Origin of the sequence: Paenibacillus swuensis (assembly GCF_001644605.1) — a bacterium.
Classification (GTDB): domain Bacteria; phylum Bacillota; class Bacilli; order Paenibacillales; family DY6; genus Paenibacillus_N; species Paenibacillus_N swuensis.
Map to the genome: position 1 here is coordinate 3,670,588 of NZ_CP011388.1, position 57,671 is coordinate 3,728,258.

55 protein-coding genes (2 of these 55 only partly in view) are annotated in these 57,671 nt (G+C 47.3%); 50 read left to right on the forward strand and 5 right to left on the reverse strand.

The features are described 5' to 3' along the window. The 26 genes from dapG to pduL all read left to right on the forward strand — a co-directional run. A protein-coding gene (gene dapG / locus SY83_RS16295; protein WP_068608434.1) for an aspartate kinase crosses the window boundary here: on the forward strand, positions 1-250 show its final stretch. 965 nt of this gene lie to the left of the window's left edge; only the last 250 of its 1,215 coding nucleotides appear in the window; the start codon falls outside the window, past its left edge; the stop codon is at positions 248-250. A 37-nt stretch (positions 251-287) separates the two neighbouring features. Further along, positions 288-1,151 carry a 4-hydroxy-tetrahydrodipicolinate synthase gene (dapA, locus tag SY83_RS16300; protein WP_068608436.1) on the forward strand — a complete coding sequence of 288 codons (864 nt, stop codon included), beginning with the start codon at positions 288-290 and terminating at the stop codon, positions 1,149-1,151. Positions 1,152-1,388: 237 nt separating this feature from the next. Further along, positions 1,389-3,068, forward strand: a complete 1,680-nt coding sequence (locus tag SY83_RS16305; RefSeq protein WP_068608438.1) for a ribonuclease J — start codon at positions 1,389-1,391, stop codon at positions 3,066-3,068. A 272-nt stretch (positions 3,069-3,340) separates the two neighbouring features. After that, the gene (locus SY83_RS16310; RefSeq protein WP_407944632.1) at positions 3,341-4,099 is read left to right on the forward strand and encodes a ClpP family protease; all 759 of its coding nucleotides are present in this window, start codon (positions 3,341-3,343) and stop codon (positions 4,097-4,099) included. After that, on the forward strand, positions 4,096-4,326 hold the full coding sequence (locus tag SY83_RS16315; protein ID WP_068608440.1) for a YlzJ-like family protein: 231 nt from the start codon (positions 4,096-4,098) through the stop codon (positions 4,324-4,326). The genes SY83_RS16310 and SY83_RS16315 overlap by 4 nt, the downstream gene beginning before the upstream one ends. Positions 4,327-4,397: 71 nt before the next feature. Beyond that, positions 4,398-7,019 (forward strand): FtsK/SpoIIIE family DNA translocase, encoded by a 2,622-nt coding sequence (locus tag SY83_RS16320; protein ID WP_068611148.1) that lies wholly within the window; start codon positions 4,398-4,400, stop codon positions 7,017-7,019. Between the two features lie 222 nt (positions 7,020-7,241). Further along, the gene (gene sleB, locus SY83_RS16325; protein ID WP_407944633.1) at positions 7,242-7,949 is read left to right on the forward strand and encodes a spore cortex-lytic enzyme; all 708 of its coding nucleotides are present in this window, start codon (positions 7,242-7,244) and stop codon (positions 7,947-7,949) included. 195 nt (positions 7,950-8,144) lie between these two features. After that, positions 8,145-9,428 (forward strand): EF-P 5-aminopentanol modification-associated protein YfmF, encoded by a 1,284-nt coding sequence (yfmF, locus tag SY83_RS16330; RefSeq protein ID WP_068608442.1) that lies wholly within the window; start codon positions 8,145-8,147, stop codon positions 9,426-9,428. Positions 9,429-9,431: 3 nt separating this feature from the next. Continuing rightward, positions 9,432-10,718 carry an EF-P 5-aminopentanol modification-associated protein YfmH gene (yfmH, locus tag SY83_RS16335; RefSeq protein ID WP_068608444.1) on the forward strand — a complete coding sequence of 429 codons (1,287 nt, stop codon included), beginning with the start codon at positions 9,432-9,434 and terminating at the stop codon, positions 10,716-10,718. Between the two features lie 14 nt (positions 10,719-10,732). Then, on the forward strand, positions 10,733-11,461 hold the full coding sequence (ymfI, locus tag SY83_RS16340) for an elongation factor P 5-aminopentanone reductase (protein WP_068608446.1): 729 nt from the start codon (positions 10,733-10,735) through the stop codon (positions 11,459-11,461). A gap of 99 nt (positions 11,462-11,560) precedes the next feature. After that, complete coding sequence (locus SY83_RS16345; protein ID WP_068608449.1) at positions 11,561-11,812, forward strand: DUF3243 domain-containing protein; 252 nt, start codon at positions 11,561-11,563, stop codon at positions 11,810-11,812. Positions 11,813-11,989: 177 nt separating this feature from the next. After that, positions 11,990-12,754, forward strand: coding sequence for a DUF3388 domain-containing protein (locus tag SY83_RS16350; protein WP_068608451.1), 765 nt, complete (start codon positions 11,990-11,992; stop codon positions 12,752-12,754). A 39-nt stretch (positions 12,755-12,793) separates the two neighbouring features. Further along, complete coding sequence (locus SY83_RS16355; RefSeq protein ID WP_068608453.1) at positions 12,794-13,771, forward strand: RodZ domain-containing protein; 978 nt, start codon at positions 12,794-12,796, stop codon at positions 13,769-13,771. 119 nt (positions 13,772-13,890) lie between these two features. After that, entirely contained in the window at positions 13,891-14,382 is a 492-nt protein-coding gene (locus SY83_RS16360; protein WP_068608455.1) for a YajQ family cyclic di-GMP-binding protein, read from the forward strand. A 104-nt stretch (positions 14,383-14,486) separates the two neighbouring features. Next, positions 14,487-15,815, forward strand: a complete 1,329-nt coding sequence (rimO, locus tag SY83_RS16365; protein WP_068608457.1) for a 30S ribosomal protein S12 methylthiotransferase RimO — start codon at positions 14,487-14,489, stop codon at positions 15,813-15,815. Further along, a complete protein-coding gene (gene pgsA / locus SY83_RS16370) occupies positions 15,812-16,393 on the forward strand; it encodes a CDP-diacylglycerol--glycerol-3-phosphate 3-phosphatidyltransferase (RefSeq protein ID WP_068608460.1) in 582 nt (193 codons plus the stop codon). Before rimO ends, pgsA begins: the two co-directional genes overlap by 4 nt. A gap of 68 nt (positions 16,394-16,461) precedes the next feature. Next, the gene (locus tag SY83_RS16375; protein WP_068608462.1) at positions 16,462-17,721 is read left to right on the forward strand and encodes a competence/damage-inducible protein A; all 1,260 of its coding nucleotides are present in this window, start codon (positions 16,462-16,464) and stop codon (positions 17,719-17,721) included. A 234-nt stretch (positions 17,722-17,955) separates the two neighbouring features. Beyond that, entirely contained in the window at positions 17,956-19,014 is a 1,059-nt protein-coding gene (gene recA, locus SY83_RS16380) for a recombinase RecA (RefSeq protein WP_068608464.1), read from the forward strand. A 69-nt stretch (positions 19,015-19,083) separates the two neighbouring features. Next, on the forward strand, positions 19,084-19,905 hold the full coding sequence (locus SY83_RS16385) for a RecX family transcriptional regulator (RefSeq protein ID WP_231891276.1): 822 nt from the start codon (positions 19,084-19,086) through the stop codon (positions 19,903-19,905). Between the two features lie 349 nt (positions 19,906-20,254). Beyond that, positions 20,255-21,796, forward strand: a complete 1,542-nt coding sequence (gene rny / locus SY83_RS16390; RefSeq protein WP_068608466.1) for a ribonuclease Y — start codon at positions 20,255-20,257, stop codon at positions 21,794-21,796. A 107-nt stretch (positions 21,797-21,903) separates the two neighbouring features. Then, positions 21,904-22,695, forward strand: a complete 792-nt coding sequence (locus SY83_RS16395) for a TIGR00282 family metallophosphoesterase (RefSeq protein ID WP_068608467.1) — start codon at positions 21,904-21,906, stop codon at positions 22,693-22,695. Positions 22,696-22,817: 122 nt separating this feature from the next. Then, positions 22,818-23,078, forward strand: a complete 261-nt coding sequence (locus SY83_RS16400) for a stage V sporulation protein S (RefSeq protein WP_005550495.1) — start codon at positions 22,818-22,820, stop codon at positions 23,076-23,078. Between the two features lie 91 nt (positions 23,079-23,169). Further along, positions 23,170-24,108, forward strand: a complete 939-nt coding sequence (locus SY83_RS16405) for a dipeptidase (protein WP_068608469.1) — start codon at positions 23,170-23,172, stop codon at positions 24,106-24,108. 250 nt (positions 24,109-24,358) lie between these two features. Beyond that, a complete protein-coding gene (locus tag SY83_RS16410) occupies positions 24,359-26,107 on the forward strand; it encodes a 2-oxoacid:acceptor oxidoreductase subunit alpha (RefSeq protein WP_068608470.1) in 1,749 nt (582 codons plus the stop codon). After that, positions 26,094-26,960, forward strand: coding sequence for a 2-oxoacid:ferredoxin oxidoreductase subunit beta (locus SY83_RS16415; protein ID WP_068608473.1), 867 nt, complete (start codon positions 26,094-26,096; stop codon positions 26,958-26,960). The genes SY83_RS16410 and SY83_RS16415 overlap by 14 nt, the downstream gene beginning before the upstream one ends. Positions 26,961-27,153: 193 nt before the next feature. After that, positions 27,154-27,726, forward strand: a complete 573-nt coding sequence (pduL, locus tag SY83_RS16420; protein WP_068608475.1) for a phosphate propanoyltransferase — start codon at positions 27,154-27,156, stop codon at positions 27,724-27,726. 47 nt (positions 27,727-27,773) lie between these two features. On the opposite strand, the gene SY83_RS16425 is transcribed toward pduL, so the two are convergent. Beyond that, the gene (locus SY83_RS16425; RefSeq protein ID WP_068608477.1) at positions 27,774-29,024 is read right to left on the reverse strand and encodes an MFS transporter; all 1,251 of its coding nucleotides are present in this window, start codon (positions 29,022-29,024) and stop codon (positions 27,774-27,776) included. A 236-nt stretch (positions 29,025-29,260) separates the two neighbouring features. Here SY83_RS16425 and miaB point away from each other — a divergent pair, with 236 nt between their 5' ends. From miaB to SY83_RS16485, 12 genes are all read left to right on the forward strand, one after another. Then, positions 29,261-30,739, forward strand: coding sequence for a tRNA (N6-isopentenyl adenosine(37)-C2)-methylthiotransferase MiaB (gene miaB, locus SY83_RS16430; RefSeq protein WP_068608479.1), 1,479 nt, complete (start codon positions 29,261-29,263; stop codon positions 30,737-30,739). A 27-nt stretch (positions 30,740-30,766) separates the two neighbouring features. Beyond that, entirely contained in the window at positions 30,767-31,216 is a 450-nt protein-coding gene (locus SY83_RS16435; protein WP_231891277.1) for a YlbF/YmcA family competence regulator, read from the forward strand. A gap of 434 nt (positions 31,217-31,650) precedes the next feature. Then, positions 31,651-32,970, forward strand: a complete 1,320-nt coding sequence (locus SY83_RS16440) for an S-layer homology domain-containing protein (protein ID WP_068608481.1) — start codon at positions 31,651-31,653, stop codon at positions 32,968-32,970. Between the two features lie 24 nt (positions 32,971-32,994). Beyond that, positions 32,995-34,641: an ABC transporter substrate-binding protein gene (locus tag SY83_RS16445; protein ID WP_068608483.1), complete on the forward strand. Its 1,647-nt coding sequence runs from the start codon at positions 32,995-32,997 to the stop codon at positions 34,639-34,641. Positions 34,642-34,769: 128 nt separating this feature from the next. Continuing rightward, entirely contained in the window at positions 34,770-35,741 is a 972-nt protein-coding gene (locus SY83_RS16450; RefSeq protein ID WP_068608485.1) for an ABC transporter permease, read from the forward strand. Between the two features lie 17 nt (positions 35,742-35,758). Further along, entirely contained in the window at positions 35,759-36,688 is a 930-nt protein-coding gene (opp4C, locus tag SY83_RS16455) for an oligopeptide ABC transporter permease (protein ID WP_231891278.1), read from the forward strand. A gap of 15 nt (positions 36,689-36,703) precedes the next feature. Next, the gene (locus SY83_RS16460) at positions 36,704-37,717 is read left to right on the forward strand and encodes an ABC transporter ATP-binding protein (RefSeq protein ID WP_068608487.1); all 1,014 of its coding nucleotides are present in this window, start codon (positions 36,704-36,706) and stop codon (positions 37,715-37,717) included. Next, entirely contained in the window at positions 37,717-38,742 is a 1,026-nt protein-coding gene (locus tag SY83_RS16465; protein ID WP_068608489.1) for an ABC transporter ATP-binding protein, read from the forward strand. Before SY83_RS16460 ends, SY83_RS16465 begins: the two co-directional genes overlap by 1 nt. Before the next feature lie 117 nt (positions 38,743-38,859). Then, positions 38,860-39,579 (forward strand): response regulator transcription factor, encoded by a 720-nt coding sequence (locus tag SY83_RS16470; protein WP_068608491.1) that lies wholly within the window; start codon positions 38,860-38,862, stop codon positions 39,577-39,579. A gap of 102 nt (positions 39,580-39,681) precedes the next feature. Next, the gene (locus SY83_RS16475; protein WP_082882578.1) at positions 39,682-40,458 is read left to right on the forward strand and encodes a transporter substrate-binding domain-containing protein; all 777 of its coding nucleotides are present in this window, start codon (positions 39,682-39,684) and stop codon (positions 40,456-40,458) included. A gap of 114 nt (positions 40,459-40,572) precedes the next feature. Next, complete coding sequence (locus tag SY83_RS16480; RefSeq protein WP_068608495.1) at positions 40,573-41,541, forward strand: quinone oxidoreductase family protein; 969 nt, start codon at positions 40,573-40,575, stop codon at positions 41,539-41,541. A 29-nt stretch (positions 41,542-41,570) separates the two neighbouring features. Continuing rightward, positions 41,571-42,401, forward strand: a complete 831-nt coding sequence (locus SY83_RS16485) for an aldo/keto reductase (RefSeq protein WP_068608497.1) — start codon at positions 41,571-41,573, stop codon at positions 42,399-42,401. A 50-nt stretch (positions 42,402-42,451) separates the two neighbouring features. Here the strand turns inward: SY83_RS16485 and SY83_RS16490 are convergent, their stop codons facing one another. Beyond that, a complete protein-coding gene (locus SY83_RS16490) occupies positions 42,452-43,426 on the reverse strand; it encodes a YpdA family putative bacillithiol disulfide reductase (RefSeq protein WP_068608499.1) in 975 nt (324 codons plus the stop codon). A gap of 118 nt (positions 43,427-43,544) precedes the next feature. Between SY83_RS16490 and SY83_RS16495 the strand changes: the two genes are divergently transcribed. Together SY83_RS16495 and SY83_RS16500 are read left to right on the forward strand one after the other, a co-directional pair. Continuing rightward, positions 43,545-44,192 carry a DUF1796 family putative cysteine peptidase gene (locus tag SY83_RS16495; protein ID WP_068608500.1) on the forward strand — a complete coding sequence of 216 codons (648 nt, stop codon included), beginning with the start codon at positions 43,545-43,547 and terminating at the stop codon, positions 44,190-44,192. A gap of 92 nt (positions 44,193-44,284) precedes the next feature. Further along, the gene (locus SY83_RS16500) at positions 44,285-44,791 is read left to right on the forward strand and encodes a TraR/DksA C4-type zinc finger protein (RefSeq protein WP_068608501.1); all 507 of its coding nucleotides are present in this window, start codon (positions 44,285-44,287) and stop codon (positions 44,789-44,791) included. Between the two features lie 37 nt (positions 44,792-44,828). Here SY83_RS16500 and SY83_RS16505 read toward each other — a convergent pair whose 3' ends face one another. Beyond that, positions 44,829-45,872, reverse strand: coding sequence for a phosphotransferase (locus SY83_RS16505; RefSeq protein ID WP_068608503.1), 1,044 nt, complete (start codon positions 45,870-45,872; stop codon positions 44,829-44,831). Positions 45,873-46,013: 141 nt separating this feature from the next. Between SY83_RS16505 and SY83_RS16510 the strand changes: the two genes are divergently transcribed. The 7 genes from SY83_RS16510 (at position 46,014) to SY83_RS16540 (ending at position 51,173) form a co-directional block, all read left to right on the forward strand. After that, on the forward strand, positions 46,014-46,724 hold the full coding sequence (locus tag SY83_RS16510; RefSeq protein WP_068608507.1) for a DUF6483 family protein: 711 nt from the start codon (positions 46,014-46,016) through the stop codon (positions 46,722-46,724). Next, positions 46,724-46,927 (forward strand): YwbE family protein, encoded by a 204-nt coding sequence (locus tag SY83_RS16515; RefSeq protein ID WP_068608509.1) that lies wholly within the window; start codon positions 46,724-46,726, stop codon positions 46,925-46,927. Before SY83_RS16510 ends, SY83_RS16515 begins: the two co-directional genes overlap by 1 nt. Positions 46,928-47,065: 138 nt before the next feature. Further along, a complete protein-coding gene (locus tag SY83_RS16520) occupies positions 47,066-47,563 on the forward strand; it encodes a hypothetical protein (RefSeq protein WP_068608511.1) in 498 nt (165 codons plus the stop codon). 149 nt (positions 47,564-47,712) lie between these two features. After that, the gene (locus SY83_RS16525) at positions 47,713-48,354 is read left to right on the forward strand and encodes an NUDIX hydrolase (protein WP_231891279.1); all 642 of its coding nucleotides are present in this window, start codon (positions 47,713-47,715) and stop codon (positions 48,352-48,354) included. A gap of 66 nt (positions 48,355-48,420) precedes the next feature. After that, positions 48,421-49,878: a nicotinate phosphoribosyltransferase gene (locus SY83_RS16530; protein ID WP_068608515.1), complete on the forward strand. Its 1,458-nt coding sequence runs from the start codon at positions 48,421-48,423 to the stop codon at positions 49,876-49,878. Between the two features lie 85 nt (positions 49,879-49,963). Then, positions 49,964-50,638, forward strand: coding sequence for an SOS response-associated peptidase (locus tag SY83_RS16535; RefSeq protein WP_068608517.1), 675 nt, complete (start codon positions 49,964-49,966; stop codon positions 50,636-50,638). 109 nt (positions 50,639-50,747) lie between these two features. Beyond that, a complete protein-coding gene (locus SY83_RS16540) occupies positions 50,748-51,173 on the forward strand; it encodes a hypothetical protein (RefSeq protein WP_068608519.1) in 426 nt (141 codons plus the stop codon). Positions 51,174-51,231: 58 nt separating this feature from the next. Here the strand turns inward: SY83_RS16540 and SY83_RS16545 are convergent, their stop codons facing one another. Further along, on the reverse strand, positions 51,232-52,398 hold the full coding sequence (locus SY83_RS16545) for an iron-containing alcohol dehydrogenase (protein ID WP_068608520.1): 1,167 nt from the start codon (positions 52,396-52,398) through the stop codon (positions 51,232-51,234). Positions 52,399-52,573: 175 nt separating this feature from the next. On the opposite strand from SY83_RS16545, the gene hrpB reads away from it, so the two are divergent. Both hrpB and SY83_RS16555 read left to right on the forward strand, forming a co-directional pair. Then, a complete protein-coding gene (gene hrpB / locus SY83_RS16550) occupies positions 52,574-55,108 on the forward strand; it encodes an ATP-dependent helicase HrpB (RefSeq protein WP_197479876.1) in 2,535 nt (844 codons plus the stop codon). Positions 55,109-55,139: 31 nt separating this feature from the next. Next, positions 55,140-55,589: an SRPBCC family protein gene (locus SY83_RS16555; protein WP_068608524.1), complete on the forward strand. Its 450-nt coding sequence runs from the start codon at positions 55,140-55,142 to the stop codon at positions 55,587-55,589. A gap of 61 nt (positions 55,590-55,650) precedes the next feature. Here SY83_RS16555 and SY83_RS16560 read toward each other — a convergent pair whose 3' ends face one another. Continuing rightward, a complete protein-coding gene (locus SY83_RS16560; RefSeq protein ID WP_068608526.1) occupies positions 55,651-57,183 on the reverse strand; it encodes a phytoene desaturase family protein in 1,533 nt (510 codons plus the stop codon). A gap of 173 nt (positions 57,184-57,356) precedes the next feature. On the opposite strand from SY83_RS16560, the gene SY83_RS16565 reads away from it, so the two are divergent. After that, positions 57,357-57,671, forward strand: partial view of a glycosyltransferase family 2 protein gene (locus SY83_RS16565; protein ID WP_197479877.1) — the 5' portion only. Its footprint extends 897 nt past the window's final position; only the first 315 of its 1,212 coding nucleotides appear in the window; it begins with the start codon at positions 57,357-57,359; the stop codon falls past the right edge of the window.

Genomic DNA, 57,671 nt, shown 5'->3' on the forward strand with positions numbered 1-57,671 from the left:
AATACGAGTGTTAAGAGGGATGGACTATGAACCCGCTTACCTCGAGAATTGCGCGAAAGTATCGGTCATTGGCGGCGGCATGAACGGTGTTCCTGGAATTATGGCCCGCATTGTGGAGGCTCTTACCCACGAAGATATCCAAATCCTTCAGTCGGCCGATTCCAATACTACGATATGGGTGCTTGTGACGAATTCGGATATGGTCAAAGCGATACGCGCTTTGCATACGAAATTTAACTTGCATAAGTAAGGTTGAGCGATTTCAAATTTTCAAGGAGGTTATGTCCGTGGATTTCGGAAGATTAATTACCGCAATGGTTACGCCATTTGATACCGACCTGCAAATTCAATGGTCAGAAGTGGGCCGTTTAATAGACTATCTGATCGATGAACAGAAGAATGATTCCATTATCATAAGCGGGACAACAGGAGAATCCCCGACATTGTCGGAAGAGGAGAAGCTCCAGTTATTTGAATATGCAGTCAAGCATGCGAATGGTCGCGCCAAAATTATTGCAGGTACCGGCAGCAATGATACCGCTCACACGATTTCGTTAACGCAGAAAGCCGAGAAATCGGGCGTAGACGGGATTCTGTTGGTTATGCCTTATTATAACCGCCCTAGCCAAGAGGGATTGTATCAACACTGTAAAGCGGTCGCTGAATCAACGAAATTGCCTATTATGTTGTATAATGTTCCAACACGGGCTGGTGTTAACCTTCTTCCAGAAACTACGGCTAGACTGTCTTTATTGCCAAATGTGCACTCCACGAAAGAAGCCATCTCCGATATGGAGCAAATCACGAAGTTATTCACACTTGTTGATGATGATTTCATTGTATATTGCGGAGACGACAGTCAGACACTGCCTATGTTGGCTTTGGGGGCTTATGGAGTCGTCAGTGTTGCCAGTCATGTTGTTGGCAACTCTATTAAAGAGATGATTCATGAGCATCTACAGGGAAATCACGGTGAAGCCGCGAAGATTCATCGCAAGCTCTTTCCTGTGTTCAAAGGCATTTTTACGTTTCCAAGTCCGGCCCCGATCAAGGAGGCGCTTCGTCTGCACGGTATGGAAACAGGTGGAGTAAGGCTTCCTTTACTGAATGCTACGGAGGATGAAGCTAAATTTATTAAAAGTTTGTTTTAAAAGAGCCTGCCATGTTTTAACTATATAGGGATATCATCAGCCGATGTCCGCCGGGTCGAAAGACCCGGGCGGCATCGGTTTTATTTTTTTGGGAAACAATAGTGCTACTTTGACTGACTTGTGTTTTGGGTTTTCAATCATGTATAATGGGGTCAAGTGACTTGGGTACGGTACATTTTGGTATGAATATTTTTATAATTAGGACGTTTTGAATACGTTTAGGAGGTTAAGATTCACTTGTCAAAGAAGAACAACATTGATAAACTATCCATTTTCGCACTAGGCGGCGTAGGCGAAATTGGCAAGAACATGTATTGCATTCAATATGCAAACGATATCGTAGTCGTAGACGCTGGCTTGAAGTTCCCCGAGGAGGACATGCTGGGTGTCGACATTGTCATTCCCGATATTTCTTACTTAACAGAGAACAAGGATAAGGTAAGAGCCATTATCATTACCCACGGACATGAAGATCATATCGGCGGATTGCCATATGTTCTCAAGTTTTTGAACGTGCCGTTGTATGCTACAAAGCTGACACTTGGACTCATTGAAAGTAAGCTGAAGGAAGCTAACTTACTGGGTGAAACGAAGCGGATTCTGATTAATGCCGATTCCGAACTTCAACTGGGTGTCATTCGCGCCACATTCTTCAAGACGAACCACAGTATTCCGGATTCCGTCGGTGTTGCTCTGGATACGCCAGAGGGCGTAGTCGTGCACACGGGTGACTTTAAATTCGATCAAACGCCGGTTAATAATCAGTTCGCTGATATGCACCGTATGGCGGAAATCGGAAGTAAAGGAGTACTTGCACTTTTATCTGACAGTACCAATGCGGAACGTCCTGGTTTTACACCTTCCGAGCGAAGTGTCGGAGAAGAATTGGAAGAAATTTTCCGTAAGTCCAAGCAACGGGTTGTAGTAGCCACGTTCGCTTCCAACGTACATCGTGTACAGCAGGTTATTGACGCTGCGATCGCGACTAACCGTAAGATGACTGTTATCGGTCGCAGTATGGTAAACGTGGTCAACATTGCTAGCGAATTGGGTTATCTTAACATTCCGGACGGCATGTTAATCGAGCCTGAAGAAGTGAACAAGATGTCAGCCGATCGTGTGGTTATCCTTTCCACAGGCAGCCAAGGTGAGCCGATGTCCGCGCTTACACGTATGGCGCGTTCCACGCATCGTAAGATTGATATTTTGCCTGGCGACACCGTCATTATTGCAGCTACTCCGATTCCAGGTAACGAGAAGTATGTAGGTCGTACAGTGGACGAGCTGATGCGTCTGGGTGCCAACGTGATTTACGGACCAGGTTCCGTATCTGGCGTTCACGTATCCGGTCACGGCAGCCAGGAAGAGCTGAAGCTTATGCTTACCTTGATGCAGCCGAAGTACTTCATTCCGATTCACGGTGAGTACAGAATGCTTAGACATCATGGCATGCTTGCTGAATCGATCGGTGTTGAGAAGGAAAATATTTTCCTTGTTGATAATGGAGATATCGTTGAAATTCAGAACGGTTCCGCACGGAAGTCTGGCAAGGTTCAAGCTGGTAATGTGTTGATTGACGGTCTGGGTGTTGGCGATGTCGGTAATATTGTTTTGCGTGACCGGAAGCTGCTCTCCCAAGATGGAATCTTAGTAGTGGTAGTCACGCTTAGCAAGCAAGAAGGCAATATTTTGTCAGGTCCTGATATCATTTCTCGCGGGTTCGTATATGTTCGTGAATCCGAAGGATTGTTGGATGAGGCCAACAAGATTGTTACGAACACATTAAATCGCTTGATGAGCGACAATGTAAATGAGTGGGCTTCACTCAAGACACACGTTAAGGAAGCGCTTGGTCGATTCCTATATGAGCAAACTCGCAGAAGACCTATGATTTTGCCTATCATTATGGAAGTTTAAATATACCCTCTCCGTCACTTACGATAACCTTCCCGGCTTCGGCCGGGGAGGTTTTTTGGCTATTTTTTTGGCTAAATCGGAAGGATCAATGGGACAAGTCGCATATTTTTACAGAATTGTTCCATACTATGGGTCATTAGACACTAGGAGGAAATGAAGCCACTATGCCTCGTAATTATTATGATAACAACCGCCGAACGAATGCATTGCCTGGGGTGACTCCCAACACAAATCCGGGAAGTCCTAACCCCACGCCGGGTACGCCTCCGGGTATGCCTCCCATTCAACCGCCAATGCAGCCGACACCTGCTTACAGGACGGAGCAACAGCCGGCCGAAGAACGCAGAGGCAATCCAGTTCTGGAGACCATTCAACAACTAGGACAAACCACGACACCTTCAGGTGAATCCAATATTTTTTGCATGACCATTATCGGCCAAATTGAAGGGCATATTGTCCTTCCGCCGCAGAATAAAACAACAAAGTACGAGCATCTGATTCCCCAGCTTGTCGCTGCTGAACAAAGTTCGAAGGTGGAGGGCGTTTTGATTATCCTGAACACCGTAGGCGGCGATGTAGAGGCGGGTTTAGCCATCGCGGAAATGATTGCAACGCTATCCAAACCGAGTGTTACATTGGTACTTGGCGGCGGCCACAGCATCGGTGTGCCGATTGCGGTTTCTTCAAATCATTCGATCATTGCGGAAACGGCTACAATGACCATTCATCCAATTCGGATGAACGGACTGGTCATAGGCGTTCCGCAAACGTTTGAATATTTGGACAAAATGCAGGAACGTGTTGTGCGTTTCGTTACGGAACACTCTAAGGTAACCGAGGAGAAGTTTAAAGAGTTAATGTTCAAGACAGGGGAACTTACCCGTGACATCGGAACAACCGTAATTGGCAAGGATGCCGTAAAACACGGTTTAATTGATGCTGTGGGAGGCATCGGTGATGCTCTCAACAAATTAAACACTCTGATCGATGAGTACCGTCAAAGACGTTCGGAAGGAGGGGCTACGCATTGACCTATTACACGCCCATGCCTTTGGAGTTGGTTTTTGCGGGATTTCATGAGGAAATGTCGCATTATGAAGAAATTACATTTAGCGGCAGGCTGCTTCAAGTGGAGAGGCTTGACGCGATGCGCGTGCGTGTAGTTCGATTAGTCAATGCCTCGCAGCTGGATGACTATCTGAATCCCCGGTTTTCACCGGGGCAGGTCATACATTGTCTACCCTTAACACTGGAGTAATCTGAGTGGCCGTCTTCATCGAATCCCAAGGTAAACTATGGTATAATGGGGTCTCGGGGGTGTCATTTTCATTGGCTAAGAAGAAAAAGAAGAAATCGAATATAACCTCAACCTTGAAATTTGAAGTTTATGGAATTCTAATTATAACTTTATCCGTCATTTCTCTTTCAGGAGAAGCAACGGTTGGCAGAGCCTTAATGAAGTTGTTCCGGTTGGTGCTGGGCGGCTCTTATTTCGTCCTGCCCCTGATCTTTATCTACATCGGACTGTTTGTGATGTGGAACAGGTCATGGCCTAAAGGCTGGTCCCTTCGGAGGACCGGTCTGTTTGTTATTCTTTTGGCATTCACCATACATACTCACGTCGCCATGATTGATTTGAAGTTTAACCCGGCAGGGGTTTTAACAGCAGGCTCTATACTAGAGACTACACAGCGTGAATTATTCAACGGTTTAGTATCTGTACCAGCGGGGACAGGAGCGTCACCCGTCGGTAAAGATTATGGCGGAGGATATACCGGCGGTTTAGGGTATGCTTTATTGTTCTTTCTGTTCGGATACACAGGCACCAAGCTGATGATTTACACCATGTTCATCATCGGGTTTATGCTGATTACCGGCGTTTCCTATGTAGAGCTTGCGCAAGCGGCCCGCAATAAAGGCAAGAACGCAGTCGGCAGAATGGATAAGAAAATCATTCATGTGCTTAAACAATGGCAAGCTAACCGATCCTTGAATGTGGCATCCCGCAACACGGATCGTTCTGAGAACATGCCTTCCATTCACGAGGACGATGAATTCGATGAAGAGAATTACACACCGTTGAAACCCAAGAAAAGACCCTTGTTCTTTCAGCTTCTGCAGAAGGAGCCAAAGACGGGACAAGCTGACGATGCTGAAGATGATGATGACGGAGATGAATTGATCCGGCGTCCGCTTCCAGGCAATATTTCCGCTAAGTCCAAACGGGCGGTTAGTTCTCGGACTTTCGAAGATGATGATCTGGAAGAGGAATCGGAGACCCATATACCCGTTCCTGCAGTGACTTTACAAACAGCGGAAGCCCAGCCTTTTGTTCCAATTATCCGCAACTTTGAAGATCAGTTACCGATTGCTGAATTGGATGACGAAGAAACTGCATTTATCAGCAATGCATCTTCCGCGGTTACACTTCAAGCGCATGTCAACAGTTCCGATAATGGTCAGTCGGATGGGGACGAGATTAGTGATGAAATGAACGGAATGTTTGTCCCTGAACCACCGGTGAAGAAGCCATATAAATTACCTCCGTTTCATTTGTTGGCTAAGGGTTCAGCGTTCGGCAAAGGTACGGATCAGATGGATTATATGAGCACTGCAAGGAAGTTGGAAGCTACTCTTGAAAGCTTTGGCGTTCGAGCCAAAGTGCTTGAAGTGGTGAAAGGTCCTACAGTGACCCGCTATGAGATTCAGCCTGACACAGGCGTTAAGGTCAGCAGGATAGTCTCGCTTACAGATGATATCGCCTTGGCTCTGGCGGCTAAAGATATTCGAATGGAAGCGCCGATTCCGGGGAAGGCGGCCATCGGGATCGAGGTGCCGAATTCAGAGGTGTCCATTGTAACGATGCGCGAGGTGATGGAGAGCGCGGCCTTCCAAGACGCAAGCTCCAAGATGTCCATTACGCTAGGTCGGGACATTTCCGGACAACCCATTGTAGGTAACCTGGCACGCATGCCCCATCTGTTGGTGGCCGGCGCTACAGGATCAGGTAAATCGGTTTGTATCAACGGGATTATAACCAGCATTCTGTATAAGGCCAAACCAGATGAAGTGAAATTTCTTATGGTTGATCCGAAGATGGTTGAATTAAATGTATATAACGGTATTCCTCATTTGCTCGCACCAGTCGTAACCGATCCGCGCAGAGCTTCGCTGGCTTTGAAGAAAATTGTGTTGGAGATGGAGAAACGGTACGAATTGTTCTCAAAATCAGGTACCCGTAACATCGAAGGTTACAATACGATGTTAAGCAATAAAGGTAACATTGATTTATTGCCTTACATTGTCGTGATTGTGGATGAGCTAGCGGATTTGATGATGGTCGCCGCCAGCGATGTCGAGGACGCGATTTGCCGGTTGGCCCAAATGGCCCGCGCAGCCGGGATCCATCTCATCATCGCCACACAGAGACCATCCGTAGATGTAATCACAGGTGTAATCAAAGCCAATATTCCTTCCAGAATCGCTTTTGGCGTCTCGTCCAATGTGGATTCGAGGACGATACTGGATATGGCGGGAGCTGAGAAACTGCTTGGACGAGGGGATATGTTGTATTTACCTATGGGAGCCTCCAAGCCGATACGAGTTCAAGGCGCATTCTTATCCGATCCTGAAGTAGAAGCTGTTGTAAACTTTTGCCGGGATCAAGAACAAGCCGAATACAAGGAAGATTTGGTGCCGGAGGTGGAGGATGTTCCTGAGAATGGGGATCAACCGCTGGATGAGTTGTTTGATCAGGCCGTCCAAATTATACTTGAAGCGAAGCAGGCATCCGTATCTTTATTGCAACGTCGCATGAGAATCGGATATACCCGCGCCGCGCGCCTGATTGACTCCATGGAAGCCAAAGGGGTTGTCGGTCCCTATGAAGGAAGTAAACCAAGAGAAGTGCTGATTTCTCTGGAACAATATCAACATAATCGAATTAGTTAATCAAGTGAACACAGCGACTTCCCGCAAATGCGGGAGGGCGTTTTTTTTATGTCTTATTATGACAACCGCTCACCATGGTGTGAATAATCCCTTACATCCCATCTCATACTAAACCTAATCCACAAGGAGTTCCCAGAAAAGGAAGGTTGAAGCATGATGCAAAGGAAACGAATCATTTGGATTGCTGTTGCCGCCTTGATTCTTTGGTTTGGTGTACAGCAGATGAATTCCAATCAGAAGGTTCAACAAACGTTCAGTAAAGCTGAAATCCGTTACGGGGGTGCGGGTAAGGATGTCAGGGAGTTGCAGTACCGATTGAAGTACTTAGGATATTTCAAAGGAACGGTAGACGGCGATTTCGGATTCTCGACACTGCAGGCCCTGAAGAGATTTCAAAGCGCATTCGGGATGAAAGCGGACGGGGTCGCGGGCTCCAAGACAAAGCTGAAGTTATATAACGCAACGAAGAATTATAAACCTACGGGTGCAGATCTGGGCGCGGCACCTGAGAAACAACCCGCAAGCCCCGAAAATAAATCCAATGGCAAAATGACCGCTTCAAACCATCTGGGGTTATCGAGCAATGACATCCGAATTATGGCGAACGCGGTTTACGGCGAGGCGCGGGGTGAACCCTACGAGGGGCAAGTAGCGGTTGCGGCGGTCATTCTGAATCGAGTGAAGTCCCCCGCATTCCCCAATACCGCGGCGGCGGTTATCTATCAACCGGGAGCGTTCACCGCTGTAGCGGACGGGCAGATCAATCTGGAGCCAAACAAACGCGCGAAACAAGCCGTGCAGGACGCCATGAACGGTTGGGATCCTACCGGAGGCTGCCTTTACTACTTTAATCCGGTAACAGCCACATCCAAGTGGATCTGGACGCGTCCCCAAGTGAAGACGATCGGCAAACATATATTTTGCATGTAACCTGCTAAATCTCATAGGAGCAACGAAAAGGATAAAAGACGCTAGAGACCTTCGCCTTTTATCCTTTTCTGGCGTAATCAGCCTTGCTCATGTTCATTTGGTTGAACCCCGAATCGGAATGGTATAGAATATTTGCAAATGGAATAAAGTGACTTAAATAACGCGAAGGATGCGAAGAAAAGGAGTCGGACCAATTTGACGAAGCCTGTGTTTGAAAGAACCACCGTAAATCAGATGAGATTACATGTACTGCCGACCAAACAATTTAAAACCTTTGCCGTTTCCGTATACATAGGGCATCCGTTATCCGAAGAGAAGGTGACCGCAACGGCTTTGGCGCCGTTCGTACTGAGAAGGGGAACACAAACGTACCCTGAAACCATTCAGTTCAGAGAGAGACTCGATGATCTGTACGGGGCCGGATTCGGATTCGATATTTACAAACGCGGGGACAATCAAATTGTGCAGTTCAGGATGGATACGATTCACGATGGTTTTATCAAAAATGAATCCGGTTCCCTGCTGGAGCAATCTCTGCAGTTTCTGGGAGAAGCGATTACAAACCCTCTGGTCGAGAACGGGGCTTTCCGGGCGAAGTATGTGGAAGCGGAAAAGAATACGTTAAAGAAACGACTAGAATCTATCGTAAACGACAAAATACGTTACGCCGCCGAACGCTGTATCGAGGAGATGTGCAAGGATGAACCTTACAGGTTACATCCCTTAGGCAGGATCGAGGATTTGGACGTCATCACACCGCAATCCTTGTACGAAGGATATCAAGCGTGGTTGAGAACGGCTCCGATTGATATTTATGTGGCTGGCGACACCACGATGGAAGAAGTGAAATCGCTGGTTCAGGCCCATTTTGCCATTGAGAGAGGAGCAGTAGGGGCTTATGATATGAAACCGTCCACACAAGAAGCGGGTGAAGTAAACACCGTTGTCGAAGAAATGGACGTCAGTCAAGGAAAGTTAAACATGGGTCTTCGGGCGCGTACAAGTTATGCCAATGAAAACTATCCTGCCGCCCTGATGTATAACGGAATCCTCGGCGGTTACCCGCATTCCAAGTTGTTTATTAATGTTCGCGAGAAAGAAAGTTTGGCCTACTATGCCGCCTCCAGACTGGATGGGCATAAAGGAATTCTTACGATTCAGTCAGGGATTGAAATCGCGAATTTCGAGAAAGCGACGGAAATTATCAAGAAGCAGCTGGATTCCATGGCGGAAGGTGAAATCACAGAGCTGGAATTGTCCCAAACCAAGGCGATGATCTCCAACTCCTTGCGTGAAATATCGGATTCCGCCTTCGAGATGATTGCATTCGATTACAACAGTGTACTTACCGGTAAAGAACGCACGACAACCGAATTAATTGAAGCTGTAGCTAAAGTGGACGTGGAAGCGATCCAATCGTTCGCCAAAGATATTCAGCTGGATACCATCTATTTCCTGCGGGACCAGAAGGGAGACTAACGGATGGAAGCGATCACGCACGACCAACTGAAAGAGACCATATATTTTGAAAAGCTGCCTAACGGATTGCAAGTGTTTGTTTTACCTAAAGAAGGTTTCCAAAAAACGTACGCGGCCTTTTCTACACGTTTCGGTTCCATTGATAATCATTTCAAAGTGCAAGGGCAGGAGGAACAGCAAGTACCTGACGGGATTGCTCACTTTCTCGAGCACAAGATGTTCGAAGAACCGGACGGCGATGTATTCGCCAAATTCGCATCCAATGGGGCTTCGGCTAATGCGTTTACAAGCTTTGACCGCACAGTTTATCTGTTCTCCGCTACCGAAAGCATTTCGGAAAATCTTGAAACGTTAATCAACTTTGTGCAAAATCCTTACTTTACCGACGACAATGTGGAAAAAGAAAAAGGCATCATCGGTCAAGAAATTAACATGTACAAAGACAATCCGGATTGGAGAGTATACTTCGGGTTGATTGAAACGATGTATCGCACACATCCTGTGCATATTGATATTGCGGGAACAGTGGAGTCCATTGCCCAAATTACCAAAGAAACGCTTTATGACTGCTACCACACGTTCTACCATCCTAGCAACATGAGTCTGTTCGTAGTCGGAGGAATCAATGCGGAAGAGATGATGACTTTAATCCGGGATAATCAGGCATCGAAGTCGTTCGAACCTCAGGGGCCGATTGACCGGATTTTCGCGGAGGAACCGAACGAAGTAGCTCAAGCCCGGAAGGAAACGATCTTGCCTGTCTCCTTGCCTAAATGCCTATTCGGTTTTAAGGAAGCAGCGCCTGCTGTGGATGGAGATGAATTGTTGCGCAAAGAGTTGACGATGCGTCTGGCGTTGGATATTTTGTTTAGTCCCAGCGCGCCTCTATACCAACAGTTGTACGATGATAATCTCATTTCCGACGGATTCGGCAGTGAATATAATTGCAGCAAGGATTATGCGTTCTCGGTCATCGGCGGAGATACTCGCTCTCCGGAGGAATTGATGGACAGGATTCGAACAGAATTGGAACCGATCGTTCGGAACGGCGTCGATGAAGCATCATTCGAACGCAGCCGGCGCAAGAAAATTGGCGCATTCCTGCGTATGATGAATTCCCCCGAAGCGATTGCCAATGAGTTTACCAAGTTCCGGTTTCGTAATACAGATCTGTTCAAGGTGCTGCCGATGTACGAAGCGATTACGCTGCAAGAAGTAAACGACTCGATCAAGAAGCATTTTGACTGGAATCAGTTTGCGGCATCTCTTGTAACAAGCAAAGTTAAGTGAAACCTTTACACGAAATGACCGTGCTCATTACCGGGGGAAGCAGAGGGATCGGCGCGGCGGTGGCCAAGCGGTTTGCCTCTGTGGGAATGAATGTGGTCATCCATTATCTGCAATCTCATGAAGGCGCCAATGAAGTGGCTCGCAGCTGTCTGGATTACGGCGTGAAGGTATTGACGGTTACCGCTGATGTGCGTTCTAAGGAGCAGCTGTTGCGTATGAAGGAGAAACTTGCGGCTCACGGTATGCAACCCGACATTCTGGTTAACAACGCGGGAACGGCGCATTACGGGATGCTCGCGGATGTTTCCGAGGAAGAGTGGGATCAGGTCATGGCTGTGAATCTTAAAGGTATGTTCCTGACGACCCAAATGTTCATGCCATATATGATTTCACAGCGATATGGTCGGATAATTAACGTCTCTTCGGTTTGGGGACTAACCGGAGCTTCCTGTGAAGTGATTTACTCCACCGCTAAAGGGGGAGTTATCGCTTTTTCAAAGGCGCTTGCCAAAGAGTTGGCCATGTCTAACGTCACAGTTAACGCTGTGGCCCCGGGTGCTGTGGACACAGAGATGATGGGACACCTGGATCAGGATGAAAAATCGGCATTGCAGAGCGAGATCCCTGCTGGCCGGTTTGCAATGCCGGATGAAATTGCCGCGCTGGTTTATTTTCTCGCGCTGCCAGAAGCCGGTTACATCACAGGTCAGGTCATTTCACCAAACGGCGGATGGTTTACTTAAGATTGCAACCTTTAGATGGCAGAATACGTTGTATAATTATCCCTCAATCAGAGAATATTACGATTGTTGAATATTACATGTTTAGAGGGAGGATTTACAATGTCTGTTTTGTCTAACTTTGATAACTGGAAACAATTTCTCGGCAACCGGGTGGAAGCAGCTCACAAAGCGGGGATGAATGATGATACAATCGCTAATCTTGCTTACGAAATCGGTGAGTTCCTGGATGAGAAAATTAATCCCAAGAATGACGAAGAACGCGTCTTGAAAGAGCTGTGGGACGTAGGAGATCAACAAGATCGCCACACGATGGCCAAATTAATGGTTAAGCTTGCTGAGAATAACCAATAACGTCAAGCATTCGTTCATATGGAAGCCTCCTGCTGAAGGGGGCTTTTGTGCTGAACGAAAATACGAGTCCAATATTATCCAACCCCAAAAGGGTAATGCACATTTGCTCAGAATATGATACTTTTAGTACATACATACTTATGATTAACTTATGGGGACAGAGGGAGCACTTATCGTATGGAAGTAAAACAATGGTATATGGAATACAAGATTCATAAGAACCGTCCCGGCTTATTGGGCGACATCGCGTCTCTGATGGGAATGTTGGAAATTAACATTATTTCCATTAATGGTGTCGATGACCGTAAACGGGGTATGCTGCTTCAATCCACGGACGACGAGAAGATCGAGCTAATGGGCAAGATGCTTAAGAAGGTGGACAATATTACAATCACCGCGTTGCGAGCCCCTAAATTGGTCGATGTTCTGGCCGTTCGTCACGGTCGATATATTGACAGAGACGTGGATGATTTGAAAACTTTTCGTTTCACTCGTGAAGAATTGGGATTACTTGTCGACTTTTTGGGTGAAGTATTTAAGAGGGAAGGCAACCAGGTCGTCGGATTAAGAGGAATGCCGCGGGTTGGCAAGACCGAATCCATTATTGCGGGGAGCGTCTGTTCCAACAAACGCTGGACTTTTGTTTCCTCTACCTTGCTTCGCCAGACGGTTAGAAGCCAACTCTCGGAAGATGAGATTAATCCGAACAATATATATATTATTGATGGCATTGTCAGTACAATCCGTTCCAATGAAAAGCATCATCAACTATTGCAAGATATTATGAGCATGCCGTCAACCAAAGTCATTGAACACCCGGATATTTTCATCCGTGAGTCCGAGTATGACTACAGCCACTTTGATTATATCATTGAGTTGCGTAACCACCCTGACGAAGAAATCACATACGATACGTTTACCGCTAATTATGACGGCTTCTAAATTTGCGGATAAACATTATTAGAGTAGGAGGAACTATCTGTGTCTGAGCTCGGTCAATTACTGAAGAACGCTCGTCTTGAGAAAGGATACACTCTCGAAGATGTGCAAGACATTACGAAGATTCGCAAACATTACCTGGAAGCGATCGAGGAAGGCAATTTTAAAGCGTTACCGGGTAATTTCTATGTTAGAGCTTTCATTAAAACTTATGCCGAAACCGTAGGTTTGGACCCCGAGGAAACTTTAGGTTTGCATAAGAACGTTATTCCGTCATCGGTTCAGGAGCCTCAACATGATACGGTTATTCGTAAGCGCAAGCGTTCCGATTCCGACACGGAGAAGGTGGGTAAACTCGCTTCATCGGCCTTGATGTGGTTATTTCCAATACTGATTATCGGCATTATTTATTATTTCTTTGTTGTCAATTATGACGGCAATAAGCAGGTTAAACAACCTGAAGGCGAGAATATAACGAACTCCAAGCAGGAGCCGGTTGTAGAAGATACGCCGAATGCGGGCAACGGAACAGCACAAGGCAGTAACAATGCGAATAAAGGGACATCAACAGATGGTACGACAGGGAATGCCAATGCCGTTGAACCGGGAACGGAAGAAGGCATAGCCGGCGAGGTACCGCCTGAGGGAGCGGTGACGGATCCCAATACGTTGCCTGCCCAAGAAGCGGGTGTCGTGTTCGATGCGAAGAAGGGCAAGACGGATAATTATAATATAGCCGGTGCAACTGCCATAACCGTTGAACTGACCGTTGCGGAAGGAAAAGAATGCTGGTATGAGGTTCGTGAAGGCAATTCGGACGGAAAACAGCTTGATACGGGTACCTTGAGAAACGCAAGTACGGTTACTGTTGCCTCGGACAAGGATACATTTATTAAGGTCGGTAATGCGGGTAACGTACAGATCAAGGTGAACGGCGTGCTTGTCGATGACGGCGATAAGCCGAACTCGAAGAGGCTTCAGATGAATTTCGCGACGGCTGCTTCCGCCCCGACTCCATAGTTTGAAATGACATGAGACGTTCCTTCCGCTTGGGGGAGCGTCTTTCTGTGTTTTTTTGCGTATGGTCAGGGAGTTTGCTATAATGCAACTTGAAATCGTTGGAAAGGTCGTGGAGTTTGATGAGTTCTGAAAGTTCATTTGATATTGTCTCCAAAGTAGATTTACAGGAGATGGATAACGCCATTACGCAAGCTGAGAAAGAAATCGCCAACCGCTTCGACTTTAAGGGCAGCAAGAGCTCCATCAAGCTCGAGAAGGAAGAACTGGTTGTAGCCTCGGATGACGAGTTTAAATTAACGAACGTTCTGGATATACTTCAGTCCAAAATGACAAAGCGCGGCATCTCCATCAAAAACCTGGATTACGGCAAAGTAGAGCCGGCTTCAAGACAAACCGTGCGTCAACGCATTAAATTGAAGGTAGGAATTGATCAGGAGAACGCGAAGAAGATCAACATCCTCATCCGTGACTCCAAATTAAAAGTGAAAAGCCAAATCCAGGGAGACTCTATTCGGGTTACCGCCAAAAGCAAGGACGATCTGCAAAACGTGATCCAATTGCTTCGCAAAGCGGATCTGCCTTTAGATTTACAATTCACCAACCTCAAATAATAATGTTTGCTGGGGGGCGGGAGGACTTCGGACCCTTTTTGACACCCCGCTTTCAGGTGTATTATACTTGTTAGGATAGGTACGTAATATTGGGGGACACAAGCATGACAGAAAAGGTGAAGGTTGTAACGCTGGGTTGTGAGAAGAACCTCGTTGATTCCGAAATCATGTCGGGGCTGATCCACGAACGCGGGTACATACTTGTTGACGATAAAGAAGAAGCAACGGTTATAATCGTAAACACCTGCGGATTTATAGACGCGGCTAAGGAGGAATCCGTTAACACGATTCTGGACATGGCCGAGTTGAAGGAGACCGCTAACTTAAAGGCGCTCATTGTTTCCGGCTGTCTGACTCAGCGATATAAGAAGGAGCTTATGTACGAGATGCCTGAAATTGACGGAATCGTCGGCACAGGCGACTTTGATAAGATCGGTCAGATTGTGGATGAAGCTTTGAGAGGCCGTAAACCTATTTATGTCGGCAACCCTGCATTTAACTATGACCAGGTATTGCCACGCCGCGTATCCACCCCAAGATATACAGCCTATGTGAAAATCGCGGAAGGTTGCGACAATGCATGCACATTCTGCAGCATTCCGATCATGCGCGGCAAGTTTAAGAGTCGCTCCATGGAATCTATCCTTGCAGAGGTAGAGAATCTGGCCTCGCAAGGAGTTAAAGAAATCAGCTTAATCGCTCAGGATTCAACGAATTACGGTACCGATCTGTATGATGGATTTATGTTGCCGGTATTAATGAATAAAGTAAGCGAAGTTCCGGGTGTGGAGTGGGTCCGGCTTCATTATGCTTATCCCGGATTTTTCTCGGAAGAGCTTATGGAGACCATCGCTTCGAATCCTAAAATTTGCAAATACATTGATATGCCCCTGCAACATAGCGAGGATGCTATTCTTAAGCGGATGCGCAGACCGGGCAGACAACGTGATTCCCGTGAGCTTATTCACAACATTCGGAAGAGCATTCCGGAAGTTTCCTTACGTACATCGCTGATTGTCGGATTTCCCGGTGAAACAGATGAGGAATTCAATCGGTTGGCGGATTTTGTGAAAGAGATGAAGTTTGATCGATTGGGTGTATTTACATACTCTCAAGAAGAGGATACGCCTGCTTCACGTCTCCCCAATCAGGTACCGGATGATGTGAAGGAATGGAGAGCCAATACATTAATGGAGCTTCAACGCCAGATATCCAAGGATAACAGCGGCCGGTTTATCGGCAAAGAGTTGGATGTTCTTGTGGAACGGTATGACGGACGCAATGATATCTATATCGGGCGTTCGCAATATGATGCTCCGGAGATTGACGGAGAAGTGTTTATAACCCGGTGCACTAAAGGTATAGGTGAAATTGCGCGGGTCCGCATTACGCATTCTTATGAATTTGATTTATCCGGGGAGGGAATGGCATGAACTTAGCTAACCGCATCACCCTCGTGAGAATATTCCTGGTCCCGGTCATGATGTTTTTCTTGTTGGTGAGAATTGATGTTCAGCCGCTGACGTTTCAAGACTTCAGCATTACTTATAATCAAATCATTGCGACTTTAATCTTTATTATCGCGGCCAGCACAGATGGTTTAGACGGTTACATTGCCCGTAAACGCAAGATTGTAACGAATCTGGGCAAGCTGTTAGATCCGCTTGCGGACAAGCTGCTGGTGGCTGCAGTTCTGATTTCTCTAGTGGAAATGGATAAGTTGGACGCTTGGATTGCCATCGTCATCATATCCCGCGAATTTGCTGTGACCGGTTTGCGGCAAGTGGCATTATTGGAAGGGTCGGTTGTGGCGGCCAGCGCCTGGGGGAAATGGAAGACCGCGATCCAGATTACAGCGATTATCGTTATTCTGCTGAATAATTTCCCATTCTTCTTCCTTCATTTCCGATTTGATCTGGTGGCTGCTTGGGCGGCGGCAATTATTACGGTGTATTCGGGGATTGATTATTTTATTAAGAATAAAGAAGTATTGAATTTTTCCAAATCATAATCGGTTGGCTGAAGAGCAATAGGGGATCCTATTGCTTTTTTGTCGACATGGGAGAGGTGCGCAGGGATATGAAAGCGGAAATTATCGCAGTAGGCACGGAGTTGCTCTTAGGACAGATTGTAAACACCAATGCGCAATACATCGCTCAAGAATGTGCTCATATGGGGTTAAGCGTACATTTTCAAACAGTCGTCGGCGACAATCCCGAGCGCATCCGTTCAGCGGTAGAGATCGCGCGCGGCAGGGCAGATGTTGTTATCTTTACAGGCGGACTCGGACCAACACAAGATGACCTCACCAAGGATGTCTTAGCACAGATGTACGGCAGGAAAATGTTGATTCACGAGCCTTCCATGGACGCGATCAGATCCTTGTTTTCAAATCGGGGCGCCCATATGGTTGAAAGTAATATTCGCCAAGCGAACTGGATTGAAGGCAGCGACCCTCTGAAGAATGAGACAGGATTAGCAGTAGGGAATGCGCTTACCATTGAGGGAATTCATTATATTTTGCTCCCAGGTCCTCCAAAGGAAATGAAACCTATGTTCAAGAATGAAGTGTTGCCTTGGTTGCATGGCGTGATGAAGGTACCGGTACCCCTACATTCCAAAATGTTGAAATTCGCGGGCATCGGCGAGTCTAATCTGGAGCACGCGATTCTTGATCTGATTGACGGACAGACCGATCCGACACTTGCGCCATACGCCAAGGAGGGAGAAGTAACGGTTCGGGTAACGACAAGGGCTTTATCCATACAGGAAGCGGAATTAAAAATGATGCCAGTGACGGAAGAAATATACCGTCGGTTGGGCGCCCATCTTTATGCTGAGCGGGATATCCCCATTGAAGCTGTTATCATCGAAGACTTGGCGAAATCGAAACGGACGCTGGCTGTGGCCGAAAGCTGCACGGGCGGAGGCATCGGAGATAAGCTTACTATGGTGCCGGGCAGCGGAGACGCCTATCTGGGCGGAATCGTATGCTACTCGAATGACTTAAAGCACAAGTTGTTAGGCGTCCCTATGGACATTCTCGAGGGCGAGAACGCTCCGGGAGCCGTTAGCAGCGAAGCCGCGATCTCGATGGCTGAAGGCATGTTGTCCACGGCTGAGTCCGATTACGCTCTATCTGTGACGGGGGTAGCAGGACCTGGTTCTTCGGAAGGTAAACCTGCGGGCTTAGTTTATATTGGCCTTGCCGTCCGCGGCCGTGAGACCGTCGTGAGGGAGCTGCAACTGTCGGGCAACCGGGAATCCGTCAAGCTCAGAGCGGCGAAAAGCGCGTTTTACATGTTGTGGAGATCTCTGCAAGAGGAGTCAATGAAATAGGATAACCAGAAGGGTAATAAAATGACCTTCGGCAGCCGCTTGCGGGTATAGACAAATTATGCTAATATGAAGGAAGTTAACGGAAGAACCGTAACAGAGGATAACTTTGTTACGGTTTTTTGCTGTTCTGGCGACCCTAAGAAAAAAAGCGAATGTATGTTCGAAAAAACGCTTGGCAAAGGACCTGAAATAAGTTATCATATAACTATAATAAAGATAAGGGAAGTGAGTTTGTTGGCAGATCGTCGCGCCGCTTTAGAAGTAGCTTTACGGCAAATTGAGAAGCAATTCGGCAAAGGCTCCATCATGAAACTCGGAGAATCCACCCACATGCAAGTGGAAACCGTACCTAGCGGTTCCCTCGCTTTAGATATCGCTTTAGGAACCGGCGGTTTTCCGCGGGGAAGAATTATTGAAGTATACGGACCGGAATCCTCCGGTAAGACAACGGTTGCCCTGCACGCGATCGCGGAGGTCCAGAAGCTTGGCGGACAAGCTGCATTTATCGATGCGGAACACGCATTGGATCCGTTGTACGCAAGCAAGCTTGGCGTCAACATTGACGAGTTGCTGCTATCCCAGCCGGATACAGGGGAGCAGGCGTTGGAAATCGCAGAAGCGCTTGTACGCAGCGGAGCGGTTGAGATCATCGTCATTGACTCTGTTGCGGCGCTCGTTCCGAAAGCAGAGATTGAAGGCGAGATGGGAGACTCCCATGTGGGTCTGCAAGCACGTTTGATGTCCCAAGCGTTGCGTAAACTTTCAGGAGCCATCAGCAAGTCGAAGACCATTGCCATCTTTATCAACCAGCTGCGTGAGAAAGTCGGTGTAATGTTCGGTAATCCGGAGACAACTCCGGGCGGACGCGCATTGAAATTCTATTCTACCGTACGTTTGGATGTACGTCGCGTAGAGACGATTAAGCAAGGTAATGATATGGTCGGTAACCGTACCAAAATCAAGGTTGTGAAGAACAAGATTGCTCCGCCGTTTAAGCAGGCTGAGGTTGATATTATGTATGGCGAAGGTATTTCAAGAGAAGGCAGCATCGTCGATATCGGAACAGAATTGGATATCGTAAACAAGAGCGGTGCGTGGTACTCCTATGAAGGTGAGCGTCTCGGTCAAGGCCGCGAGAATGCGAAGCAATACCTCAAGGACAACAAACACATCGCTGACATTATCGAGAATAAGATTCGCGATGCAAGCAATCTAATCGCTCCAGTTATTGATACTGCCGCGATTGATCAGGACGAGCAGGATGAAGAAGAACTGTTACTATCTATGGAATAATTGACACTATAGTGGCCGCACCCGCGAGGGGGCGGCTTTTCTCATATGATATACAATGGAGGGTCCAAGTTGAAGAAAGAATCATCATTCGGATTTCGTCGTAAGCAAGGGGATCCGGGTGGAAGTCCTTCCGGTAACCGTTATTCGCGTAAACCAAGGAAGTCTAACGAAGTTGAAGCCATGACAGCAGAAGAGGAAAGCTTGCTCGATGCAATTGACCTGGAGGCCGATGACTTTACCATCACCACCGTGGAACGTCAGAAGCGAAGCAAGCATCGATACAATATCCATGTGGGCGGCACGTATGCATTTTCAGTCCATGAGGATATCATGATTAAACACCGACTCATTAAAGGGGAGAAGATCGACAAGGAGCAACTGGAAGTTATTCTGCAAGATGAAGAAAGAGAATCCGCCTATATTCAAGCGGTGAGATTCTTAAGCTTCAGTCCCAGAACGGTTAAGGAATTAAGGATGAAGCTTAAGGAGAAAGGATATGAACAGGATCCAACCGACTTTGCCATCGATAAATTAAAAGCACAGAAGTATGTGGACGATAAAACACTGGCTAAACAATTAACAGAGCAACGTATCTATTCACAGAAGAAAGGACGAAAACTGGTTAGCCAGGAATTAGCCTTTAAAGGTGTGCCCAAAGAAGATATACAGAGCGCTCTTGATCAGGTGGATACAGACAGGGAGCTTGCGAGCGCAATGGAACTGGGGTTGAAACGGTGGAGGGGAATGTCGGGAGAGACCATGGATAAGAAAAGAAAGCTTTCCGGCTTTCTGTTGCGCAGGGGATATGCGTATGATCAAGTACATGCCGTGCTTAAAGCATGCGTGGCTGGAGAGAATGAGGAACTGGAAGACGACTTTTTCATCGATTAAGTCATTCTGATCCTTTATGTCATTAATTTCTTTGTTCTTTTCCAAAGGTTGGTCTTTAGATCGCTTGACAACTTTCTCCGCCATTAGATAAAATAATATTGTGCATTCATCCTAATGTGAATCAATTATTTTATGAAACGGATTCCATTTATTAATTAGGTCACACATTTCAATTCTTTTTAACCCTTGAGAATGTACAAGCACGGTACATCGCTCCCTTGGCCGAATCTTCTGCCGAAAGTCGGTCTTGCAGCCTATTACATGATTGAATGTGAATCGGATTTAAAAAAACCAAACAAAGATCCCCAAGCGTAATGCTGATGGAGAAACCAACGAGGAGGTGAGCAAGATGGAATGGATCATCACGATCCTAGTCGCTCTCGTTGTTGGCGTTCTAGGCTTTGGGATCGGTTATTTTATCCGCAAATCTATTGCAGAGGCTAAAATTTCTAGTGCTGAGCAAGCTGCCACACAAATCGTAGAGAGTGCGAAGAAAGAGGCAGAAGCATTAAAGAAAGAAACGGTGCTGGAAGCTAAGGACGAGGTCCACAAGCTGAGAACCGAAGCTGAAAAAGACATTCGTGAACGTCGCAATGAAACACAACGACTGGAAAGACGATTGTTGCAAAAAGAGGAAACGCTGGATAAAAAATTGGATTCCTTAGAGCGCAAAGAAGAGCAAGTAGCCAACAAAGAGAAGCGCATTGAAGAAACACAGGCGCAGATTGACACGCTGTATAAGAGTCAAGTAGCGGAGTTAGAGCGTATTTCCGGCCTTACAACTGAGGAAGCGAAGAACATCATTATTTCCAACGTGGAGCAGGAAGTTCGCCATGAAACCGCTCAGATGATTAAGGAAATTGAACAACAAGCTAAAGAAGAAGCGGATAAGAAAGCCCGTGAAGTCATCACTTTAGCGATTCAACGTTGTGCGGCTGACCATGTTGCTGAAACTACGGTATCCGTTGTAACGTTGCCTAACGAAGAGATGAAAGGCCGTATAATTGGTCGCGAAGGCCGAAATATCCGTGCCTTGGAAACTTTAACCGGAATTGATTTGATTATTGATGATACTCCGGAAGCAGTAATCTTGTCCGGCTTCGATCCGATTCGCCGAGAAATTGCCAGAACGTCACTTGAGAAGCTTGTGGCTGATGGTCGAATTCATCCGGCGCGAATTGAAGAGATGGTTGAAAAGTCCCGTAAAGAGGTGGATGAGAGAATCCGCGAGTACGGCGAACAAGCAACCTTCGAGGTTGGCGTTCACGGCTTACATCCGGATCTGATCAAGATTCTAGGCCGACTGAAGTTCCGTACAAGTTACGGACAGAACGTGCTGAAGCACTCCATGGAAGTTGCTTATTTAACCGGATTAATGGCAGCGGAGCTCGGCGAGGACGTCACATTGGCGAAACGCGCGGGTTTACTGCATGACATCGGTAAAGCATTGGATCATGAAGTCGAAGGTTCACATGTTGAAATTGGCGTAGAGCTGGGCAAGAAGTACAAAGAACATCCAGTCGTAATCAATAGTATCGCTTCTCACCATGGGGATTGCGAAGCGACATCTGTTATCGCCATGCTCGTTGGCGCGGCAGACGCTTTGTCCGCGGCCCGTCCGGGAGCCAGAAGAGAAACACTGGAAACGTACATTAAACGTCTGGAGAAGCTTGAGGAAATCTCTGAATCCTTCGAAGGAGTCGAGAAGTCCTACGCAATCCAAGCGGGTCGAGAAGTGCGCGTCATGGTACAACCGGAGAAAATCGATGATACCGAAGCTTTCCGCTTGGCTCGTGACATCACGAAGATGATCGAGAGTGAACTGGATTATCCGGGTCATATCAAAGTTACTGTCATTCGGGAAACACGTGCTGTCGAGTACGCTAAATAAGAATCTATACGGAAAGTGGCTGACACAACGTGCAGCCACTTTTCCATTTTTTTGACCGGAATAGGGCAAACTGGGTATAAAAGCGAGTTTAGTTAGGAGGAAACATCATTAAGGTTTTGTTTATCGGGGATATTGTAGGTAATGCGGGACGTAAAGCGCTCAGAGAAACCCTCCCACATCTGAAGCAGAAGTATAATCCCTCCATCATCATTGCGAACGGTGAGAATGCCGCCGCCGGTCGAGGTATTACGAAAGCCATTGCATGGGATTTCTTTAACTGGGGTGTCCATGGCTTGACGATGGGGAATCACACATGGGACAACAAAGATATATTTGAATTTATAGATGATGAACCGCGGATCGTCAGACCTGCCAATTTTCCGGAAGGTGCGCCGGGCAGAGGTCATACTTTAATTAAAGCAAACGGTAAAGAGCTCTTTATTATCAACCTCCAAGGAAGAACCTTTTTGCCGCCCATTGACTGTCCATTCACGAAAGTAGATTGGATTCTTGAAGATCATGCCGAGCACAAATGCGTGCTAGTGGATTTACATGCCGAGACGACTTCTGAGAAGATTGCAATGGGTTGGTATCTGGACGGCAGAGTATCTGCCGTTGTAGGGACGCACACGCACGTTCAGACGAACGATAACCTGATCTTGCCGCAAGGCACCGCTTATGTAACTGACGTCGGCATGACCGGACCTAGAGACGGTGTGCTTGGCATGGAACGAAATGCCGTTCTTCAGAAGTTTATTACCCAGATGCCTGTACGTTTTACGGTTTCAGAAGGCTCATGGCATTTCCATGCCGTTCTGATTGAAATGGATGAAAGCACGGGTGCATCAAAGTCCATCCAATTGATTCGAATGAACGAAGAAGATTTATTGCTAATCTAGTTCAGTGGGCTTGTTTGCAGTAAGAATCTGTAAAGATTTCTCGTGGGTGCAGGAATTATTGGATGAAACTAGAATATGTATAACTACCGGAATCAATCATCAATCCCGAGGAGGTACTGTACATGGAAGTATTAAAAGTTTCAGCAAAGTCCAATCCTAACTCCGTAGCGGGTGCATTAGCCGGCGTATTGCGGGAACGCGGCGCGGCCGAATTGCAAGCCATCGGCGCCGGTGCACTGAACCAAGCTATCAAAGCCGTAGCGATTGCCCGAGGATTTGTAGCGCCGAGTGGAGTTGATTTGATTTGCGTTCCTGCTTTCACAGACATCGTCATTGATGGAGAAGACCGTACCGCAATTAAACTGATCGTCGAACCTAGATAAGTTTAAGATAGCATGAGAGCGCCTGTTTACTTTAACTAGTAAACAGGCCTTTATTTTGCCCAAAATCAGGTGTTGCAGGAGGCGTAGACGTATGGTTATTGATTGTCACTGCGATGTGCTAGGCAAGATGTTAACTGACGGAAATCTGCATTTTCAAGATAACACCAGGTTGGATGTAACATATGATCGTTTGGTAGACGGAGGGGTGGCTATACAAACGTTCGCCATCTGGATTGCCGAACACTTGCCACATACCGGATTCGATGAGGTGCTTCGCAGTGTGGATCTTTTTCGTACGCGTATATTAGATAAGCACCCTGTTTCTTTCATACGCAATAAAGCGGATTTAAAGAAGTCAACCTTACCCGATCAATTTCCTGGAGCCATTCTGCATTTGGAAGGGGTGGATGCGCTGGAGGGTCATTTGTACAGACTCCGAATTCTCCATAGTTTGGGCTTAAGATCACTAGGACTCACTTGGAATCACGGCAATTGGGCGGCGGATGGCGTATCCGAGCCTCGAAACGGGGGCTTAAGTCTGAAGGGTCGTCAGTTCATTGAAGAATGTAACCGGCTTGCACTAATATTGGATGTGTCTCATCTGTCGGAAGCTTCCTTTTGGGAATTAACGGAGCTTGCTGAACACCCTTTGATTGCCTCCCATTCTAACGCTTATGCGATTTGTAACCATCCCCGCAACTTAAACGATGCCCAGATTCAATCAATCATCGCCGGAGACGGACAAATTGGCCTGACCTTTGTGCCGTGGTTTGTAACAACGGGAAGCGATGCGCGGATTCATCAGTTGTTTCCTCATATTGATCACATATGCTCACTAGGCGGGGAGAATCATATTGGTTTCGGTTCAGACTTTGACGGAATCAGCAAACATATTAAAGGTCTGGAGCACCCTGGACAATTTACGGAGCTAACGAATGAGTTACAAAAGCATTATCCAGAGAAATTGGTACAGGGATTTCTATACGATAATATGTTCCGTTATTATGAAAAGGTTCTGCCTGACTTATAAGTAGACTTCAAATCAATCTGTTTGCGATATAGATTTAATCTAAAACAGATATTTCACAATTTCGATGAAATCCCTTGCAAAAATATACGCAGAGACATAAAATTTACATGTTATAGACGTTTTTTTCATACAACTTTACACAATATTCGTACTTTCATACAACCTGATGTCGTACAGATGCATTAACTTTATAGCAATGAATGCGGAAACCGTTGCAGACTATAAGTCGCCAACAAAGGAGAGAGCACAATTGATTAGTCAATTATCGTGGAAAATTGGGGGACAACAAGGGGAAGGGGTAGAAAGTACGGATCGTATTTTCTCAACGGCACTGAATCGACTGGGATATTACTTATACGGCTACAGACACTTCTCTTCTCGGATTAAAGGCGGACATACCAATAATAAAATTCGCATCAGCACGAAACCGATTCGTGCCATTTCGGATGATTTAGATATACTGGTGGCTTTCGACCAGGAAACCATCGACCTGAACTCGCATGAGCTTAGAACAGGCGGTGTCATTGTGGCGGATGCCAAGTTCAATCCTACGGTGCCTGAAGGCATCGACGCCAGATTGTTCGCGGTTCCGATTACATCGATCGCTGAAGATCTGGGAACCTCTCTGATGAAGAACATGGTGGCATCCGGCGCTTCTTGGGCGCTGTTGGGTCTGCCGATTGATGTGTTTAACAAAGCGGTAGAAGAAGAGTTCGGCCGCAAGGGCGCGGCTGTAGTTCAGAAAAACGTGGAAGCTGTCGCTCAAGGGGCAAAGTTTGTACTGGAACAAGCGGGCGGACCTCTGTCTGAATTCCAATTGGAGCCTGCTGACGGTAAACAAAAGTTATTTATGATAGGTAATGATGCCATCGCTCTGGGCGCGGTTGCTGCGGGTTGCCGTTTTATGCCGGCATATCCGATTACGCCTGCCTCGGAGATTATGGAATATCTAATTAAACAATTGCCTAAATTAGGCGGGACAGTCATTCAAACGGAAGACGAGATTGCGGCTGTCACCATGGCGATCGGCGCGGCCTATGGCGGTGCGCGGTCCATGACGGCTTCGGCCGGACCTGGACTTTCCTTGATGATGGAGGCTATCGGTCTCGCAGGCATGACCGAAACGCCTGTGGTCATTGTAAATACGATGCGAGGCGGTCCTAGTACAGGTTTGCCGACCAAGCAAGAGCAATCTGATTTGAACGCGATGATCAACGGCACACACGGTGAGATTCCTAAGGTAGTCTTGATGCCTAGCACGCTGGAAGAATGCTTCTATGACACTTTGGAAGCTTTCAATATTGCTGATGAATTTCAAGTGCCTGTCATTCTTTTAACGGATTTGCAGTTATCTTTAGGTAAACAATCCTCCGAACCGTTGGATTTCCATAGAATACAGATTAAGCGCGGAAATGTCGTAACCGAAGCGGCGGAGCGGGAAGCCGGTAAATTATTCCCGCGTTATCAGTTTGCTGCCGACGGTGTATCCCCGCGTATATTCCCGGGACAGAAAAATGGCATCCACCATGTTACCGGTGTTGAACATGATGAAGAAGGACGTCCTTCTGAAAGTCCTGTAAATCGCAAAAAAATGATGGACAAACGCCTTCATAAGCTCTCGAACCTGAAGGTAACAAACCCGATTCATGCCAAATCACCTCATGAATCTCCGGATCTGCTAATCGTCGGTATGGGTTCTACCGGCGGTACGATTGAAGAAGCTCGTGTCCGGTTAGAAGCTGAAGGCGTTACTTCAAATCATGTGATGGTTCGGCAGCTTCATCCGTTCCCTGTGGAGGAGTTCAAAGCGCAAGCGGATAAAGCAAGAAAAATTGTTGTTATCGAGAACAACGCAACAGGTCAATTGGCGCAGCAGATCAAGCTGAATGTCGGATGCGGCGACAAACTGGTCAGTGTGCTTAAATATGACGGGAATCCGTTCTTACCAGCAGAGATCCATAAAGAATGTAAGGGGCTGATCGTACATGGCAACGTTTAAAGATTTCAGAAACAATATTAAGCCAAACTGGTGCCCCGGCTGCGGAGATTTCTCTGTTCAGGCGGCGATTCAAAGAGCGGCGGCCAATATCGGACTGGAGCCTGAAAACCTAGCTGTAGTATCAGGAATCGGCTGTTCCGGACGGATTTCAGGTTACATCAATGCGTACGGCTTCCACGGTATTCATGGGCGATCCTTACCGATTGCTCAAGGCTTGAAGATGGCTAACCGGGAACTTACAGTCATTGCCTCTGGGGGCGACGGCGACGGTTTCGCCATTGGTATGGGTCATACCGTTCATGCTATTCGCAGAAACATGAATATTACGTATATTGTTATGGACAACCAAATCTATGGTTTGACGAAAGGCCAGACTTCGCCGCGCAGCGCCGAGGGCTTCAAGACGAAGAGCACACCGCAAGGATCCATTGAATCCACCTTGGCTCCTCTTGAAATTGCATTGTCTGCCGGCGCAACTTTCGTTGCTCAGTCCTTCTCGAGTAATTTAAAACAGTTAACTTCATTAATTGAACAAGGATTACAACATGAAGGCTTCTCCATGATCAACGTGTTTAGCCCGTGTGTAACCTTTAACAAAATCAATACCTATGATTGGTTTAAAGAAAACATTATTGACTTGGAAGAGATTGAAGGTTACGACCCAAGCAATCGAATCCAAGCCATGACCAAATTGATGGAAACCGGCGGCATGCTGACGGGATTGATTTATCAAGATAAGCAGAAGAAGAGCTACGAAAACCTTGTTGCAGGGTTTAAAGAAGAAGGTTTAGCGAAACAAAACATATCGCTCAGCGAAGAAGAGTTTCATAAGCTGTTAGCTGAGTTTAAATAATAAAAAAGGCATAAGGTCTGTTGACCCTATGCCTTTTTGCTGTGTAAAGGGGTGCATGCCTGATCCAGGTTGTACTTCCTATCCAAAAATGGTATATTGGACAGCGGATTTGTGTACGCTAAGATGGGTTACATAGGTAATATGGAGCTAATAGCGAGCAAACCGATGAATTAAAGTGAAGGAAGGTTTAACCATGATGAAACAAGTACCCGTAGGTGTGTCCGCACGCCATATTCATTTATCCAAGGAACATATCGCCGTTCTGTTTGGTGAAGGATATGAATTAAATGAAATGAAAGCTTTGTCCCAACCGGGGCAATACGCTGCCGCAGAAACGGTAGCCGTCATCGGTACAAAGGGCAAATTCGATAAAGTTCGCATCCTTGGCCCAGCTCGCGGCGCCACACAATTAGAGGTATCCCGAACAGACGCTTTCGCTCTGGGAGTGAACCCACCTGTAAGAGAATCCGGTAATATCCAAGGTACACCCGGCATTAAACTGATTGGACCGGCAGGAGAAGTGGAGATGGCTGAAGGGGTAATTATCGCCGCTAGACATATCCATTTTCATACTTCCGATGCTGCAAAATGGGGTATTAACGATAAACAATTACTTCGGGTGCGAGTAGGCGGTGAACGAGGCTTAACGTTTGATCATGTGGTAGCACGGGTTTCGGACAGTTATGCGCTGGATATGCATATCGACACAGATGAAGCTAATGCATCCGGTGCCAAAACCGGGGACCTTGCGGAAATTATAGATTAATATTAGTAAAGGAGAGCTCCTATAGAAGAGCTCTCCTTTTACGTTATTCAAGACGAGTGTGCAGTGACAGGAAGTGATTCTTTCGGTTCCCGTTGTAATCTGGAATGAATGGCGAAACATAATGCTGAAGCGACAGCACCCGCAAGTGTAACCAGTAAGACCTTATCCAAGCCGCCAAGGTCATATAAGGTACCTAAGGCGTATGGGCCAAAGATTCGTCCGGATGCGCCAATTGCACCAACGATTCCAAGATAGAAGGGTGCGTATATGCCTGATTTGGCAGTAATAAATGCAGGGACGGCCGGTGCAATGAGCATCTCGCCGAAGGTTGCTATGATCATCCCCAAGATTAACGCACTATATGAATGGGAGGCGATCATAATCACATAGCCAACACCATAGCAGATCGCGCTGGCTGTCATCTGTGCAGGAAGATTGTGAAGGCTAATCCTCTTTAACCAGGAGAGCAGCGGTTGGCCGACAAAAATAATTATACCGTTCACGGTCCAAAGAAAGCTGTAAGCTGCAAGTCCATTCCCCGATTCATTCAGGTAAGGTGCTATACCCGTATTCCAGACAGAGTTAGAAAACCATATGAGCAGTGAGCCCAGAGACATGAAAACATAAAGCTTGTAATTCAGCAGCAGCGCCTTCTGATTTAAGGAGCCTCGTTCAAGAGAACCCTTCTTCGTTCCCACTTGGAGAGTGCCGTCAACTTGAGTATCCATATTTTTAACAGTATAAATTAAATACAAAGCAAAGAGGATGGAAGAGGCTCCGGCCAGTCCAAAATTAACAGAGAAGCTAAACGCCATAGCAGTCAGACCTGCCAAGGCGGTACCGACGGCCATCCCTATGTTGTTACCGACGTAAATAAAGTTAAACATACGGCTTCCCATGTCCTTCCAACGAAATCCGACGTAAGCCTGTATGGCCGGCATGGCTAATCCGTTGAAAAAACCGCTGATGATGAGTAAGACGAGAAACATACCCCATTCGTCTGTGAAAGCGATCCCCATCTGGCTCACCCCTGCGAGGGCCATACCTCCTATAAGAAGTACCTTAATCCCAAGTCTTTGATACAGAGCGCTGACAGCAAATTGACCGAGCATCATGGCAATCGACTGGCAAAGCAAGGCAAACCCCGCATCTCCGTACGAACGATCCAACACATTATGCACATACAACGTAACCATTGGCCACATAAAGGCGCTGCCCATAGAGTTCATTAAACTTGCCGCCAGAAAAGGCCAAGCCTCTTTAGGATATTCCGAAATCCAAGAAAATGTGTTGCGCATGGTGCTTCACCTGATCTTTCATCTGATGTAAAGTTTGTAGTGTTAATGTACCGTAAAGACGCAGACTTTGTAAACAGAAATGTATAGAAAGTGAATTTCCCCTTTTATTTTCATTGGATTAAGAATGTTCATTGGCGGCACTGGGCGGAAGATGCTATAATTATATATTGGTGAGCCTTAGTAAATCATCACCCTATGTAAATCGAAATTGACGAAGCGTTTTTGAGGTGAAATAGATGACTGCAACGAAAGATTATGCGAAGTATTTTCAGCCGCCGTCCTTGAAGGAAGCCAAACAGCGCGGCAAAGAGGACATCAGTGTCCATTACGAATTCGGCATTCCGGAAGAACTGCAAGGCTTTGGCAACGGAAAGCGATACTTGATTCGCACTTACGGATGTCAGATGAACGAGCATGATACGGAAACGATGAAGGGCATGCTTGAGTTGATGGGTTACTCTTCAACAGAGGAGAAGAATGACGCTGATATTATTCTGATGAATACTTGCGCCATCAGGGAGAATGCGGAAGATAAAGTGTTCGGCGAACTGGGTCATCTGAAACATCTGAAGCAACAGAAACCGAATCTTATTCTAGGCGTGTGCGGTTGTATGTCCCAGGAAGAGGCCGTTGTAAACCGGATTTTAAGTAAGCATGGTTTTGTGGATCTGATTTTTGGAACGCATAATATTCATAGATTGCCTGTTCTGCTCAAGGACGCTTATTTTAATAAAGAAATGGTTGTCGAGGTGTGGTCTAAGGAAGGCGATATTATTGAGAACCTGCCGAAGAAGCGCGAAGGCCTGAAAGCTTGGGTTAACATTATGTACGGGTGTGACAAGTTCTGCACGTATTGTATCGTGCCTTATACCCGAGGGAAAGAGCGCAGCCGGCGACCGGAAGATGTCATTGCTGAAGTTCGCCAGTTAGCGCGGGAAGGCTTCAAGGAAATAACCTTGTTAGGTCAGAATGTGAACGCGTACGGTAAGGATTTTGAGGACATTGCATACTCGTTTGCGGATTTAATGGCCGATATGAGAAAGATTGATGTTCCCCGGATTCGTTTCACCACATCACATCCCCGGGACTTCGACGATCCGTTAATCGACATTATTGCCCAAGGCGGAAATCTGGCAGAACATATCCATTTACCTGTTCAGTCTGGCAGTACGGAAGTGTTGAAGAAGATGAGTCGGAAATACTCGCGTGAGCAATACCTGGAATTGGTGCGTAAGATGAAGTCGGCGATTCCGGGAGTCAATTTCACATCAGACATCATTGTAGGCTTTCCCGGTGAAACGGATGAACAATTTGAGGAAACGATGACGCTGGTGCGTGAAGTAGAGTTTGATGCGGCATTCACGTTCATTTACTCCCCAAGAGAAGGAACTCCTGCTGCTTCCATGGAGGATAATGTGCCCCTTGAAGTAAAGAAGTCGAGACTGCACCGCTTGAATGTTCTACTGAATGAGCTGAGTCTCAAAGCCAACATGAAGCTTCGGGGAACTACAGTCGAAGTGTTGGTAGAAGGGGAAAGCAAGACGAATCCGGATGTGCTGTCAGGTCGTACCCGCGGCAATAAACTGGTTCACTTCACCGGCAACAAATCACTGATCGGCAAATTCGCTTATGTAACCATAACTGAGCCTCAGACATGGGTGCTTAGGGGCGACTTAGTCACGGAAACCTATACGGCGCATGCCCAAAGCATGTAGTTATAAGAAGACGGGAGTGTATAAGAAATGACACATCAGCATGGTGAACACGAATGCTCCATGGAGCATTATACAAATACAGAAATGGTAGTGCGTGAGGATATTCTTGCGAAAACGAAAGAACTTGCTGCTTTAATCTCTACCTCTGATGAGGTTTCTGTCTATCAGAAAGCGGAAGCTCAGATTAACGCTAATGAACGAATTCAAGTGCTAATCAGCTCCATTAAGAAGAAACAGAAAGAGATTGTCGCGTTTCAAACCTTCAAGAATGAGAAGATGATCGCCAAAATTGAGGGTGAAATCGAAGCATTACAGGACGAACTGGACGGAATTCCGATTGTGGCTCAATTTCAGCAAACCCAAACAGACTTAAATTACTTGTTACAGCTTATTTTTTCGGTGATTCGTGATACCGTTTCCGATAAAATTACAGTTGAAGAGAGTACGGCACCTGTGAGTTCTTCTTGCAGTGAATAATTAGAAATTTTGAATTAAATTTCATATGTTATCTAAGAGAGATCGCAATTTTCGAAAGTCCTTTCAGGACCGAAAATTGCGATCTTTATTTTTTATTGCATTCTTTATGAATATTGTTAATTTTTTACTAAGTTTTTGTTAACTTTTCGTGAGATTCATGCGAAGGAATAGCCAATAAAATAAAGAAATAGTTAATGTCTTACAAAGGAGATACATCTAATGAGAGCTTTAATGACATTTACTTGGAGTCCTTTGAAGATGTAAATCCTGATTTTTTAATTTATTGGGGGTGCGCAACGCCGGAAATCAAGTTAAACCAGATCTATCTTTTTCCTAAACCTGCAACACTTGGATTTTTCGGATCCCAACATCGTCATATGCATCCGCATGGGGGATAGGGTCGGAGCAACTACAATTTTTTCGAGGAGGAAGCTATGTTGAAGTTAAGAAATACGGTTGTGGCAGGTGCAGTTTCTTGTTCGTTACTGCTTGGCGGCGCGTCTGCATTCGCGGCATCGCTAAATGATACGATTGGTTTATCTAATGAGGTTGCCATCAATAAGTTGGTGTCCTTGGGCGTGTTTACTTCAAGCAAGACGTTTAATCCAGAATCTGAATTGACCAGAGGTGAATTTGCTCTGATCATCTCCAAGATCTTACCCCTGAGCAATGGTACGGCGATTAGCATAAAAGACGTTCCTACAAAGAACGGTGCTAACGCAACGATTGCCAAAGCCGTGAGTCACGGATTGTTGAAATTAGATGCCAAAGGAAACTTTGCCGCTTCAAAAGGTGTTACTTATTCAGAACTCGGAAAAGTGTTATCCGTAGGACTGGGATTGAAGTCCACATGGACCAATCGTCCGATTGATTTCTTGTACTATCTCGAACGCAAAGGCGTATTAAGCATTGATACAGATTTGGACGCTGTTGTAACGAAAGAAGAAGCGGCCGCGGCTATTGATAAATATGTGGAAATAAAGCAGTTGTATACAGCGGATGAAGGCGTTATTGCTTCCCTTACAAAAACCGGAATCGTGTTGAATAATGGTTCTGATTACAAGACTTATGCCTACGCTAAGAACGCCTCACTGTTTGTGGATAACCAAGGTGTGGAAAAGGAGAATCTTGGTGAAGGATCGCCGGTACATATTCTGTTGAACGCTAAAGGAGAAATTGCCTTTATTTCCGGCAGAAGCCTGGAGCTTGCAGAAGGTACGTTAGTCTATGCCGACGGTAAAATTAAAGTCAACGATAAATTAACTAAAAATGTGGATTTGAACGTCGTTGTAGCACCGTTGCCAAACGCTCCTACAGCTGAGTTCACATTCGATTCTTTTGGAAAATACAGTGTTAACGGCGTAACGTTCGGCGGACAGTCCTTCGTTAACACGCAAGCGGATGAAGTGACCATGCTAACGGTATATATCGCTAAAGCTGAGAACAGAGGCATCAAACTTATCGGTGATTCGGTAAAAGTGGTGTTCTCCGATGTGGCATTAGATGATCAAGTGTTTACTTTATCCAAGGATGCGAAGGTATCGCTTATTGAAACCGTCAAAGAAAAGTCGAAGGATGCCGACGGTAAAGAAGTGGAAACTTCCAAGGATGTAACGAAGCCATCGTCTTTAGCCGATCTTCAAGGTTTGCAAACCGCTGGTAATGTGTTTACCGGTACAGTTGAAGTGGACAACACAGGTGTAATCACATCGATTAGCGTCAAAGCAGCGCCCGCTCCGGCGGAAGACAAATAACGAGGATAAAGGAGAAATGACAACGTGAAAAAACTTACTACCAAAGCCATTCCCGCGGCAATCGCCGCAACTTTGTTAATGTCGGCGTTCAGTGCTGCCGGTGCCGGCGCTGCCGGTCAAGTTCGCAAGGGCTTCGATCCATCCAGAGTAGGGGGGAAAGTCATTCTGACTTCCTTCGCGGATGCTGTGAGCTTGACTCCACTTACAACAAGCGATTCAGCTTCGAATGACATCCAGGGTATGATCTTTGAATCCCTAACGGATCTGGACATTAACGGTCAGCCGATTCCTGGACTTGCCGAGAAGTGGACTTATGACGCCGCTACGTTGACATACACGTTTTTCTTGCGTAAAGGGGTAACTTTCCATGACGGCAAGCCTTTTACTTCAGCCGACGTTAAGTTTACGTACGATATGTATATGCACAAAGATTCTGTGAACTCCTACAAATCTTCATTCGAATCCATCAGCAGCATCACCGTTGTCAATTCCCATACGATCAAGTTTAAGCTGAATAAGAAAGACGCCTTCTTCCTGGTGCAGGGTGCCAATGACGGCGGTATTCTTCCTAAGCATCAGTTCCCTAAAGGAATTGAAGATTATAACAACAACAACAAGATTCACCGCAGCCCAATCGGAACAGGTCCGTTCAAGTTTAAGCAATGGAAAGCGGACGAGCGGATTGTAGTAGTTGCGAACAAATCTTACTGGGCGGGCCGTCCTTACCTGGATGAAGTAATCACCCGGATTTTGCCAGACTCCAACGTTGAGACGATTAACCTGTTGAAGGGTTCGGTTGACGTGGTAGAGGCGTTGAATCCGAACCAGGTTTCTCAAGTGGCCAAAGATGGCGATCTGAAAACAATGGTCTATGATCAAGGCGGTTTCCACTATGTTGGCTTCAATAATTTAAATCCAATCTTTGCGGACGCGAAAGTTCGTCAAGCATTAGCATACGGTTTAGATCGTCAGTCCATCGTATCGAAGATCTTGCTGGGTAAAGCGTACCAAGCATCCGGACCGCTTCATCCGAAAATTCCACAAAATAACCCTTCTGTGAAACCTTATGAGTTTGATGTGGAAAGAGCTAAGAAATTGCTGGACGAAGCGGGCTGGAAAGTGGGCTCTGACGGAATCCGCGAGAAAAACGGCAAGAAATTCGAAATTGAAGTAGCATACAATGCGGGTAACGTCATTCGGGAAAAAGTTTCCCAACTAGCACAGCAAAATTGGAAGAAACTTGGAGTTAAGGTAACACCTCGTAAATATGAGTGGTCTATTTACCTGGATCGTTTGTACAAAGGTCAACATGACGCTTACATTCTGGGTTGGGTCGGATATGACGGTAATGTTGAACATACCGGATTCTTCCACTCCAAGGAAGCTCGTGACAGTGAAGGTAAAGGCGGAAACAATACATCTCGCGTTAATGATCCGTATGTAGATAAAATCTTGGAATCTTACACTGTCGAAACCAATGCTCAGAAACGGTTTAAGCTTTATCAGGACCTGCACAAGCATCTGGCTGACAAACAAAATGTTATTTACACATATCATCCGAAGCTGACTGCCGGGTTAGATGAGAATCTCGCAAACGTTAAGCCTTCCTTGTCCGATTTCTTTTGGAATCTGGAAGACTGGTACTGGAAGAAAGGCGTCGGTGGCCGCTAAGTTTTAACAATTGTATACGACAGAAGTTATGATTTGAACCGGCCGCAAGCGACAACCCTAGGTCGCTTGCGGCTTTTCTATTTAAGGAGTATCCGAAGTTTGTTAAATGACAGAAAGAAGGGATCCCTTTGTTTGTATATATCGTCCGAAGAACACTTCAAGCGATACCTTTATTGTTCATCATTTCGATCATCTCATTTACATTGATGTCATTTGCTCCGGGAGATCCCGCGGATATGTTTACAGATCCCGAATCCGAAACCTCTGAGGAACAAATGGAAGTCATCCGGGAAAGACTCGGATTGGACGATCCGGTTTATATTCGCTACGCGAAATGGCTAAAGCTGGTCATTCTTGAGGGGAATATGGGCTTCTCCTTTGAAGATGGACGTCCAGTCACTGAAAAAATCTTCGAACGGATCCAGGGCACTTTAACATTAATGATTACGGCTACGATTCTTTCCTTTCTCATAGCCATACCGATCGGGATTTTTTCAGCGATACGGCAATATTCCAAGTTAGATCATCTGATCACCTTTTACTCCTTTCTCGGAATTGCCGTGCCGACTTTTTTCCTGGCGTTAATCGCTATCCTGTTGTTCTCTCTAAAGCTGGAATGGTTCCCTCCGAGCGGTATGCGTTCCGATGAATATTTTGATACGTTCAATTTGCTCGATCGACTAAAGCATCTGGCTTTACCAGCTCTTGTAATCTCTTTCGGTCTCATTGCTTCCTTCTCCCGGTTCATGCGCTCATCCATGTTAGACGTCATTAAACAAGATTTCATCCGGACGGCTAAGGCGAAGGGACTCTCACCTTTCAAAGTAATATTTAAACACGCTCTGCGTAATGCATTGTTACCGATTATTACGCTTGTCGGACTCGAATTGCCCAACTTATTCGCCGGTGCTTTTATCGTAGAGCAAATCTTTGCGTGGCCGGGTATGGGGCGACTTTCCATTAACGCTATATTTATCAGGGATTACCAAGTCATTATGGGCGTAACTATGGTTACATCCGTGCTTGTTGTCATGGGTAATCTTATAGCAGATATCCTTTATGCGGCGGCAGATCCGCGAATTCAATATAACAAATCATAGAAAAGGAGCCATTTCGCATGAGTGTACCCACACCTGCCCCTGCAATGCAACCCACAGTGGTACCGTCTCAACAGAAACAATGGACGGAAGACGGCAAGATTGAGACCCGGTCGGCGGCGATCTGGAAACGATTTCGTAAAAATAAGCTGGCTGTAGCGGGATTGATTATCTTCGCTTTACTGGTTTTAATGGCCATAATGGCGCCTTGGATATCTCCTCACGATCCGGAGGTATTCGATATTATGGAATCCAATCTGCCTCCAAGCGCCCTTCATCCCTTCGGAACAGATTCCTACGGAGCAGATATTCTGACTCGTATTTTCTACGGAGCGCGTGTTTCGTTATCCGTCGCTATCATCGCCATGACATTTACGGTAACGATCGGCGTACTGTACGGTGCTATATCCGGCTATTTCGGCGGTCTGGTGGATAATATCATGATGCGAATTGTGGATGCTATTCAATCCACTCCAACGTTCTTCTTCACGTTAATTGTCGCAACATTAATGGTACCGGGGATGTGGACGGTTATTATTGCGCTCACTGTATTCGGATGGACACGTATGGCTCGAATCGTTCGAGGGGAAATCCTCTCCCTGAAAGAACGGGATTACATAGAAGCGGCTCGGGCATCCGGCGAATCGAACGCAAGCATCATATTCTATCATGTGCTTCCCAATATGATCGGACCGATTATCGTTATTGCAACGTTGGATGTTGCTGGAAACATCCTGGCTGAATCCACCTTGAGCTTCTTGGGATTAGGCATTCAACCTCCAACACCTAGTTGGGGTAATATGCTTACCAGTGCTCAAGACTTGCCGACCATTATGGACTATGCGTGGATTGCCGTATTTCCGGGACTCTTTATCGTCCTTGCGGTTCTTTCAGTAAACTTTATCGGTGACGGTCTGCGCGATGCGCTGGATCCGCGTTCCAAGAAATAGGAGGGAGACAGACGGATGGCATCCACAACTACTAAAACGCAAACCGATACACTTGTTCAGGTAACGAATCTCAAAACCTATTTCTATACCGAAGACGGCGTCGTCCCCGCGTTGGACGGGGTTGATTTTCATCTGAACAAGGGAGAGACGCTGGCGATTGTCGGTGAATCCGGAAGCGGCAAGAGTGTAACTTCACTCTCTCTCATGAGACTGATTCCCTCACCGCCGGGAAAAATCACCGCAGGTGATATTGTCTTTAATGGCGAAAGCCTTCTGTCCAAGTCCGAGAAAGAAATGCGCGCGTTGCGAGGAAATAAGATTTCCATGATCTTTCAGGAGCCCATGACCTCTCTAAATCCGGTGTTCAGAGTTGGGGATCAGATTGAAGAATCCATCATGCTGCATCAACAGATGGATCGAAAGCAGGCCAGAGCCGAAGTCATCAGGTTGTTTCAACTTGTGGGGATTTCTGAACCGGAACGCAGGGTGAGAACTTACCCGCATGAGCTGAGCGGAGGAATGCGTCAACGGGTGATGATCGCTATGGCGCTTGCCTGCAATCCCCAGCTGCTAATTGCGGATGAACCGACCACAGCGCTGGATGTGACCATACAGAATCAAATCTTGCAGCTGATGAAAGATCTCAAAGAGAAAATGAACACTTCCATTGTTCTGGTTACGCATGATCTGGGCGTGGTAGCAGAGATGGCCGATCGTGTGGTTGTTATGTATGCGGGGCAGATTGTTGAACAGAATGATGTGTTTTCTATATTCGAAAATCCCAAGCATCCTTACACAGAAGGTTTGCTTCGATCGATGCCCGGCAACCAGCCCCGAACCGGAAATTTATACGCCATTGAAGGTGTCGTGCCGAATCCGCTTCACTTTCCGAATGGCTGCCGATTTGCTCCAAGATGCGAGTATGCTAAAGCGCTGTGTCATTCCAGTATGCCGGAAACCATAAATTATTCCGACGAGGAAGCCGTACGCTGCTGGAAATATACCGAAGCATGGGAGGAGCTTGCATAATGAACACTAATGCGCAACTAACGAAACCGCAGTCTCATTCTAGTCCAAACGAGGCAGAAATTCTTGTCTCCGTTCGTGATGTTAAGAAGCACTTTCCCATTCGAGGCGGATTGTTCGACCGAGTTCAAGGTTATGTGAAAGCTGTTGACGGCGTTTCCTTTGATATTCGCAAAGGCGAAACTTTCGGACTCGTCGGAGAAAGCGGATGTGGCAAATCGACCATTGGGAGAGCCATTCTGAGACTCCATGAAGCGACCTCCGGCACGGTTGAATTTAACGGTCAAGATCTTTATCAGTTGTCTGATTCTAAACTCCGTACGATGCGAAGAGAAATGCAGTTGATATTTCAGGACCCGTTTTCTTCCCTAAACCCGAGATTAAGTGTCGGTGAAACCATTGAGCGCGTTTTGAAAATACATCATATGGGGGATCGTTCGGCCCGAGAGAAGCGGGTGCAGGAGCTATTGGAGCTGGTAGGCATGAGTCCGTACCACATTCGCAGATATCCTCACGAGTTCAGCGGCGGTCAGCGGCAAAGAATCGGTATTGCCCGCGCGCTTGCGCTTAATCCTAAATTTATAGTGCTGGATGAGCCGGTATCCGCATTGGATGTGTCCATTCAATCTCAGGTTGTAAATTTATTGGAAGATCTGCAGAAACAATTCGGTCTCACCTACTTATTTGTTTCCCATGGTTTGAGTATCGTACGACATATCAGCAATCGTGTGGGTGTAATGTACTTAGGTAAATTGGTGGAGCTTGGGGAAGCGGATGAGTTGTTTGAACGTCCAAAGCACCCATATACCCGAGCGTTAATTGCATCGAATCCCATCCCGAATCCAAGACTGCGCGGATTACCGAAGATGGTGTTGCAAGGCGATGTGCCAAGCCCCATTTCACCGCCGTCGGGATGCAGGTTTCATACCCGTTGTCCGCTGGCTGAAGCAAGGTGTAAGCAAGAAGAACCCGCGTTTATTGATCAAGGGAACGGTCATTTCGCCGCTTGCCATTTCCCTTTAAACTAATTTGATTTTGTAACCGTAAAATAAAGGAAATTGACCGGCGGTTGTAGAATATGTGAACAAACAGTGACGCATGGGAATTAGACTCTCAAAGTCTTGTAAGAGGAGCGGGTGGACCCAATGAACAAAAGAATGCTTTTAATTGTGGAAGATAACAAAACCAGCTTGGATCTCCAGCATTTTTTCGCTTCTTTTTTCACGGTTGAGCCTGTGTCGGATGGGTTATTCGGGCTGATTCGCGCGGTCCAGTCTAATCCGGACATTATTGTACTTAGTCATAAACTTTCCAAAGTGAGAGTATTGGAGCTATGTCAACAATTAAGACAAACAACACCGTCAATCCTTATCATACTGGGTCAGGATATGCCTGTGAACGAACGCATAGCGTTCTATGATGCAGGGGCGGACGACGTTCATTACGCCGGTTTAACGAACAAAGAGTTACTTTGCAAAATCAATGTGTTGTCTCGCCGCACGCATCCGCATCCCCAAGCGGAAGGAGAACAAATTCTTCGGTTCGGCATGTTGACGATTAACAAATCCACCCATAAAGCCTACATGGATCAGGATGAAATCAAGCTGACCCGGAAAGAGTTCTCTATTCTGTGGATGCTGGTGAGCAAACCGGAGCAGATTATATCCCGAAACGAGTTGTTGCGCATTGTATGGAGTTACGATCATCTGGGAGACGATCGGATGATTGATTCCCATTTAAATCGAATTCGCAAAAAAATGCAAAAATTCAGCAACGAAATCTCCATAAAAACGGTCTGGGGCGTAGGGTACAAAATAGAGAAGAGCCACATGTTCGAGTTGAACGGCATAGCCCAAACGAACTGATGCTTAAGAAGGAAAAGATGGTTGCTCCTCTCCCGTGATGTTGGTATAATTATTAGTGTCATTAAATATTTATGAATAGAGGACATGGGGGGACTTGGCAAGATGAAGAAGTGGATGTCTATAACTCTGGTTTCAATTTTAGCGGCAGCAATGCTGTCGGCATGCGGATCTGATAAGAACGAAGGTAATAACGCAGGCGGCGCAGCGGGTGAAGAGAAAGTTCTGATCATGGGAACTTCAGCGGATTACCCGCCTTATGAAGATATTGATGTGGCTACGAATGAAATTGTCGGATTTGATGTGGATATCGCCAATTACATCGGAGATAAGTTGGGTTACAAGATCGAAGTTCAGAACCTGGACTTTGACGGATTACTAGCCGCGATGTCTTCCGACAAAGTAGACTTTGTTATGGCGGGGATGACACCTACACCTGAGCGTAAGAAGAACGCTGAATTTACAGATATTTATTTCGACGCTAAGAATACGATTGTAACCAAGAAAGGCAGCGGATTTAAGTCTCTGGAGGAGCTTGCAGGCAAGAAAGTGGGCGTGCAACTAGGCTCAATTCAGGAAAGCGCCGCTACCGATGCGGGGAATCTGGAAGTTGTGCCTTTAGGCAAAATTCCGGAAATTATCCAAGAAATTAAATCCGGCCGTCTGGATGCCGCGATTATTGAAGATACAGTTGCTACGGGTTATGTAGCCGCCAACGACGACCTCGAATTCAATACGATACCGAACGAAGGGGAGAGCGGTTCCGCGATCGCGTTCCCTAAAGACTCCAAACTGGTTAAAGACTTCAACGATGTATTGAAAGAAATGAAAGACAGCGGCAAGATGGATGAATTGGTTAAGAAATGGTTTGAAAAGAAGTAAACGGACTGGAACCCGGGAGAGAAATCTTCCGGGTTTTTCTTTTGCTTCAAGAAAAGATATACTATAGTCGTGCATCAAGTAAGGATGCTGGATTTCTCGGATGGAGGACTGACGATGAAGGCGCTGTGTTTCGAACAGTTTGGCGGTCCGGAGGTATTGCGTTATCTCGACATCCCGCAGCCGGAGGTTCGTGAAGGCCAAGTACGGGTCGCCTTGCAAGCCATTGGTTTAAATTATGCGGATGTTTACCGCCGAAAAGGCAACTACCACTTGCTGGGCAATCCTCCCTATATCGCGGGGTATGAAGGAGCCGGCATTGTCGAGCAAGTCGGCCCCGGCGTGACAGATTTTAAGGCGGGGGACCGAGTAGGTTTCGCGGACGTCCCATACGCCAATGCTCAGATGGTGGTTGCATCTCAGGAGCATCTGATTCCGTTGCCGGATGACATCTCCTTCCATACGGCAGCTTCAATTCTGCTGCAAGGATTAACTGCGCAATATCTTTGTATGGACAGCTTTAAAGTAAGCGCGGGTCATGATGTATTAATTCATGCCGCCGCAGGCGGTGTGGGCAGCTTATTGACCCAGATGGTGTCTATTTTGGGCGGACGCGTAATAGGTCTTACCTCTAGCGCTGTTAAACGGGAAGCGGTATTGCAGAACGGTGCGGACGCAGCCGGACTATACGGAGATAACTGGGTTGCGGAAGCCAAGGCTTTCTCCAAAGACGGAGAAGGTGTTCACGTGGCTTATGATTCCGTAGGGTCCACTCTGCAAGACAGTTTTGAGGCAACCCGTGATAAAGGAACGGTCGTGTTCTACGGTATGGCCGGAGGCGACCCTGAACCGGTGGATCCGAGGATGCTCATGGATACCTCCAAGACGTTAACAGGCGGCGACCTGTGGAGTTATCTGACTACGGCGGAAGAACGAATTCGTCGCGCCCATCTATTATTTGATTGGATCCGGAGCGGGCAATTGAAGCTGGCGGAACCAGCTGTCTACGCTCTAGAGAACGGGGCGGATGCGCACCGTTTCCTGGAAAGCCGGGCGAGTACAGGGAAGATTATTTTGATACCATAACCTTAATGAATACATAGGAGGAATTGAAGATGACAACAAAAATTACAGATACAACCGTATTAAACAACGGTGTGGAAATGCCTTGGTTCGGATTAGGCGTATGGCAAGCGGCGGATGGCGAAGAGGTGGTAAGAGCCGTAACCGGAGCTATTCAAGCCGGATACCGCAGCATTGACACCGCAGCCGTTTATAAGAATGAAGCGGGAGTGGGACAGGGCATTCGGGAAAGCGGTGTTCCGCGAGAGGAATTGTTCATTACGACGAAGGTATGGAACGCAGACCAAGGGTATGAAACAACGCTAGCCGCATTTGAAGCAAGCCTGAAATTACTTGGCTTGGAATATGTTGACTTGTACCTCATTCACTGGCCGGTGAAAGGAAAGTACAAAGAGACCTGGAAGGCGTTGGAAGAACTATACCGTAACGGTCGAGTACGTGCGATCGGCGTAAGTAACTTCCACGTATCTCATCTGGAAGATCTGTTGACGGATGCGGAAGTCGTTCCCGCGGTAAACCAAGTGGAGTATCATCCCCGTCTGGCTCAGCCTGAACTTAAGCAGTTTTGCGAGGAGCATAATATTCAGTTGGAAGCTTGGAGTCCGCTAATGCAAGGCAAGTTGTTGGACGAGCCGACGTTAACCGCTATAGCTGGGAAATATAATAAGTCCACGGCGCAAGTGATATTGCGTTGGGATTTACAGAATGAGGTCGTCACCATTCCGAAATCTGTTCAACAAGAACGCATTGAGGCCAATGCGCAGATCTTCGACTTCGAATTGAGTGATGAAGATATGGCGGCAATCGACGCGCTAAACAAAAATGAACGTACGGGACCGGATCCGGATAATTTTGATTTCTAAACAAGAAAAGGGCAGCTCTTCAGGTCATAAAGACCAGGGGCTGCCCTTTGTCATGGGTTGGTAATCAGATGTTGAGCTATATATTTACCATGATGCCGTCCAGATTCGATAAAGATTTCATTGGCGTTACTCCCCGATGCAATGACACCGGCAATGTATAATCCGGGAACACTCGTTTCCATTGTGTCACGGTTATAATCCGGAACCGTCTGACCTTCGGTTAAGTGAATGCCGGCTGTAGCCAACAACGTTCGGTCCGGACGGAAGCCGGTTAATGCCAGCACGAAGTCGCTTGCGATTACTTCGGTCTGACTGTTTCCAATGTCAACGGTCACGGTCTGTTCCTCGATGTTCACTACGCGAGAGCCGAGTAACATACGGATTCGACCTTTTTCAATCATACTTTCGAAGAGGGGCTTAACCCATGGTTTAATGCCGGCCGATAGCTGTTCACCCCGATAAACGATTGTAACCTCAGCCCCGACACGCAACAGATCCATAGCAGCGTCCACAGCGGAGTTATTACCTCCGATAATGAGTGTGCGCATATTCGCGTAAGGATGAGCTTCTCTGTAGTAATGTGTGACATTCGGTAAATCTTCGCCCGGAATGCCTAATCGATTAGGGTGGTCGAAGTAGCCTGTTGCAATCACGACATGACTGGCCTTTAATGTTTCTTTGTTCCCGTTCTGCCGTATGGTCTCGACTTCAAAGATGGTATCATTCTTCCGGACGGCTACAGCTTCGGTATACGATTGTATACGCAGTTGGTGCAGCTTGGCCGCATTGCGATAATATGCAAGAGCCTCCTGACGGTTAGGTTTCTCGTGAGGCGTAGTAAACGGAATGTTCCCGATTTCCAGTAACTCCGGTGTACTAAAGAATTGGAGATACGTTGGATAAAGATAAATGGAATGAACAATGTTATGTTTTTCTATAATTAAGGGGCGAAAACCCGCTTGCTGAAGTTCAATCGCTGCGGACAGACCGCATGGACCCGCGCCGATCACTATAATATCCTCCATGTTTGACTCCTCCGTGAATACCTGGTTTTCTCACATTGTACATGAACTCCCTACAGTCATCAAATGCCGCAAAGGTCCAAGCAAAGATGGGAGTCGGCACATCTACTATAACAATAGTATGTTCAGAGAGGTGATCGGGTTGAGACAATCTGAAATTCATCGCACAACGTATGATGTCATATTTTCGTTAGGTTCCGAATGCTTGACGGGATTGCAATTAAGGGAGCATCAACTTAGAACGATGGCGGGTCCGATTGACTGGATGATTACAGATCCGCTATCCAAGGTTAGCCGCTTGTTCCATAATCGCTTCAGCGGTTTCATGTTGGAGGAGAATCTCCAAGTTATCGGCATAGACCTGCAAGGCAAGAACTACCTGGTGAACGATCTGGCTTACGGGATCGTGTCCGGTCATGATTTTGCCATTGAGAACAATCCTCCCGGACCGCTTACAACGTATGCCGAATTCAGAACGAAGATGGACAGGAGAATCGCAAGATTTAATAGGGTGATGAATCAATCCTCGATGATCTTGTTTGTGCGGCTTTATGGAACAGAGCAGGAAGCTAAAGAATTGGAGTCTGTTCTGTCACAGTGGATCCCGCGCCGGTTTCATGTCCTCTTGTTAATCCCGGGGCAGACAGAGTCGCCGACCGACTTACAATGGCCGCTGAAGCGGGTTTGCGCCTTAGAAATTCCGGATATTCCTCGTATATGGGAAACTTCGATGTGGGGAGAGATTTTTTCCAATATTCACCTGAAGTGAACTTATGCTTCAAATCCGGCCTTCCTCGGTTAATAACGAAGTAGATTCTATACAATCAACATCAATCTACTTCTACGACGGAGGGTTCACTTATGCATACATTGACGAAAAATCAACTTCAACAGCTGCGGAAACATTTAACCGAGGAACAACATGAATATCAGGAACTGGTCGAAGGAAATGAAGCCTCTGTTAAGGACGGAGTTCAGGAAGCTTCCGGCGAATTATCCACATACGATAACCATCCGGCGGACAGCGGCACGGAAACGTTCGAAAAAAGCAGGGATTTGTCCATGCATCATCACTTTCAAGATAAGCTGGATGCGGTAAACGAGGCGCTGCAGAGGATGGAGACAGGGAATTACGGCGAATGTATAGAATGCGGTCAAAAGATTCCGTTCGAGCGCTTGGAGGCATTGCCGGAGACAAGCTACTGTATTGATCATGCGGAACATCAGGCGGATCACGAAAGTCGTCCGGTTGAAGAGGAAATTCTGGAGCCGCTACTGCCGAATAATCGAATGGATGACGCGGATGCCTGGAAAAGTGTCGAGGAATACGGAACGGCCACAAAGGATTCCAGAAATCTAAGTGAGTAAGCGAATGCTATTGCATATGAAAAGAGAACCCAAGTCTTCAATCAGACTTGGGTTCTCTTTGTGTAATGAGAGAAACGGTTGCTTGCCATAAATCTTGGTTGTGATCCAACCACCGGATACCCCATGCGGATTTATAAATATGTTTTTGGAGCTGATCCAAGGAATCCAACCCTTCGAGGTATCTTCCCATGAAATGGATGAACACAACAATGAGACGCAGTTTCACTAAATCATGAAGAGCTTCAGTCTCCTTAAGCGAAAGCATGCTTGCTTCTATATAGCCTTTAAGAAAGGCAGACATGCGGTCTTGAATTTCGGTTGAGCGCCAATCTGGCTGAAGAAACTCGGAAAGGGTTACCGCCAGTTCCATAGCGCGTAATTCAACCGTGGCAAATTCAAAGTCAAGCAAGGTGACTTGGTTGCCGTCGATTAACGCATTGCTGAATACAAGATCACTGTGCACAATCTGCATAGGTAAATGACGCAAAGATTCTGCTTTCTTCTCGAAAGAGATTACCGCCTTTAGCAATGTTTCAAGTTCCTGCTGGAATGATTTCAATTCCGTTAGGTCCCCGATATGAAACAGTTGGTCGCGTGTCATCAGGTGGTGAACCTCGTAAATCTCATAGTAAGGTAAGTAGGAAGCCTCTACCGGAGGTTTGACTTTGGCGAGCGCCTCAACCAAGTGACCTGCTGCTTTACCCAGCAAGTAAGCGTGATCGATCTGTTCAGCCATCGGTCTGCGCCCCTCCGCTTTGGCAAACAAAACAGCCAGCTTCCCGTTACTATGACAAGCGTATGTAGAACCAGAGGCTGCAGGGATGATTGCGGGGACATGAAAAGGCAAGTCCATGTCAGCCAAAGTCCTCATAATGGCGTGTTCATACATTACTTTATCCGCATCCCGATGATTTTCGTAAACACGCAGCACATACACGCGATCCCCGGCGTAAATAAAGCGTGTGGTATTGTTTAAGCCGCTTTCTTCATGCTTAATCTCAAGCTCAGAGCCGAGTTCATATTGCTCAAGTAACTGCTGAATCTGTTTTTCGGAAACGGAAGATTGTGACTGTTCCATCATTTAATTTCCCTCACTCGTTCTGCCGAATTAAAGTATTTCATTATTGTAGTACAGAGATTGAGGATTCACAATTGGATTCTGGGAAGCGGACTTGTTATAATCGACAGATGAGTGATCAATCGGGGGAAGAGGGACACGCGTATGTACCAACGTGATTATATGCTGAGGTTGATTGAGCAGATGACAGAGGCATTGGCAACGCGACTGCTGCACTTGCGTAAACAGAATAAACATGAGGAAGCGATGCTATGGATCGATGAACAGTTGCTGAAGCTTTTTTTGCCTAAATCGAGGTTGCTGTTGTCCGTCAGTGAAGAGCATTGCAGGAAAGTCATGAGTGTTAACGGAGTTCCGGAAGCGGATAAAATGTATGCCGCCGCACTCCTGTTACAGCATCAAGCGGACTTATACGGGGATACGGGCCAGCTTGACAACCAATACGAAGCCTGGAGAAAATCACTCTATTTATTCCTCTCCGCAGCTGAAGAAGGATATAATCCTTCCGGGATTACGGTTCAGTCAATCCGTGAGTTGGCTGAGACGCTTAAGCGAAGCGGGATCGCCTTACCCGCCGCTACCGATACGATGTTATTTCATTATTTTGTTCGAAATGATCGGTATGATGCAGCAGAGGATGTGCTTTACCGACTTCCTGGCAAGGGGGCTGAGAACTGGTACTCTTTAGGAATGAATTTCTATAGTCAGCTCTCCGGATATACTGATGCACAGCTTCTCAAGGGAAATTTGGCGAGGGAAGAAGTAGACGCCGGCCAACGGGAATGGATCCAAACCTATCAGCACACAAACGCACCATTAGAAGCACACAGGCACCTTAGAGAGGATGAAGAATAATGAACGGTCAAGTACGCAACCAGATTAAGCCAGGAATGGAAGTAAACATAGTATTGAAACAAGATCAACGAACCGGAAAGTTAACGAAGGGGACGGTAAAGGACTTGTTGACGAATTCGCCAAATCACCCACATGGCATCAAAGTAAGGCTCTCGGACGGACAAGTAGGCAGGGTGAAAGAAATTTTATCTCCGCAAAGCTGACTGGGAAATATAACTAAATCATAATCTGCAACATCTTAAGGTATATTTACGTTTCTAAATCATAGAATTGCGTTAATAGAAAGTATAAGCTTTTCTACGATAAACAAATGATTATACCTAAAGAGGGGAAAGATTAAGATGAAGAAATTAGCAGCAGGATTAGCAGCTCTGACCCTATTATTCGCCAATACAGCGGCCGCAACGGAAGAACAATATGTTCCCGTAAAGCCATCACCTAACGTACACACGGCCTACATTGAACAGATCCCGACACAGAACGGCAAAGCCTATGTGGTTGCGGATTATATTGAATGGTATGAGGGTGCGAGCGCGGATCGTATCTTTATGCAAAATGAACCGGATTCCGGTCTGGACGGAGCTCCCGACGGATATTATATTGTGAATGACAATACCAAACTGCGGAAATTAACCATTTCGCCTAACGCTGAAGTGATTATGCAGTTTTATAACCGCACAGGTAATATAGAAGATGCGGAAATCGTATTGAATGAAAGAATATCGTTAACCAAGTTTCGTAAGCTGATGACGACGGATGAAACCGTAAGAGATTTTCCATATCATCTTGTGGTGAAGAACGGGGTCGTTGTGAAGATCATTCAACAATTTATTCCATAAGGTAAATCATGAATGCGAGAAACCCGGAGCTTAGCTCCGGGTTATTTTTTTAATATGGAGATATTGACGTTTATTGCTCATTAGAACCTGACCTTAGTGCTGGGCGGTTTCTATGATATGATAGTCCAAAAAAAGAGATGGTGAAGGCCGTGCCAGAAGAAGAACTGTTTGATATCTTCGACAAAGAGTACAACAAAATAGGCATCATGCCGCGCAGGGAGGTCCATGCGAAAGGGCATTGGCATGCTACGTTTCAATGCTGGATCGTTAGCAACAAGGGACATGAGGGTCGAATATCATTATTATTTCAAATGAGACATCCCCGCAAAGATACGTTTCCAGGCTTGTTGGATATTTCGTGCGCGGGTCATCTGCAGGCAGGGGAGACTGTTAGGGAAGGTCAACGTGAATTGTATGAGGAACTTGGGGTGAATGTGTCTTTTGAGGAACTTCACGATTGCGGCGTTTACGCCGAGGAACATCCGATTGCGGGCGGGGGAATGGACCGGGAATTCTGTCATCTCTTTATTTATAAATGTGATAAACCCTTGGAGGCATACGTTATGCAGGCAGAGGAAGTCACAGGAATCTATTGGATTGATCTGAAGGAATTTAAAGAGATGATGGCGGAGCAACGTACCTCTGTTCAAGCTGCGGGTATTCGTGTGGATTCGGCGGGATGCATTGAAGAGCATACTTTTGCTGCGGAATTCACGGATTTCACCCCGCATGGTATTGGTTACTATGAACGTCTGTACACGCATGTCGATAATGTGTTCAAAAACCTTTAAATCCATTTCGTATGTTCTATGCTCAAGTGGTGAAATCTGTTAACAATGAACTTCAGGAGGCATGGTATGCAGAATAGTTACCAGGATGACAGTTATGCTTTACATACCGATTTGTACCAGATCAATATGGCCAAGGCGTATTGGGCGGACGGTATTCATGAACGACGGGCCGTCTTTGAAGTTTATTTCCGTAAGCTTCCATTCGGCAACGGATACGGAGTGTTTGCGGGCGTGGAGCGTATGGCCGATTATTTGCAGAACTTTCGCTTTAGCGATAGTGATCTTGCCTATTTGCAGGATGAGCTCGGATACGACGAGGAGTTTATCTCTTATTTAAGCACAGTGCGGTTTCGCGGAACCGTGCGCGCCATGGCTGAAGGTGAGATTGTCTTCGCGAACGAGCCGCTCATTCGCATTGAAGCTGCGCTGGCCGAAGCGCAGCTGATTGAAACAGCCCTGCTGAACATCGTCAACTACCAGACGCTGATCGCCACGAAAGCGTCCCGTGTGAAGCAGGTCATCGGCCAGCAGATCGCGCTGGAGTTCGGCACACGCCGCGCCCAGGAAATGGATGCGGCGGTGTGGGGTGCGCGGGCAGCCTACATCGGCGGCTTCGACGCGACCAGCAACGTGCGCGCCGGCAAACGATTCGGCATCCCCGTCGCCGGCACGCACGCGCATGCATTCGTCCAGGCTTATCCGGACGAATACACGGCTTTTCGCAAATACGCGGAGCATCATCGCGACTGCGTATTTCTGGTGGACACGTACGACACGCTGCAATCCGGCGTGCCGAACGCGATTCGGGTGGCCAAGGAGATGGGAGACCGGATCCGTTTCTTAGGAATCCGGCTCGACAGCGGCGACTTGGCCTACTTGTCCAAGCAAGCCCGCAAGATGCTGGACGATGCGGGCTTCACGGAAGCGAGTATATTCGCTTCCAACGATCTGGATGAGTACACAATCCTCAACCTGCGTGCCCAAGGGGCAAAGATCAACGCCTGGGGAGTCGGCACCAAGCTGATTACAGCGTACGATCAACCGGCGCTCGGCGCGGTGTACAAGCTGGTCGCGGTGGAAGATGATCGCGGCGGCATGCGGGATGTGATTAAAATATCCGGAAATCCGGAGAAAATTTCCACACCGGGCATGAAGCAGGTTTATCGCATTATCAATAACGAGACAGGACGGTCGGAAGGGGATTATATCGCACTGGAAGGTGAGGATCCGCATCAAGAAGCGTCCCTCTTCATGTTCCACCCTGTACATACGTACCTAAGCAAGACCGTATCCAACTTTGAAGCGATATCACTGCACCATACCATCATGGAAGCAGGAGCGCTGACCCGGCCGCTGCCTACGGCTGAGGATGCAAGAAAACATCTGGCGCGTAATTTGCCGCTGTTATGGGATGAGTATTTAAGATCGCTACATCCTGAAGAATATCCTGTGGATTTAAGCCCGGCTTGCTGGAAAAATCGGATGGATATTATGGAATCTGTAAAGAAACAACGGAAAGAGTAGTGGAGTTAAGAGGATAGGTCGTGCGTTCGTGCATAGTTTTTACCAAATTGCGGATACTGTCTTTAAAAAAAGAGGTGGTATCCATATGTGCGAACGGTATTCTCTCACGGCAGAACTTGAACAGATCACGAATCGATACGGCATTCACAAAACGGAATGTACACACGCCATGCGATATAATATTTCCCCGACCCAAGAGGTGCCTGTCATAGCCCAACATAAGTCCACAAGGTACATGAATGAGTTTCGCTGGGGACTCTATCCGTTCTGGGCCAAAGATTCCATCAACGCCGACTGTCGTAAGATTCATGATAAACCAATATTTGAACGTCTGCTAAAGAAACAGCGTTGTCTTATACCGTCTACCGGCTTCTATGCCTGGAGTGACCAAGGGAAAGTAAAGCAGCCGCTTCGAGTTGTATTGCGAAACCGCGAAGTGTTTGTTTTTGCAGGACTATATGATGTATGGTTAACTCCGCAGAAAGAAGAGGTGCGCACTTGCACAATTTTGACCACAAAGCCGAATGCCGTTGTTTCCGCCTATGGGGACCGGATGCCTGTCATGATGCAGGACAAGGATATTGACGCCTGGCTGGATCCGACTTTTACCAATACGGCCGCGTTGGAATGGATGCTTCAACCTACGGGTGAACATCTGATGGAAGCCTACCCTGTTACAACCTTGGTAAATAATACGGAACATCAACAACCGGACTGTGTGGAAGTTTATCCCTCGGGATGGGCGTTAATTAAATCTTAGATGTATTTCAAAATGGCCCTGTTGTCCCGGTGTACCGGGTGCAGGGTTATTTTACTTGTTCATATATGTTAAAATTAACCTATATATTTCATAGTAGAGGTGAACTATTGTGACCCGAATTGTTACAATCCCTTGGGGAAGCGCCATGTTGTCAGGATGGTTGGCCATTATAACAGGTTCCTTGTATTTGGATCGGGATCATTTTCGGTTTGCGATTTTGGGGAATGAGGCGGGTTCTCAGTGGGAGGCGGTTTCGTTCTGGTCTGATATCTCCATCGGTCTTGGGGTGGCGGTGCTGGGATTGTTGCTTCTCAGAAGGCTCCACTTTCAGATTTCGAACTTATATATTCCTTTATTCCTAATCATACTGGCTTTAATTCAGATCGCGCCGCTTGGTCTATGGGCCATGTTAGGATTGTTATCGGGAGATACAGAAAGCTGGGAGGGCGTTGGCATTCATGCCGTTAACCTGCTGATTATGATGATTGCGGCTATACGCTTTCGTTCATTGTGGAACAGTTCGAGGGAGAACTAAATATGGCAAAGAACCCCTCAGTCGGTAAGAGGGATTCTTTGTTTATCCAGAACAAGCATTACATGGATCTGATTAGAATATCCCGTACGGTATCACGAGTCATGATCTTATAGGACCCTACTTGGGGTTTCATAAAAGATTTCTCGACAAGCTCATCCAGCCGGGAACTGTCAATATTGTAATCGGCTAGGCGGCTCGGTGCTCCGAGTGAATTCCAAAACTCACGTAATGCCGCAATGCCTTCCAGAGCGATGGCCTTATCACTTTTCCCTGAAGGATCAACCTGAAACACTCGAATTGCAAGCAACTTCATGCGGGAGGGGTCTTCCTCAGCGCAATGACTCATCCAATTCGGGAATATGATTCCGAGGCCGCCGCCGTGAGGAATGTCATAAACGGCTGACAGTCCATGCTCAATCTGGTGAGATGCCCAATCCCCGCCGTCTGTACCGCTGGAAAGTAAACCATTGAATGCCGTAGTGCCCGCATACATGATCGTAGCCCTCAAATCAAAGTTATCCGGTTCGCGGATCAGGTCAGGAGCCGCTTCCATTATTGTAAGCAGCACAGATTCCATAAATCGATCCATCATAGGAACATGTTCAGTGCGATGGAAATACTGTTCAAGTACATGAGACATCATGTCAACAATTCCATACACCGTTTGATCGAGGGGAACAGAATAGGTATAAGATGGATCCAGAATTGAAAATGCGGGATACGCCAAAGGACTTGCCCAACCCCGTTTCTCGTTCATTTCCCAGTTCGTTATGACAGAGATATTGTTCATCTCAGAGCCTGTCGCAGCCAGCGTGAGGACCGTGCCAAACGGTAAAGCTTGTTCTACCGACGCTTTTCTGGTGATAATATCCCAAACATCCCCGTTATAGTAAACACCTACAGAGATGGCTTTGACACAATCAATGACGCTTCCGCCGCCGACAGCAAGAATGAAGTCGACTTTTTCTTGACGGCAAATGTCAATGCCCTTATGCACAGTGGTGAGTCGGGGATTGGGTTCCACTCCGGATAACTCAATCACTTCGGCTTCCATCTGTTCCAGTTCCGATAGTACAGCGTTATAAACGCGGTTCTTCTTAATACTGCCGCCGCCGTATACCAGCAGCACCCGTTTTCCTTTGTTACCCAGTTCTTGTTTCAGCTGTCCGATCTGTTCGTGTCCAAACCAGAGACGTGTCGGATTGTGTTGCATAAATGACTGCATGTTCATTCTCCTTTTGATGCGAATAAGAGCAATATTATACTACATGGATATCCGGTAGCAAGTGTACAGCAATGTCTGATGTTGTTATGATATAGGAAGTGAAATGTCGAGTACTTAGTGAATCAGCACAGGAGCATCTCCTGTGCTTTTAATATGGATGGCTTAAAGGCGGGATATGTTTAAAATGTTACCTATAGACGAAGTTCTCGCCCCGCTGAACCAAGCGTTGACCTTAAGGCCCAACGCCGTTCTCGTTGCGCCGCCGGGCTCGGGAAAGACAACCCGGGTTCCCTTGGCCATGCTGGAGGCGCCGTGGTTAAACGGCCGGAAGATTGTAATGTTGGAACCACGAAGGTTGGCCGCCCGGTCCGTGGCCGGTTATATGGCTAAGCTCCGCGGGGAAAAGGTCGGGGATTCCATTGGCTACCGTGTGAAACATGATACGAAAGTGAGCGCGCATACCCGGATTGAGGTTATTACCGAAGGGGTTTTAACGCGAATGCTGCAACAGGACCCATCCTTGGACGGAATTGGTGCGGTATTGTTCGATGAGTTTCATGAGCGAAGTCTGCATTCGGATCTCGGATTGGCCTTGTGCCTTCAATCCCAAAGCCTGTTCAGGGAGGATTTGCGATTGCTGATCATGTCCGCGACCATGGATGCGGAATCGGCATCTGCTCTTCTGGGGGACGCGCCTGTCGTTACAGGCGAGGGGCGGATGTTTCCTGTGGAAACACGGCATCTGCCCAGACGCGCCGGCGTCCGGGTGGAAGACGCCGTGGTGACGGCGGTACAGCAGGCGCTGGCACAAGACGAAGGCGACGTGCTGGCGTTCCTGCCGGGCGCGGCGGAGATTCGCCGCGCGCAAGCGGGCTTGAGCGGCGTGAGCCCCGGCGTGCGCGTGCTGCCGCTCTATGGCAGCTTGCCCCAGGCGGCTCAGGAAGCCGCCATCGCTCCCGCGAAGCCCGGGGAGCGCAAGGTCGTCCTCGCGACATCGATCGCGGAGACGAGTCTCACCGTCGACGGCGTACGCATCGTCGTCGACGGCGGAACCATGCGCGTGCCGCGGTTCTCGCCGCGCACGGGCATGACGCGCCTGGAGACGGTTCCCGTCTCGCGCGCGTCGGCAGATCAAAGGCGCGGGCGCGCAGGCCGCACCGCCCCGGGCATCTGCTACCGTCTGTGGACGGAGCAGGAGGATCTTCGCCTCGAGCCCCGCAGCACCCCGGAGGTGCTCGAGGCGGATCTGGCGCCGCTGGCGTTAGCTCTAGCGGCGTGGGGTGTGGCGGATCCAGACGAGCTGAGCTGGCTGGATCCGCCGCCGGCGCCCGCGTACGCCCAGGCGCGGGCGCTTCTGCGCCGCCTCGGCGCGTTGACCGAGGCAGGCGCGATTACGCCGCACGGGCATCGCATGGCGGAGCTCGGGCTGCACCCGCGGCTGGCGCATATGTTATTGCGCGCGCAGGAGATGGGCTGGAGCCGGCAGGCATGCGACTTGGCGGCGTTACTGAGGGAGCGGGATATCGTCCGTTACGATCGATCGGTGCCGAATGTGGATGTAATGAAGCGAGCCTCGATACTGCAGGAAGCTAGGCAATGGCGGGGAGAATTGCCGGAATCGCTAGGCGGTCTGAGAGTGGATTCGGCATTATGTCGGCGCATTATCACAGAGGCGGACCACCTTATTCGCATGTTGCGGTCGTCGCAGGCACAATCAAACCAGTCTGAGAAAGAGCAGGCGTATACCGGTGATGTCGGTGTCATGCTGGGTTGGGCATACCCGGACCGCATAGCGCAATTAAGAAGCTCCGGCCGCTTTACGTTGGCGAACGGAAGAGGGGCGGCTATGGAAGCAGGACAAGCTCTGGCTTACGATCGTTACATTGTGGCTGTTGATCTGGATGATCAAGGGGTCGAGAGTCGAATATATCTTGCGGCATCTCTCAGTCTGGAACATATCGAAGAGCACTTTCAAACCGATATTCGTCATGAGGAAATCATGGAATGGGATAATTCAGCCCGTGCGGTCAGGGCGCGTAAGCGATTGCTGCTGGGGGGCTTGCTCCTGAAGGAAACGCCTATGGAAAATCCTGATCCGGAGAGGGTCCTAACCGTTCTCATGGAGGGTATTCGGCTGAACGGGCTGGATATGCTCTCTTGGAAGCGTCCTGAGCGACAGATGCAGGAAAGAATGCAGTTTATGCATAAGGTAAACCCGGAGCAATGGCCCGATGCATCGGAGGCGGGACTGTTGGACAATTTAGAAACATGGTTGGGTCCGCATGCTTACGGAATGAAATCTCGCAGTGACCTCCAGAAAATCCCGCTGACTGAAGCCTTGGCGGATCTTATATCCTATGAACAACGTGTGGAACTGAATCACATGGTGCCTACGCATATGACGTTACCGAGCGGATCACGCGTACCGCTGGATTATAGTAATCCGGATCAACCGGTGCTGGCGGCGCGTCTTCAAGAGTTGTTCGGATGGAAAGAAACACCCCGAATCGGCGGTGGACGCGTGCCTTTAACGATTCATTTGCTCTCTCCGGCACAGCGTCCGGTTCAGGTTACACAAGATTTGGCTAGCTTCTGGAAAACCGCCTATTATGAAGTTCGCAAAGACCTTAAAGGTCGTTATCCCAAGCATTACTGGCCGGATAATCCTCTGGAGGCACCCGCAACAAGCCGGACGAGACCCAAAGCTTAAGGTGTTTAACATAAAAGGAGGGGCATTTGTTATGAAAACATGGACGGAATCGATTGAAATCCATGCACCGATTGAACGCGTATGGGCTTTGTTTGACGGGTCCTTGGAGAATATGCAAAAGATGATGCCTCAAGTTGTCGAGAACAAACCCTTGAAGGTTACAGAGAACCAGATCGGCAGCGTCTATAGGCAAAAGTATCAAGAGGGCAAGCGCGTTGAAGAGTACGATGTGGAGACGTTGGAATATACGGATACACCGGAGTATAAAGTGTTAAAGGTAGGCTTCGCTCTGGCTAAGATGTTTGATATTACGGCCAAATATGAAATGACCCGTGTAAGCCCGGATGTAACCCTGTTTAAATATACAGCAACTAACAAAGCGCTGAAATGGTTTGTGCATGTGCTGCTTCTGATGGTGAGCTCGAAAGTAGTGAAGCGTTTTGTGTTACGTGTAAAAGAAATTGCGGAAAATAAAGAATAGCTAGCACAATAAACAAGCTGCCAGATTAGGCAGCTTGTTTATGCTTAGTACCCCTTATTCCTTACCCAGCACTGCTTGTCCCCATAGCTTTACCTTGCAGATCGTTCTGGATCAAATCCGCCGTCAACTGACCTGACAGGGTAACCATCGGAACGCCGCCTCCCGGATGGGTGGAGCCTCCTACAAAATAAACATTATCCAACAATTCGCTCCGGCTAGGGATTTTAAAGCCTCCGTTCATCTTGCGGTCGGTTACGACGCCATAGATGGAACCGCCGTTAGAACCGTATAAACGCCTAAGGTCGTCCGGAATAAATTGATACTCAAATTCGATGGATTCCCTCAATCCTTCCAAGCCCATTCGCTCCAGTTTCGTCAACACCTTCTCGCGATAGGTTTCCCTGAACGATTCCCAGGATTCTCCCTGCTTGAGCGGAGGAACGTGGGTTAGCACGAACAAGTTCTCCTTGCCTGCCGGTGCTTGGGAAGCGTCGGATTTACTGGAAATACCAACATATACGGTCGGATCTTCAGGAGGAATTCCTGCCGTAAAGAGGTCATGAAACTCTTGTTCCTGATTTTTGGAAAAGAAGAAATTATGATGCGCCAAATGGTCATACCTGCGATTCACACCTAACAGCAAGACCAGACCGGATACCGTCGGAGCGAATTTCTCCAGTTTAGCCGAGGTTTTGGCGGCTTGAGGATGCGTCTCCAGAATGGTTTGGTGGGCAGGAATCGCTTCCAGGTTACATACGATTAATTCCGCGGAGAGTTGTTCCCCCGATTCCAATACGACTCCAGAAGCTTGTTTCCCGTTGGAGGTGATTTCGGTGACTTTGGAGCCCGTGCGCACTTCAACGCCGAGTTCCCCGAGTAATCTCAGCATCCCTTCCGCAATATTGCGCATGCCGCCTTCCACATAATAAATTCCCAACCCTAACTGTACATAAGTCAACTGTGACAAAATGGCTGGCGCTCCATACGGAGATGAGCCAATATACATGATCATAAAGTTGAACAACTGCCGTAGATGCGGATCTTTGAGATAGCGGGAAGTCACCTGATCCATGGATCGCAGAGGGTCCATCGCCAGCAGCTCGCGCAGCGAATGAAGAGAACGGAGGTCGCCGATGCCGGACAGACTTTCTTTGTAGAAGCTGTTAGTGCATAACTCATACATCTTGTAACAATATTGCAGGTAATCAAGGAATTTACCGGCATCATCGGGGGAAAGGGCGCGAATCTGTTCCATCATGGCCGGCAAATCCGAACTTAAATCGAGTACGGTGCCGTCTTCAAAAAAGGTGCGCCATTGCGGTTCAACCCGCTTGATGGTCATATAATCTTCAAGCTTACGGCCGCAGCTTGCGAACAGCTGCTCCAGCACCCATGGCATAGTGAGAATGGATGGACCTGTATCGAATGTGAATCCTTTGCCTGAGCGGATATTCAGCTTGCCGCCTGCTCTTTCGTTCTGTTCCAATACGGTTACTTGGTGTCCGTCCCCGGCAAGCCTAATGGCGGCCGATAAACCGGCCAAACCACCTCCGACCACGATGACATTTTTACTTTGTTGCGTCTTGTTGGACATGAGGATTCCACGCTCCTTTAGTTTTCTATAGTAAACATATGTATAACTTCATCCTGTATGCGGATAGGCTAGCATGCATAGAATGCCTATGCCTATTATCTTTTATTACCACAGAAATGGTAAACTATAACTATTAATCTTTGTACTGATTGTGAACAGGGGGGGTGTTTAGTTTGTTGGACTTGTTGATTATCCTCTCCGGTTGGCTCAGCGGCCTGTTCCTGCTCTGGAGATTACCCGTACTTACGGAACATGAGTATACATCCGGCACTTATTTAGCATCGGCTGATTTTGCGGACTCTGACCACGCTGCCCACGATAAATCTGCGGATATCACCATCATTATTCCCGCGCGAAACGAGGAGCGCAACATTGGTGAATTGCTGCGCACCATCCGCGCGCAACAATGCTCTGCCGCCGAGGTGTTGGTCGTCGACGACAGTTCGACCGACCGTACCGCGGCGTTGGCTGCAGCCGCGGGCGCGCGG

What these genes read in the sequence shown, in the direction of transcription:
- SY83_RS16475 (WP_082882578.1), top strand. Translation starts at nt 39,682, where the DNA reads ATGAAGAAGTGGATGTCTATAACTCTGGTTTCAATTTTAGCGGCAGCA.
- SY83_RS16375 (WP_068608462.1), top strand. Translation starts at nt 16,462, where the DNA reads ATGAAAGCGGAAATTATCGCAGTAGGCACGGAGTTGCTCTTAGGACAG.
- SY83_RS16415 (WP_068608473.1), top strand. Translation starts at nt 26,094, where the DNA reads ATGGCAACGTTTAAAGATTTCAGAAACAATATTAAGCCAAACTGGTGC.
- SY83_RS16505 (WP_068608503.1), bottom strand. Translation starts at nt 45,872, where the DNA reads ATGATGGAACAGTCACAATCTTCCGTTTCCGAAAAACAGATTCAGCAG.
- SY83_RS16545 (WP_068608520.1), bottom strand. Translation starts at nt 52,398, where the DNA reads ATGCAGTCATTTATGCAACACAATCCGACACGTCTCTGGTTTGGACAC.
- sleB (WP_407944633.1), top strand. Translation starts at nt 7,242, where the DNA reads ATGAATTCCAATCAGAAGGTTCAACAAACGTTCAGTAAAGCTGAAATC.
- SY83_RS16435 (WP_231891277.1), top strand. Translation starts at nt 30,767, where the DNA reads ATGACACATCAGCATGGTGAACACGAATGCTCCATGGAGCATTATACA.
- rny (WP_068608466.1), top strand. Translation starts at nt 20,255, where the DNA reads ATGGAATGGATCATCACGATCCTAGTCGCTCTCGTTGTTGGCGTTCTA.
- SY83_RS16350 (WP_068608451.1), top strand. Translation starts at nt 11,990, where the DNA reads ATGGAAGTAAAACAATGGTATATGGAATACAAGATTCATAAGAACCGT.
- SY83_RS16480 (WP_068608495.1), top strand. Translation starts at nt 40,573, where the DNA reads ATGAAGGCGCTGTGTTTCGAACAGTTTGGCGGTCCGGAGGTATTGCGT.
- SY83_RS16555 (WP_068608524.1), top strand. Translation starts at nt 55,140, where the DNA reads ATGAAAACATGGACGGAATCGATTGAAATCCATGCACCGATTGAACGC.
- yfmH (WP_068608444.1), top strand. Translation starts at nt 9,432, where the DNA reads ATGGAAGCGATCACGCACGACCAACTGAAAGAGACCATATATTTTGAA.
- SY83_RS16425 (WP_068608477.1), bottom strand. Translation starts at nt 29,024, where the DNA reads ATGCGCAACACATTTTCTTGGATTTCGGAATATCCTAAAGAGGCTTGG.
- SY83_RS16440 (WP_068608481.1), top strand. Translation starts at nt 31,651, where the DNA reads ATGTTGAAGTTAAGAAATACGGTTGTGGCAGGTGCAGTTTCTTGTTCG.
- SY83_RS16405 (WP_068608469.1), top strand. Translation starts at nt 23,170, where the DNA reads ATGGTTATTGATTGTCACTGCGATGTGCTAGGCAAGATGTTAACTGAC.
- rimO (WP_068608457.1), top strand. Translation starts at nt 14,487, where the DNA reads ATGACAGAAAAGGTGAAGGTTGTAACGCTGGGTTGTGAGAAGAACCTC.
- pgsA (WP_068608460.1), top strand. Translation starts at nt 15,812, where the DNA reads ATGAACTTAGCTAACCGCATCACCCTCGTGAGAATATTCCTGGTCCCG.
- SY83_RS16500 (WP_068608501.1), top strand. Translation starts at nt 44,285, where the DNA reads ATGCATACATTGACGAAAAATCAACTTCAACAGCTGCGGAAACATTTA.
- pduL (WP_068608475.1), top strand. Translation starts at nt 27,154, where the DNA reads ATGATGAAACAAGTACCCGTAGGTGTGTCCGCACGCCATATTCATTTA.
- ymfI (WP_068608446.1), top strand. Translation starts at nt 10,733, where the DNA reads ATGACCGTGCTCATTACCGGGGGAAGCAGAGGGATCGGCGCGGCGGTG.
- SY83_RS16310 (WP_407944632.1), top strand. Translation starts at nt 3,341, where the DNA reads ATGCCTCCCATTCAACCGCCAATGCAGCCGACACCTGCTTACAGGACG.
- SY83_RS16485 (WP_068608497.1), top strand. Translation starts at nt 41,571, where the DNA reads ATGACAACAAAAATTACAGATACAACCGTATTAAACAACGGTGTGGAA.
- SY83_RS16460 (WP_068608487.1), top strand. Translation starts at nt 36,704, where the DNA reads ATGGCATCCACAACTACTAAAACGCAAACCGATACACTTGTTCAGGTA.
- SY83_RS16465 (WP_068608489.1), top strand. Translation starts at nt 37,717, where the DNA reads ATGAACACTAATGCGCAACTAACGAAACCGCAGTCTCATTCTAGTCCA.
- SY83_RS16490 (WP_068608499.1), bottom strand. Translation starts at nt 43,426, where the DNA reads ATGGAGGATATTATAGTGATCGGCGCGGGTCCATGCGGTCTGTCCGCA.
- SY83_RS16560 (WP_068608526.1), bottom strand. Translation starts at nt 57,183, where the DNA reads ATGTCCAACAAGACGCAACAAAGTAAAAATGTCATCGTGGTCGGAGGT.
- SY83_RS16530 (WP_068608515.1), top strand. Translation starts at nt 48,421, where the DNA reads ATGCAGAATAGTTACCAGGATGACAGTTATGCTTTACATACCGATTTG.
- SY83_RS16495 (WP_068608500.1), top strand. Translation starts at nt 43,545, where the DNA reads ATGTTCAGAGAGGTGATCGGGTTGAGACAATCTGAAATTCATCGCACA.
- SY83_RS16345 (WP_068608449.1), top strand. Translation starts at nt 11,561, where the DNA reads ATGTCTGTTTTGTCTAACTTTGATAACTGGAAACAATTTCTCGGCAAC.
- SY83_RS16535 (WP_068608517.1), top strand. Translation starts at nt 49,964, where the DNA reads ATGTGCGAACGGTATTCTCTCACGGCAGAACTTGAACAGATCACGAAT.
- SY83_RS16520 (WP_068608511.1), top strand. Translation starts at nt 47,066, where the DNA reads ATGAAGAAATTAGCAGCAGGATTAGCAGCTCTGACCCTATTATTCGCC.
- hrpB (WP_197479876.1), top strand. Translation starts at nt 52,574, where the DNA reads ATGTTTAAAATGTTACCTATAGACGAAGTTCTCGCCCCGCTGAACCAA.
- SY83_RS16470 (WP_068608491.1), top strand. Translation starts at nt 38,860, where the DNA reads ATGAACAAAAGAATGCTTTTAATTGTGGAAGATAACAAAACCAGCTTG.
- miaB (WP_068608479.1), top strand. Translation starts at nt 29,261, where the DNA reads ATGACTGCAACGAAAGATTATGCGAAGTATTTTCAGCCGCCGTCCTTG.
- SY83_RS16510 (WP_068608507.1), top strand. Translation starts at nt 46,014, where the DNA reads ATGTACCAACGTGATTATATGCTGAGGTTGATTGAGCAGATGACAGAG.
- SY83_RS16360 (WP_068608455.1), top strand. Translation starts at nt 13,891, where the DNA reads ATGAGTTCTGAAAGTTCATTTGATATTGTCTCCAAAGTAGATTTACAG.
- SY83_RS16515 (WP_068608509.1), top strand. Translation starts at nt 46,724, where the DNA reads ATGAACGGTCAAGTACGCAACCAGATTAAGCCAGGAATGGAAGTAAAC.
- opp4C (WP_231891278.1), top strand. Translation starts at nt 35,759, where the DNA reads ATGAGTGTACCCACACCTGCCCCTGCAATGCAACCCACAGTGGTACCG.
- SY83_RS16400 (WP_005550495.1), top strand. Translation starts at nt 22,818, where the DNA reads ATGGAAGTATTAAAAGTTTCAGCAAAGTCCAATCCTAACTCCGTAGCG.